This is a genomic window from Allobosea sp. 05L423 (assembly GCF_056397745.1).
Genome location: NZ_JBFTOA010000019.1, coordinates 55,797 through 97,795, shown reverse-complemented (window position 1 = coordinate 97,795; position 41,999 = coordinate 55,797). Strand labels below are relative to the sequence as shown.

Here is a 41,999-nt window from a genome sequence, read left to right as displayed (position 1 = left end):
GTGCGACGACGACGTCCGTTCCAGACATGGACATGGCGATCTCCTATCGAAGACCGAGGAACGACAGGATGGCCATGATGACCACCACGAGACCGACGAGGTAGATAATACTGTCCATGAGCCCCTCCTGCTGATGAGCGAAAGTGACAGGCAAACAGTCGTCGATGCGGATTGGTTCCTAGAGGCTGCAAGCGGAAAAACCCGCTCCGAATAGCGAGTGATGCCGGAACCGCCAGGAAGGAGGCCCGTTCACCTTCCGGGGGGCATTCCAGACAGGAGGCGTCCATGCGAGACGGCGAAGGCAACAAGCTCAGCCCCGAAGAGCAGCAGCGCGTGAGATCGATCCAAGGCGATCTCGGCAAGGACGCGACCACGAAGGTCTCGATCAATCCCGATCCCGAAGACACAGGCGATGCGGACAAGCCGCAGGTGAAGCCAGGCGACAAGCCTGCAGCGGGCGTCGGCGAGTAGCTGCAGAAATTTTTGGAACAGGCTGACGCGCCCCTCGAATATGCAAAACCTGGGGAATGTGGACGAGGAACTGGCTCGGCGCGTCGACGTGGGACGGAGCGTCTCGCTGGCATGGTATGGAGGATCGCCGGCGGCGATGGGCGAAGAGAACTTCGCTGACTTACATCGTTCAATTTCGGATCCGGCGACGGTGCCCAGCATGCTGGAGGGCTCGGGCTGGATTGGCCGTCGACGGGCAGCATGATCGCGACGACCGAGCACTGGGCCGCAAGCTGGTTTGCCCGATGATTGCGGTCTGGTCCGAAAGGGATGACCTGCCTGACTTTATGGTGACGTTGTCGCGGCTTGGAGGGGATGGGCCAACGACGTCCGAGGCGCGTCGATACCCAGCGGTCATCACATGGCGGAGGAAGCGCCTGACGCGCTCGCACACTTCCCGATTTCTTCGGCGAGGACTCCGCTTCAAACCCCGTCTTTCGGGTCTTCTATAGTCGGCCGGCCCTCTTCGAGCAGCGTCGCACGCTCATGAAAGCGGACAAGACATCACGGGATTATAGGTTCGACGCGCATTCCGGCGACGCGCTGGGTCGTCTTGTGCCAAGGTCCGCGTTGTTGTCGGATCGGCTGTTCGCGAGCTCCCATCAGAAGGCGGGAAGCATGAAGACGCGGATAATATGCCTGCATACCTTAGGCGGCGCGGAAGTCGGGAAGGCTGAGTCGGGAAACCTACGCTGCATATCCCGGACGCGCCGATCGACTGATGCGGAGGCCCGTCCACGCATTGCATTCCAGGTCTCAAGCGGGACGAGACTTGATGTCGCCTTCTCGTTACGAGATCGTGGCATCACGAATTTCCGGATAGGACTTTGCTTTTGTCATCTCCGCCTCGCGAAACATCCGTTCACTACGAGCCCGATGAACAAGTCGAGCGCATCAAGGCCGAGGCGCTCCGCAAGCTCTCGTATTCACTCGGAAAAGACCCTGCCGTTGCTCAGACCCACGATTGGTTGACGGCGGCGATTCTCGCGGCACGCGACCACGTCATTGATGTCTGGCAGAAATCCACGCGGGAGAGCTACGCCACCGGCAGGAAGCGCGTCTATTACCTATCCCTGGAATTCCTCATCGGCCGCTCTCTTGCCGACACGCTGAACAACCTAGGCCTGACCGGCTCCATGGCCCAGGCTCTGCGCGAACTTGGCGTCGACCTCGCCGATATCGAGAACCTCGAACCTGACGCTGCGCTCGGCAATGGCGGCCTGGGGCGCCTCGCAGCCTGCTACATGGAGGCCATGGCCTCGACCGGCGTCCCGGCGCTCGGCTACGGCATCCGCTACGATCACGGGCTGTTCAAGCAGCGCATTGATGGCGGCCGGCAGATCGAGGTTCCCGAAGACTGGCTGTCCTTCCGAAACCCTTGGGAGTTCGAGCGGCGCGAGAGCGCCTACAAGATCGGTTTCGGCGGCTCCGTGACCGCGACCGAGAAGCCCGGGCAGGTGTTCTGGGCGCCGGAGGAAACGGTCTTCGCGGTCGCCTATGATACGCCCGTCGTCGGCTGGCGGGGGCGCGGCGCCAATACCTTGCGGCTGTGGCGCGCGCGGGCGATGCATCCGCTGTCCCTCGACGCCTTCAACCAGGGCGATCTGGTAGGAGCCGTGGCTGAACGCAATCGCGCGGAAGCGATCTCGAAGGTGCTCTATCCCAACGACTCGACCCCGGTCGGGCAGGAATTGCGCCTGCGGCAGGAATTCTTCTTCACCTCCGCCTCGTTGCAGGACTTGATCCGTCGTCACCATCGCCAGTTCGGCACCCTCGAAAACCTGGCCGACAAGGCATCGATCCAGCTCAACGACACCCATCCTTCGCTGGCGGTGGCGGAGCTGATGCGCCTGCTGATCGACGAGCACGCGTTCGAATGGGAGCGCGCCTGGGAGATCACGACGGCGACAATCTCCTATACCAATCACACGCTCCTGCCCGAAGCGCTGGAAACCTGGCCGGTCGCGCTGATGGAGCGGCTCCTGCCGCGCCATATGCAGATCGTCTTCGGCATCAATGCCCGCTTCCTCGACGGGGTCCGCCGCGACGCGCCCGATTCCGACCTCTCCGCCCTCTCGCTGATCGACGAGTATCACGGTCGGCGGGTGCGGATGGCGCATCTCGCCTTCGTCGGCTCGCACAAGGTCAACGGCGTCTCGGCCCTGCACTCGAACCTGATGAAGGAAACGGTGTTTGCGCCGCTGCATCGGGTCTTCCCCGACCGGATCACCAATGTCACCAACGGGATCACGCCGCGCCGCTGGCTTCTTAACGCCAATCCGGGTCTGACGAACCTGCTCAAGGAAACCTGCGGGGAGAAGGTCTCGGACGATATCGGGTTGATCCGCCAGTTCGCGAAACATGCCGACGACCCCTCGGTCCACGACCGGCTTGCCGCGATCCGACGCGAGAACAAGCTCAGGCTCGCGAAGATCATCCGCCAGGATTGCGGCGTCACGGTCGACCCCACCGCTCTCTTCGACGTGCAGATCAAGCGCATCCACGAATACAAGCGCCAACTGCTCAACATCCTCGAGACGATCGCCCACTACGACGCCATCCGGTCCGAGCCGTATCGCGACTGGGCGCCGCGCGTGAAGATCTTCGCCGGCAAGGCCGCCTCGAACTACGCGACCGCCAAGTCCATCATCAACCTGATCAACGACGTCGCCGCCGTGGTGAACAACGACATCAGCACGCGCGACCGGCTCAAGGTGGTGTTCCTGCCGAATTACAATGTCAGCCTCGCCGAGGCCATCATCCCGGCTGCCGACCTGTCGGAGCAAATCTCGACGGCTGGCATGGAGGCTTCAGGCACCGGCAACATGAAGTTCGCCCTGAACGGAGCCATCACCATCGGGACGCTCGACGGCGCCAATATCGAGATCGGCGAGCGCGTCGGCGCGGACAATATCGCAATCTTCGGCCTGACGGCGGAAGAGGTCGAGGCGACGCGGCGCAATCCACGGCCGAGCACCGAGATCATCCATGCCTCGGCCCATCTGGAGGGCGTTCTCGATGCGGTCTCCGGAGGAGCCTATTCCCCGCGCGATCGCAACCGGTATGCCGGCTTGGTGGACAGCCTCCTCGCGAATGACTGGTTCATGGTTCTCAATGATTTCGAGAGCTATCGCCTGACACAGCGGCGGATCGACAGCCTGTGGGCCGACCAGGCAAAATGGTGGCGCATGTCGGTGAACAACACGGCGCATTGCGCCTGGTTCAGCGCCGACCGCGCCATCGGGGAATATGCCCAGCGCATCTGGAACCTGCCGGCCTCGGTTCCGGGAGAAGGCTGACGCTTTGGCATCGCCGATGAGGATCAGGCCCTGCCCGCAGCCGGCGCGAATGGGCCCTTCCATCGTGGAAGGCGGGGTCTGCCTCGCGGTCTTCTCGCGCCATGGCAGCCGCGTCCTCGTGTCAGTGTTCGACGAGGCCGGCGAGACGGAGCTGGCATCGCTGCCGCTGCCTTGCCGGAGCGGGGACATCCATCACGGCCTGCTCGAAGGAGCCGGCGCGGGGCTGCGCTACGGCCTGCGTGTCGAGGGGCCATGGCAGCCCGAGCGCGGCCACCGGTTCGACCCGGCGAAGCTGCTCGTCGACCCCTATGCGACAGTGATCGACCGCCCCTTCCGCTGGGATCCGGAACTCGCCCGCGATGGCGCCGAGACATCGGCGCTGGTGCCGCGCAGCATCGTCCAGCCCCTGCCCGCCTCTGGCGCGCAGGCTGCCGCAGCATCGCCCAGCTTCATCTACGAGCTCGCCGTCCGGTCGTTCAGCATGCGCCATCCGGGCGTGCCCCCGACACTGCGCGGAACGCTAGCGGCCCTGCGCGAGCCTCCCGTCATCGCCCATCTCCAGGGATTGGGCGTCAGCCATGTCGAGCTGATGCCGGTTTCCGCCTGGATGGACGAGCGCCACCTGCCGCCGCTCGGGCTCGCCAATGCCTGGGGTTACAATCCCGTCAATTTCTTCGCGCTCGACCCGCGGCTCGCGCCCGGCGGGCCGGGCGATCTCGCAGCGCTCTGCGCCGCCTATGCCGAGTCCGGCATCGGCGTGATCCTCGACATCGTGCTGAACCACACCGCCGAAAGCGATGACTTCGGCGGCACGGTGAGCCTGCGCGGGCTCGACAACGCGGTCTACTATCGCCACGTCGCCGACGATCCCGGCCGGCTCGTCAACGATACCGGCTGCGGCCATACGCTGGCGCTCGACCGCGCCCCGGTCATGCGTCTGGCGATGGATGCCCTGCGTTACTGGCTGCGTCTCGGCGTCGCCGGCTTCCGCTTCGATCTCGGGACGGTGATGGGGCGGACCGAGGCGGGTTTCACGCCAGACGCGCCGCTCCTTGGCGCGATGCTGCAAGATCCTGAGCTCGCGCGCGCCATCCTGATCGCCGAACCCTGGGACGTCGGTCCAGGCGGCTATCGCCTCGGCGAATTCCCTGCCCCCTTTGCCGAATGGAACGGCCGCTACCGCGATGATATCCGCCGCTTCTGGCGCGGCGACGCCGGCACGGCCGGTAGCCTCGCGACGCGGCTTTCCGGCTCCTCCGACCTTTTCGCCGGCGACCATCGCGGGCCGCGAGCCAGCGTCAATTTCATCGCCGCCCATGACGGCTTTACGCTCCGCGACCTCGTTTCCTTCGAGCGCAAGCACAACGAGGCCAATGGCGAGGACAACCGCGACGGCGAGAACGACAATCACAGTTGGAATTGCGGCGCCGAAGGTCCGACCCGCGATCAGGGCATCGAAGCCGTCCGCGATCGCGACATCCGCGCCCTGCTCACGACGCTCTTCCTGTCGCGCAGCGTCCCGATGCTGACCGCGGGCGACGAGTTCGGGCGCACGCAGCATGGCAACAACAACGCGTATGCACAGGACAACCCGATCTCCTGGTTGGACTGGGAGCGCGCGGATGAGGGGCTAACGACCTTCGTCGCGTCGCTTGCAGCGCTGCGTCGCCGCCATCCGCTTCTGTCGGGCAGCACTTTCCTGACCGGCAAGGGAGACCCGCCGGACGCCGTCTGGCTCAAAACGGACGCGACACCAATCGCTGATCAGGAATGGGCGGGCCTCGATGCGTTCTGCCTTCTCCTCAACGGCAGCGACGAAAGCCTGCTCGTCGCCGTGAACAGACGCCGCGAAGCGACGCCTTTGACGCTTCCAGCCGGCCGATGGGAGCGGTTGCTCTCCTCTGAGAGCGGCCCAGATTCAGTCCTTCCCGCGCGCAGCGTCACGCTGTGGCGGAAAGCCTGATCACATCAGCACGATCAGGGACCGGGGCGAGAGCGAGATTTCCTGATCTGCCTTCAGGCCCTTGCGGCCCTCGTCCGAGTTCGGACCGGTCTCCGTATCCAGCACGACCGACCAGGAACCCGTTTTGACCCGCGGCGGGATCTTGAAGACGACCTCGCCATCGAAGGCATTGAACAGGACAAGCGCCTCGTCGCCACCCGCCTCGACATCCGGCATATGCATCAGCAGGCCGATCGCGAGCACGCCGGGATCGTCCCAGTGCTCCTCCTGCTGGTCGCCGCCTGCCGGGTTGACCCAGCGCAGCAGGCAGCCGTCGCGGAAGGAGGCGCGCCTGAAAATCGGGTGCTCGGTGCGTAGGGCGATCACCCGGCGGACGAAGCCGGCAAGCGCCTTGTCATGCTTGGTGATCTCGTCCCAGCGCATCCAGGCGATCTCGTTGTCCTGCGCGTAGACATTGTTGTTGCCGCGGTTGGAATGGCCGTGCTCGTCGCCGGAGAGAAGCATTGGCGTGCCGTGGGACAGGAGCAGCGTTGCCAGCAGGTTGCGCTTCTGGCGCTCGCGCACCGCGATGATGCCCTCGTCCTGGGTCGGCCCCTCGGCGCCATGGTTGAAGGACAGGTTATGGCCGTGGCCGTCCTTGTTGTCCTCGCCGTTCGCCTCGTTGTGCTTGTCGTTATAGGAGACGAGGTCCGCCAGGGTGAAGCCGTCATGGGCCGTGATGAAGTTCACGCTGGCCCATGGCCGGCGGCCGCGCTGGTCGTAGACGTCGCCCGAGCCGGTGATGCGCGCCGCGAGATCGCGGATGATCCCCTCCTCGCCTTTCCAGTAGCCCCGGATGGTGTCGCGGTACTTGTCGTTCCACTCGGCCCAGCCCGGCGGAAAGCCGCCGACCTGATAGCCGCCCGGCCCGATATCCCAGGGCTCGCCGACAAGCTTGACCTTGCGCAGCACCGGATCCTGCCCCATCGCGTCAAAGAAACCGCCGCGCGGATCGAAGCCGTGCGGCTCGCGTCCGAGGATCGTGCCGAGATCGAAGCGGAAGCCGTCGACCTCCATCACCTCGACCCAATAGCGCAGCGAATCCATCACCATCTGCAGCACGCGCGGGTGCGAGGTGTTCACGGTATTCCCGGTACCGGTATCGTTGACGTAGTAGCGCGGCTCGCCGGGCATCGTCCTATAATAGGAGAAGTTGTCGATCCCCTTGAACGACAGCGTCGGGCCGAGCTCGTTGCCCTCGGCCGTGTGGTTGTAGACGACGTCCAGCACCACCTCGAGCCCCGCATCGTGGAAGCGACGGACCATGTCGCGGAACGACGACAGGCCCGATGGCCCGACATAGCGCTGCATCGGCGCGAAGAAGCCGATCGTATTGTAGCCCCAGTAGTTGGACAGCCCCTTGGCGACGAGGTGATGGTCGTCGAGATAGGCATGCACCGGCAGGAGCTCGACCGTGGTGACGCCGAGACTCTTGACGTAGTCGACCACAGCCGGCTCGGCGAGACCGTCAAAGGTGCCGCGCCGATCCTCGGGGACGGCCGGGTGCAACCGAGTGAAGCCTCGTACATGCGTCTCGTAGAAGATGGTGCGGTCCCAGCCGATGTTGGGCGCGGCCGGGCGCTTCAGATCGGCCTTCCAGTCGACCACCACGCATTTCGGCATGTAGGGCGCGCTGTCGAGCTCGCTGAAGCTGAGATCGCGGTCGTCATCGACGCCGATCTCGTAGCCGTAATGCGCGTCGTTCCAGTCGACCGCGCCGGAAAATTCCCGCGCATAGGGATCGAGTAACAGCTTGTTGGGATTGAAGCGATGCCCCTCCTCCGGGGCGAAGCGGCCGTGAACGCGATAGCCGTAGCGCTGCCCCGGCCCGACGCCCGGCAGGTAGCCGTGGAAGACTTCGTCGGTGTATTCCGGCAGGGTGATGCGCGCGGTCTCGGTCTGCCCGCTCTCGTCGAAGAGGCAGAGCTCGACCCGCTCAGCATGCACCGAAAACAGCGCGAAATTCGTCCCGCCGCCATCGAACACGGCGCCGAGCTCGGAAGCCCGTCCGGGCCTGATGTCAAAACCCGTCATATCGTGCTCCCGACATGTCACAGCAGTTTTGCGTCCAGCTGCAGTATGGAGAATCAAGGCCGCGAAGCCGTCCTGCTGCCGTCGCGATGGCAGCAACGTGCTGCGACAAAGGCAGTTCCGGATAGCTGGCCTCGATCTTGCCTAAATATTTTCTCGACAAGGCCGGAACCGCGGCGTCGGTCGACCTGTTCTGCTTCGCGAAGTGCCGAGGGCGTGACGATGACAGACGGGTTGAAGCTTGCCGAAATCGGAGTCTTGCCCGCGACGTCCGGACACGCCTTGCATTACGCGCCCGCCGTTAAGGACGACATCGCGGACCGCCCTTCGCCGATCGCCGCCACCACGAAGCTGCTGTTCGTAACGTCAGAGATGGGCGACTTCATCAAGGCCGGCGGCCTGGGAGAAGTCTCAACAGCGCTGCCGCGGCAATTGCGGAAGTTCTGCGAAGTGCGCGTGCTGCTGCCCGGCTTCCGGCAGGTCCGCAAGGCGAGGCCGGCGATGGAAATCGTCCGGCAGCTGCCGCGGGTAGCCGGCCTGCCGCCATGGTCGCTCGGCCGCTTCACCACTAGCGACGGCCTGATCATCTATAGCGTACTCTGCGACGAGCTCTATGATCGCGACGGCTCGCCCTACGGACCGTTCGGTGGCGGTGATTTCGGCGACAACGATATCCGCTTCGGGCGGTTATCGCTCGCCGCCGCGGAAATAGCTGCCGGCGACGCCGATCCGAACTGGAAGCCCGATGTCGTCCATGTGAACGACTGGCCCTCCGCGCTCGCGCCTGGTTACATGCGCTGGAAGGGATTGGAGACGCCCTCGATCCTGACGATCCACAACCTTGCCTATCAGGGGCTATACCACCCGCAGCGCATGCGTCTGCTGGGCATTCCCGATCTCGCCTACAACATCAACGGCTCCGAGTTTCACGGCAAGATTTCGTTCCTGAAGAGCGGCATCTATTACGGCTCGCATGTCACGACGGTGAGCGAGACCTATGCCAACGAGATCACCACGGTCGAGCATGGCTGTGGCCTCGACGGTCTCCTCAAGACGCGGATGAGCGAAGGCCGATTGACCGGCATCGTCAACGGCATCGACGACAGCTGGAATGCCCTGATCGAAGGCGGCCGCTCCGGCGACCAGATCATCCGCCAGTGGAAGCGGCGCAACGCCGCCGATATCCGCCGGACATTCGATCTGCCGGACTCGCGGGGCCCGCTCTTCTCGATCGTCTCCCGTCTCGTCCATCAGAAGGGCATCGATCTGTCGCTGGAGGCTGCCGAGACGATCGTGGCGCAGGGCGGCCAGCTCGTTGTGACGGGACGCGGCGAGCCGCGCATCGAGGAAGCCGTCGAGAAGCTCGCGCGCAGATATCCCCGCGCCGTCGCTGCGCGAATCGGCTTCGACGACGGCGAAGCGCGCCGTCTGTTCGCCGCCAGCGATTTCCTGCTGATGCCCTCGCGCTTCGAGCCATGCGGGCTCAGCCAGATGTATGCGCAGCGCTCCGGCGCGCTGCCGATCGCCTACCGGACCGGCGGGCTGGTCGATACGATCGAAGACGGATTGTCGGGCTTCCTGTTCTCCAATCTCACGGGCGCAGGCTTGACCGGGGCCGTCGCCCGCGCGCTCGAAGCCTTCCGCTCGAAACGCGCGTTCCGGCAGATGCGGGACCATGCCATGGCCAAGCGCTTCGACTGGCGCCGGCCCAGCTTCCGCTATGCGGATGTCTATGCCAGCGCGCTCGCTGCCTGATCATGGCAATCAGGCGGCATCGACAGTGCTCGGAGCTCTCATCGATACGCTCAGGTCTTGGCCCTGGGCGCAGATTTGCGCGCGCCGGCATTCCCCCTTACCGCCTTTTTGACCGGGACGGTCGCTTTAGGTTTGTCGTCCGTGGTCGCGGAAAACTCGCCCTCGACCGGCTTCTTCGCCTTGGCGGCTTCGCCGACGCTCGCCGCGACCCGCTCCTCGGCCCGGCGCCAATGTTCGGCATCGCGGCCCTCGGGCTTACCCTCGGCCTCCCAGATCGCATAGGCGGTATCGCGGACGATCTGTTCCCGGCTCATCATCTGCTCCTCGAAAGGCGGCTGAAACGCGGTGGATGAACGGTAATAGGGGTAGTTGGTTCCGCCCCGCCTTTAGACGATGGTGCGGAAGCGGAACGGAGATCGTTTCTGCTGCGTTGCATCATCGCCGATTCCCGATCCCGTGCGGAACGCCTCTCGTCTTTCGGATAAGCCCGTTTATGCGCCAGTCTGCCCCTTCTCTGCCCGCTCTAGCCCCACATGATCTGGTGCTGCTGGAGGAAGGGCGCCATCCCGACCCCTTCGCCGTGCTGGGTCGCCACGCGTTCGCGGGCGGCAGCTTCGTGCGAGCCTTCCTCCCTGGCTGCAACTACGCCGAATTCGTCACCGGAGAGGGCGAGGAACGCACCGCGGTGCCGATGATCACGCAAGGCGACGGCGTCTTCCAGGTCTCAGCCCCCTCGGAAGGCTCTTACCGGCTTCGCATCTCCTGGCCCAACGGCATCGTCGAAGCGGCCGATCCATACGCCTTCGGCCTGTCGCTGTCGGAGGACGACATTTATCTCTTTGCCGAGGGGCGCCATTTCGATCTTTCGACACGACTAGGCGCCAATCCGTGGTCTTTCGACGGTGTCGATGGCGTTCTCTTCGCAGTCTGGGCACCGAATGCGGCCCAGGTCGCGGTCGTCGGCGAATTCAACAGCTGGGATGCCCGCCGCCACCCGATGCGGCGCCGGCTAGGCCCCGGAATCTGGGAACTGTTCATCCCCGGCATCGGCCCGGGCGCCGTTTACAAATACGCGATCACCGGACCTGACGGCCAAAAGCTCCCCTGGAAAGCCGATCCGCTCGGCCGCCGGCAGGAGGAGCCGCCGCGCACCGGCTCGATCGTCGCTGCCACCCCGGATTTCGCCTGGAGCGATGCCGCGTGGCTGGCAAAGCGCGAGCGCTCAACACCGATGGCCGAGCCGCTCGCCATCTACGAGGTTCATGTCGGCTCCTGGCTCAGAAGCGACTGGGGTCGCATGGGCAGTTGGAATGAGGCCATCGACAGGCTCATCCCCTACCTGGAGCACATGGGTTTCAGCCATGTCGAACTCCTGCCGATCACCGAGCACCCCTTCGGCGGCTCATGGGGCTATCAGCCGCTCGGCCTCTTCGCGCCCACCGCAAGGCTGGGCCCGCCCGAGGCCTTCGCCCTTTTCGTCGACCGCTGCCATGCCGCCGGCATCGGCGTGATCCTGGATTGGGTGCCGGCACATTTCCCCTCGGACGAGCACGGCCTCGCACGCTTCGACGGCACGGCCCTCTACGAGCACGAGGACCCCCGCCAGGGCTTCCACCGCGACTGGAACACGCTGATCTACAATGTCGGCCGACGCGAGGTCCGCGGCTTCCTCATCGCCTCGGCGCTGTGGTGGCTGGAGACTTTCCACCTCGACGGGCTGCGTGTCGATGCGGTCGCATCGATGCTCTATCGCGACTACAGCCGCGAGCCCGGCGAATGGGTGCCGAACCATCTCGGCGGGCGCGAGAACTTCGAGGCGATCTCCTTCTTCCAGGAGCTCAACACCCTTGTCGGAGCGCGCACGCGCGGCGCCATCACCATCGCGGAGGAATCGACCGCCTGGCCGGGCGTTACCGCGCCGGTCCACCATGGCGGACTCGGCTTCCACTTCAAATGGAACATGGGTTGGATGCACGACACGCTGCGCTATTTCGCGCGGGACCCGATCCATCGCGGCCATCACGGCGACGACGTCACCTTCGGATTGATCTACGCCTTTTCCGAAAACTTCGTGTTGCCGATCTCGCATGACGAAGTCGTCCACGGCAAAGGCTCTCTCATCGCCCGCATGCCGGGCGACGACTGGCAGCGCTTCGCCAATCTGCGGCTATGCCTCGCACTGATGTGGACCCATCCCGGCAAAAAGCTACTCTTCATGGGCTGCGAGTTCGGTCAGGAGGAGGAATGGAACGTCGATGCGCCCTTCCCCTGGCCCGCTGATGATGACGGCCGGCGTCGCGGGACCATGCAACTGGTGCGCGATCTCAATCGACTCTATCGCAGCCATCCCAGCCTGCACCGCCTTGACCACGCCCCGGAGGGCTTCGGCTGGGTCATCGCGGACGATCAGCCCAATGCCATCTTCGCCTTCACCCGCTCGGCCGGCGACGGCAGGCCGCCGCTGCTGGTGATCGCGAACATGACGCCCGTGCCGCGTCACGATTACCGTGTCGGCGTAGCAGCCTCTGGACTGTGGACCGAGCGGCTCAACAGCGACGCTGAGATCTATGGAGGTTCCAAGCTCGGCAATGGCGGACAGGCGATGGCCGAGCCCATCCCCTCCCATGGACAGCCGCAATCGCTGTCGCTGGTCCTGCCGCCTCTCGCGCTGCTCGTGCTGGAACATGCGGGGTCGGGTAATGCCGGGGGCGGCGCGCGATGACGGACGACATCCTGCGTCAGCTCGCCGCCCGCGCCGGCATCGCGCCGGAGTGGACCGACCAGACCGGCGCGTTGCGCCAGGTCACGCCGGAGAGCCTGCGCGCGATCCTCGGCGCGCTCGGCCTGCCTGCCGAAACCGATAAAGCGCTACGCAATTCCCTAGCCGCCGTGGAAACCCTTCCCATGTCAGGATCGGCGCGCTTCCTGACCGCCCGGGTCGGACAGCCGGTCGACCTGCCCACCGCCGGCGAGGAAGAAACTCCGATCGAGGTGGTTCTGGAAGATGGATCGCGGCGCGTCCTCAGGGCGCGAAGAGCCGACGACCGGCTGCTTTTGCCTGCGTTCGACCAACCCGGGTACCACACTATCCAGCTTGGAGCCGAAACGACCACCGTTGCGGTCGCCCCGACGCGCTGCATCACCTTCTCTGACCTTTCGGGAGGGCGCCCAGGCTGGGGTCTCGCGGCGCAGATCTATTCGTTGCGCAGCGCCTATGACGGTGGGATCGGCAATTTCGCCGGCGTGGCCGCGCTGGGCCGGGCCGCCGCCGCCGCCCGCGGGGCCGATGCGCTGGCGATCAGCCCGGTTCATGCGCTCTACGGCGCCTTGCCCGGCCAGTTCAGCCCGTACTCGCCCTCGACGCGGCTGTTCTACAATCCGCTGCACGCCGATCCTGCGGCCGCGTTTCCCGCCGGCCTGATATCGACCATAGCCGCACAGGCAGGCCTTGCCGAGGAGATGGAGCGGCTCTCCAGGCTCGACCAGATCGACTGGCCGGCCGCGACGCCGCTGCGGCAACGCTTCCTGCGCGCGCTCTTCGATCAACTGGACAAGGCCGGAGAAAGCCGCTCCGCCTTCGAGCGCTATGCCGCGGAAGCCTCGTCCCTCCTGCGCTCCCACGCGATCTTCGAGGTCCTGCATGCCACCGAGCTGGCGCGCGACCCGACCATGCGATCCTGGCGCGAGTGGCAGCCCGGCTATCGCGATCCCGACGGTCCGCAGGTCGCGGCCTTCGCCGAGGCCCATCGCGGTGAGATCCGCTATCAGATCTTCCTGCAATGGCTGACGAGCCTGTCCTATGGCGCTGCTCAGCGCGCCTGCCGGGAAGCCGGCATGACGGTCGGGCTCATCGCCGATCTCGCCATCGGCATGGACGGCGCCGGCAGCCACGCCTGGAGCCGTCAAGACGAGGTGCTGCACGGGCTGAGCGTCGGCGCACCGCCCGACTATTACGCAGCTGACGGCCAGAACTGGGCACTGACCACCTTCTCGCCGCGAGGCCTCGCGGCCAGCGGCTACGCTCCCTTCATCGAGACGTTGCGGGCGTGCCTGCGCCATGTGGGCGGCATCCGGATCGACCATGTCATGGGCATGAGCCGTCTCTGGCTGATCCCGGAAGGTGCCGGCGCGCTCGACGGTGCCTATGTCAGCTTTCCTTCCGAGACGCTGTTCCGCCTGATCGCTCTCGAATCCTGGCGCCATCGCGCCATCGTCATCGGCGAGGATCTCGGCACCCTGCCCTATGGCTTCCGCGACTATCTGCGCGAGCAGGGCGTGGCGGGCCTGCGCGTCCTGCGCTTCGAACGGACCCAGCACGGCTATGTTCGACCTTGGGATTGGGATCGCGATGCGGTGGCCTTGACCAGCACCCATGACCTCATCCCCACCGCCGGCTGGTGGGCGGGTTCCGATCTCGATGCGCCGGGCGAGACCAGCGAAGCCGCAGCTATCAGGAGCTGGGATCGCGGCGTGCTCTGGGGTGCATTCAGGGATGCTGGCCTGGCAGACGGCGAACGCCCGGCACCTGAGGATACCGACCCGGTGGTCGATGCGGCGATCCGCTATGTCGCGGCGACGCCCTGCACGATGAAGATCGTGCCGATCGAGGACGCTCTTGGTCTTCGCGTGCAGCCTAATGTTCCAGGCACGACCTTCGAAAGGCCGAACTGGCGGCACCGTCTGGAAGGCGATGCAGCCGAGATGCTCAATGGCGTCGGTGTTCGTGACCGATTGGCGCTTCTGCGAGCCAATCGATCAAGCTGATCGTCAGGCATGAGACCGGCGGACAACACCTCGCGACCGTCGGGACATGTCCAGCGTTTCCGTGACGCAGCGATAGTGCTCGATGGCGTCGCGCAAGGCGGCGCTCTCGATCTCGTCGGCGGAGCCGGGTGTGCATGCCACAAGCATATTCAAGCGGGATTGGGCGCGCAGCATATCGATCGGGGAACGGATCGGAGCAACTTGCATGGTTCACCTCCGGCGGCTGAACGCGCCTCGATAGACCGGGTTCCCCGCATGACCTGCGATCTTCCGACGCACCTTTTTCAAGCCCTCGCAGTGATCGCCAAAAATGCGAAACCCTAAGCCTCGAAAGCACGTTGCTATGGCGGCGGCGACTCGGATCGCCTGACGGAAACGGGGATATCGTGAAGCAGGCACATCCGGTGCGGGCCACTTATCGGCTGCAATTTCACAAGGGCTTTCCCTTCGCGAGCGGGGCTGCCCTTGCCGGCTATCTCAGCCGGCTGGGAATCAGCCACGTCTATGCGTCGCCGATCCTGGCTGCTCGCGCCGGCTCCCTGCATGGCTACGACGTCATCAGCTATGACGAGGTCAACCCGGAACTCGGCGGCCTCGACGGCTTCTACGCCATGGCCCGGGCCCTTCGGGCCGAAGGCATCGGGATCGTCCTCGACATTGTGCCGAACCATGTCGCCGTCGGCAGCGACGACAATCCGATGTGGCTCGACTTGCTCAAGAATGGGCGCAGCAGCCGCTATGCTGGCTGGTTCGACATCGATTTCGAGGATGCAGACCCGTTGCTGGACGGGCGCATCCACGCGCCTTTCCTCGGCGAGCCTTTCGATGAGGCGCTCGCAGCCGGAAAGCTCACGCTGGTCGATGACCCGCAGCGCAGCGGTTTCGCCATCCGCTATGGCGACCATCTCTTTCCGATACGGTCAGACGATGACGCTAAGGCTCGCGCGGCTCTGACCCAGACGCGACGCGAGCCCGAAGCCCTGCGCGCCTTGATCGAGCTTCAGCATTTTCATCTCGACTACTGGCGCAACGCCGGCGACCGGCTGAACTGGCGCCGCTTCTTCGATATCACCCAGCTCGCCGGCATGCGGATGGAGCGCCCGGACACCTTCGATGCGGCCCACCGCATCGCCTTCTCGCTCTATGAGGAAGGCTGGGTCGACGGGCTCAGGATCGACCATGTCGATGGACTGTCCGATCCGGCGGGTTACTGCGCGACCTTGCGGGCCCGACTCACGGCTCTGGCGCCCCGGCGCCCCGACTGGGCTGCGCCCGGCCCGGCGTGGATCGGGGTCGAGAAGATCCTGGCTTCCGGCGAAGCCCTGCCCGCCGGCTGGGAAACGGACGGAACGACCGGCTACGACTTCATGGACCAGGTCAGCGCCGTCCTTCATGAGGCGGATGACCAGAACAGGCTCGGCCTGTTCTGGTCGGAGCTCAGCGGCCGGCCCGCAAGCTTCGCCGACGAGGAGATCGCAGCGCGCCGCGAAGTGCTGGAACATGCGTTCGACGGGCAACTGGAGGCGATCACGGGCCGCCTGATGGCGCTGGCCCAGGCCGCGGGCCGCGAAGCGGCCATTCCGCGTGGCGCCATGAGACGTGCCGTCACGGCCATCGCGTGCAACATGCGCTCCTACCGGACCTATCTGACCGGCGCCTCAGCCCCGGAAGATCCCGGTCCCGGCTTCTCCGAGGCTGTCGCAGCCGCGCGCAGCCAGCCCCAGGCAGAACTCATTGCGATCGACTTCCTGGTCGCCGCCCTGACGGGGATGGAAGCAGCGCTGGAGCAACCCGCACGGCGCGCGGTCATCCGGCGCTTCAACCAGCTCACATCGTCGCTCGCCGCACGCAGCGTCGAGGATACGGCGTTCTATCGCTATGGCCGACTGCTCTCCCGCAACGATGTCGGATTCGATGCCGCGCTTTTCGCGTTGCCCGTACCGGATTTCCATGCGGCCATGGTCGAGCGCGCCCGTCTCCAGCCCGATGCCATGCTCGCCCTGTCGACGCATGACCACAAGCGCGGCGCCGATGTCCGCGCCCGCCTAGCGACGCTCAGCTGGGACCCGCAATCCTGGATCGACGCCGTTCAGCGCTGGTTCGAGATCAACACCGCGATCCGGCCGGAGGGATTGGATCGCAGCGACGAATACCTGCTCTACCAGATGCTGATCGGCACCTGGCCGCCAGGCGGGATGGCCGACGACTATCCCGATCGCATCGGCGGCTGGTGGCGCAAGGCGTTGCGAGAGGCGAAGTTGCGCACCGGTTGGGCCACACCGAACCAGGCTTACGAGCAATTGACCGCAGATTTCCTGCGCGCCCTGCTCGATCGGGGCATCAGTCGCTGCTTTCAGGATGAGCTGGAGCACCATCTCACCGCGATCGGGCCGGCAAGCGCCCTCAACGGACTGGCCCAAACGGTGCTCCAATGCACTGTGCCGGGCATCCCCGATATCTACCAGGGCGGCGAGTTCTGGGATCTGAGCATGGTCGATCCCGACAACCGCCGCCCGGTGGATTTCGCGGCGCGCCAGGCGGCGCTGGCGCAAGGCGCTGACGAAGACGGGCTCCGCGCGGAGTGGAGGAGCGGCCGCATCAAGCAGGACATCCTGCGACGGCTCCTCGGCGTGCGGCGCGATCATCCCCAACTGTTCCGGCGCGGTCGCTATCGCGCCCTTTCGGCGCACGGGTCGCGGGCCGAGCGACTAATCGCATTCTGCCGTGAGACCGAGGAACAGGCGCTCGCCGTGGTCGTTCCGATCGGCTGTCCGGCAGGCGTCGACGACACGCTCTCGCTGCGAGCGGATTGGTGGGCCGATACGGGGGTGGCGTTGCCGTCCATATCCGGCGACTGGCAGGCGCTGGTAGGAGCGCCTGTTTCAGCACAAAAAGTCCGGCTCGCGGATCATGGGCTCGGCTGCCGCGTGCTGCTCGGCCATCGCTGAGCCGTCTCGCGCCTTACGAGAGGAAAGCGCGGAACGACCTCGCGCCGAGGAGCAGGCCGTCCGGCCCGTGCTTCGCCTCGCCCAGCGCGAAGATCTCCGCGCCTTCGGGCAGGCTGTCGGTCACGGCCTCATCACCGAAATTCGCCAGAAGCGTCAGCCTCCCGCCACCGAGACTCCAGCATGCCCGAACGGCTGACGAGCCGAGGGGGTCGGCGCCCGTGCTGCGACAGGAATCGAGATGAGGAACGATCCGCTCGCGCCGCAATGCGATGAGACTGCGATAAAGCGCGCTCCACTGCGCTCCGTCCTCGCCCGCGTCCGGCCTGCTTGCGTCGAAGGTCTCGGCGGCGTTGGGATCGAACAGCCGCTTCTCGCCGCCGGGATCGACATGGGCGAATTCGCGCGCGCGCCCTTCTCTGACCGCCTGGGCAAGCTCCTCGTGGTGATCGGTGAAATACAGAAACGGGGTGCGGCTGCCGAACTCCTCCCCCATGAAAAGCAGCGGGATCTGCGGATTGAGCAGCAGGAGCGCGACGGCGACGCGAACCCCAGCAGGATCGGCCAATGACAGGAGGCGGTCGCCGAACAGGCGATTGCCGATCTGGTCGTGGTTCTGCAGGCAGTTGACGAAACGGGTCTGCGCCAGATCCGCGCTTGGCCGGCCGCGCGTCTCGCCGCTGAAGGCAGCGACCTCGCCCTGAAATGCGAAGCCTTCCGCCAGCACTCTCGCGAGATGGCGGACAGGCTCGTCAGCGAAGCTGCCGTAATAAGTCGTCGCCTCACCCGTCAGGAGGACATGGACGGCATGGTGGAAATCGTCATTCCACTGCGCATCGAAATGCGACAGCAAGCTGGAATCGTTGGCATCGTTCTCGACCACGAGCTGGATGCGACGGTCAGGCGGGATCGCATTGCGGACCTCCCGCTCGAAGTCCAGCAGAAAGTCAATCGAGGGGATCGCGTGGACGGCGTCGAGCCGCAAACCGTCGAACCGATACTCGACGAGCCATTGGACCGCACAGGCGATGAAATAGGCCCGAACCTCCGGCCGGTCGAAGTCGATCCCCGCGCCCCATGGTGTGTGGCTTCCGGCGCGGAAGAATTGCGGGGCATAGGCGTGCAGGTAGCAGCCATCCGGGCCGAAATGATTGAAGACGACGTCGAGATGGATCGCGAGGCCGCGTTCGTGCGCCCGATCCACAAGCCGCTTTAGCTCGTCCGGCGATCCATAGGCGGCAGCCGGCGCGAATGGCAGGACACCATCATATCCCCATGAGCGCTCGCCGGGAAAATCGGCGATCGGCATGAGTTCGACAGCCGTAATACCGAGCTCCGCCAAGCGGGGCAGTTCTCGCTCGATTCCCGCGAAGCCGCCGGCGAGACCTGGATGGATTTCGTACAGCACGGTCTCGCGCCAGGGCCTCCCGCGCCAGTTCGCGCAGCGCCAGGAATAGGAATCCGGGTCGGTCAGGACGCTCCAGCCATGCACCCCGCCGTACTGGCGGTGCGAGACGGGATCTGGAAAGACCAGCCCGCCCTGAGAGCGATAGCGATATCGCGTGCCAAACGGCAGGTCGTCCCTGTGCTCGAACCAGCCGTCGCCGATCGCGACCATAGCAACGCTTCTGCCACCGCCGTCTATCTCGATCATTACCTCCGAAAGCGCGGGCGCCCATAATCGGAACGTCGAGGCCGAACCCCTTCGCGATGCCCCGATGCGGAAGCGCTTCCAATTCTTGCGTGCGAGTTCGGTCATCGGCGTTCTAGGGCCGCCCTCCGTCGCGAGCGAGCTCGGCTTGCGCGTGAAGTATCCCGGCCGCCGTGAGGATCGCCTCGGGAGGAACCATTTCCTCCTGGAGATGCCATTCGACATAGTCGCGAGGACAACCGGAGCAGTCCATCAGCATCGCTATCCAGTCGCGACCTGGGAAAGGGCGTTCATGCGAAGGGCGAGCTCGCGACCATTCGTGATTGGCTCGGAGCGATCCATTCTGAGCTCCTTGCGTCAATGTTTCGAAAGCCGAAGTCACCGAGGAACTTCACTGGCGCGCCACCGTTCCGAAGATGCGTGACCCCTTCAGTGTCGCGCCTGAAGCCACGCAGGAGGGGACTGGAACCTGCCTGGCCCCTTCTTTCGTGAACGATGTCAGTGAATCTGCTGATGCTCCATCTGCTCCAGGTTGGCGCGGTCCAGCAGACCTTCGAGCTGAGCGAGCTGTTGCGGAGCCAGAACAAGCTGTACACGCTGTCCACGGCGCGATGCATGGCGATGACAGCTCCGTCGGCTCCCTCCGGACTGACCACGAGCTTCGTTATTTCGAGAACCTCGTAGCTATGTGTCCTCATTGTCATGACACTCCCTTCGGGCGCTCCGGTCGTTCGGGCGACACCGATCGAGTTGCGTTGCGGCGCGAGTGGCTTTCGGCATCCCACTGATCGACGAACCGCTCGATGATACCGGCACCCGGCGTGGTCAGCCGAATGCGAGCTGAGCCATCATCGATGATCCAATCGTCGCCGTCGCGGCGAAGCTCGATTGTTTCGCTCACTGCTTCGATCCACCGACGAGCGCCGGCCGACGTAGCTCGGTTTCAACAGCATCTGCGGAAGCCCCAACTTCGCGCACTGCATCTTCAAGCTGGGCCTTGGATACCCCGAACTTGTCGGTCCAATAGCGAACTTCGTAGTCCTCGCTCAGATTGATCCGCGAGCGGTCCTGAGGGCCCCGATTTGTTTTGTCGTCTGCCATTTGAATCTCCTGTCTCGCAATTCAATCGACAGGGGCGCGTCAAGTTCCGGGGCACCATCTCGGCCCGCATTCTCCCGGTGTGGAACCTTTTTTCGCCGAGCGCGTAAACGTCCGCGGGTTTCGGAGCGGGCCATAGATGAGCCGGTTTTCGCCCCAGTTGGAATGATGGCAGTGGCGTTACCGGCTTGGTACGCCTCTCAGGTTTGGGATCTCTAACCTCATGCTCCGATCGACTGATCCGAACCCCTTCGCCATTCTGGAGGATCCAGATGCGATCGCCCGGGCGACGTCGGCATGGGAAGCAGCGTGGAGCTATGTTGAGCAAGGCGTGCCCCCGGCTGACCGCGAGCGCCAAAGCCAGCGCATGAAGTTTGTCGTCGCCTCTGTAGCCTTGGGCACGCAGGACACGCGGGAGATGGCGAATAAGGCGATTCAGCGGTTTTTGGCAGAGACCAAGACCCGCCGCCCGTAGGTCCGTGCGAAGTTTCGCCGCGGGGAGATCTGATTTGCCAAGCGGCGGAACAAGCTCCGGTCAAGCCGATTGAGTCGCTAGAGTGAGTTGCGTGGGGAGTTTGTCATGGCGGGTCATCGCGCCCAGTGGAAGGGCTTCATCAAGTTCGGCGAGGTGAGCTGCGGCGTAGGTTTGTACACTGCCGCTAGCACCTCGGATCGCATCGCGTTTCACACCCTGAACAAAGCCACCGGAAATCGCGTCAATCGCATCTTCGTCGACAGCGAGACGGGCAAGCCGGTCGAGCGCGAGGATCAAACCAAGGGCTTCGAGATCGAGAATGGCGAATACGTCATGCTCGATCCGGAAGAGGTCGCAGCCACCGTTCCTGAGAGCGACAAGATGCTCGCGATCGAGACCTTCATCCCGTGCTCAGAGATTGACGACGTCTATTTCGACAAGCCGTATTACCTGGTACCGACCGATCGCGTTTCATCCGACGCTTTCACGGCGCTACGCGACGCTATGGCGAAGTCCAAGGTAGCGGCCGTGGCCCAGACCGTCCTGTTTCGGCGCATGCGGACGGTCCTCATCCGGTCGCATGGCAAGGGGCTGATCGCGACGACCTTGCAGTACGATTACGAGGTTCGATCCTCGGAGAAGGCTTTCGAGGAGATGCCGAAGCTCCGGATCAAAGGCGAGATGCTCGATCTGGCGAAGCACATTATCGCCACGAAGAAGGGGGAGTTCAACCCCGCCGAGTTCGATGACCGCTACGAGGCGGCGCTGGCCGAGCTGGTCAAGGCCAAGATCGAAGGCAAGGCTGTACCGCAGCGCAAGGCAGTGAAGGTTTCGAAGCCCGACGACCTCCTCGCGGCGTTGCGTGAGAGCGCCAAAATGATGGCGGAAGGTTCGCGTCCTCGCGCAGCGGCAAACGCCAATCGTGGGACGGCTCGTAGCGCAAAGCGCTCCGGTACCCCAGCCTCTCGCGATCAACAGCGTAAGGCCAGCTGAGGAGAGGCGTTATGGCTCCGCGTCCCTATTGGAAAGGCTACCTCAAGCTCTCTCTCGTCACCTGCCCGGTTGCGATGTCGCCCGCTACCTCGGAGAGCGAGAAGGTACGCTTCCACACATTGAACAAAGCCACCGGCAATCGCGTCGTGTCCCAGTACGTGGACTCTGTCACTCGAAAAGCCGTCAAGGACGACAACGAGATCAAGGGCTACGCGCGCGGCGAGAACGATTACGTCATGCTGACCGAGGATGAGCTCGACGCTGTCGCACTCGACACCGTCAAAACCATCGATATCGACAAGTTCGTCCCTCGCGACAGCATCGAATGGATCTATCTCGAAAAGCCGCACTACCTGATGCCGGACGATCCAGTCGGCCACGAGGCGTTCGCCGTCATTAGGGACGCGATGGCGGCGGACAAGGTCCTCGGCATCTCCCGGCTCGTTATTGGCCGCCGCGAGCGCGCCATCGTGCTGGAGCCGCGGGGAGAAGGAATTGTGGTGTGGACGCTCCGCTTCGGTGACGAAGTGCGGCCCGAAGGGGCCTATTTCGAGGATATCTCGGCGAAGTCGGATCCGGATCTCATCCCTCTCGTCCAAAGCTTCATCAAGCAGCACACCAAAAACTGGTCGGCGGACATGGTCTCAGACCCGGTCCAAACTGCTCTTCTCGACATCATCGCCGAAAAGAAGAAGGCGATGAAGCCCGCCCGCAAGGGTAAAAAAGGCGCGAAGGACACGTCCGAGAGCAACGTCATCGACATCATGGAGGCTCTACGCGCAAGTCTCGCCGCGAGTGGCAAGAAAAAGAAGGCATCCTGAGCTCGCCAGCGGCATTCAAGCGGCGCGCTTCGCCTTAGCGAAGCGTTTGATCGCCGTTTCCAGGGGCCGCTGCCCGTCGCAGTAGTCCTGCCACGCAGAACTCTTGCCCAGCAGCGACGGGACGGTGCGTACCGTGAAGCGCTTGGGGTCGAGATCGGATTTGACCTGGGTCCAGGTCAGGGGCATCGAGACGGTCGCGCCTGGGCGGGCGCGGGGCGAAAGCGGAGCCACGGCGGTCGCCATGCGATCGTTGCGCAGATAATCGAGGAATATCCTTCCGCCCCGCAGACTCTTCGTCATCTTGATTAGGTAGCGATCCGGGGCCGCGCGCGCCATCTCCTGGCAGACATCGTGAGCAAAGGCCTTCGCTTGATCCCACTGCAGCGGCTTCCGAGAGGACACGGCGAGCGGCGTGACGACATGGAGCCCCTTGCCGCCCGTGGTCTTGCAGAAGCTAACCAGACCCAGATCATCCAGGCGATCGCGCATTTCAAGTGCAGCTTCGACCACGGCCGAGAAGGCGACATCGGGGCCAGGATCGAGATCGAAAACCAATCGACCGGGAATCTCGGGCTTGCCGGGCTCGCAGTTCCACGGATGAAGTTCCACTCCGCCGATTTGCGCGATCGCCACCAATCCTTCGATACGGTCGACCTGCAGGTAAGGCTTCTTGTCGCCAAACACCTTGACCAGTTCGAGCAGATTGGACGTGCCTGGCATCGCATGGCGCTGAAAGAACTGCTCGCCGCCGATGCCATCGGGAGCGCGCATGATGGAGCAAGGCCGACCTTTGACGTGGTCGATCAGCCAGGATCCGACCGCCTCATGGTATCGCCCCAGATCCTCTTTGGTTACCGGTTCCCCGTCACCGGCGTCAGGCCAGAGTGGCTTATCCGGATTGGAAATCAGCACACCCATCACCTCTGCCTTCGCACCTTTGCGACGCGGGGACTTAGTCTTCGGGACCGGCACGGGTGTGTCAGTGCGGGAAGGTGCGGACGGCTTTTCAGCCTCGACCTCCGCGGCTGGCTTATCCTCTCGAAGTCCCTTGAATGCGCCCTGACGAACGAGGCCATCAGCGGTCCAGCCGACGAACTCGATTTCGGCTACGAGCTCGGGCCTGAGCCAGGTGACCTCCTTTTCCCTTTTGGGAGCACCGGCGCCGGTGAACGGTGAAGAGCCGGTCTCTGCTTCCTTCAGTTTGGGGAGGAGCTTTTCGACTCCGAACCCCGTGCCGACACGCCCGACATAGACAAAATGCTCCCCGCGATGCACGCCCACCAGCAGCGAGCGGAATTTGCCGTTAGTCCTCGCATAGCCGCCGATGATAACCTCGTGCCCAGCCCGACATTTCGACTTCGCCCAGGTGTCGCTCCGACCGGATTGATAAGCCGCCTCAGATTGCTTCGACACGATGCCCTCGAGGGAGAGTTTGCAGGCCGAGCGCAGCACGGCATCGCCGCCCGTCTCGAAATGCTCGACGAAGCGCAGGCGGGGATCATCCGACGCGTCGGAGAGCAGCCTCTGCAGCCGCTCCTTGCGTTCGATGAGCGGACGATCGCGCAGGTCCTTGTCGCGTTCGAACAACATATCGAACGCGAAGAAAACAAGATTGCCCGTGGTACGCTCGGATAATGCGGCCTGTAGGGCCGCGAAGTCGGGAGCGCCATTTTCATCGAGCGCGCAAATCTCGCCGTCAAGAATGCAATTCGGAAGCTCCGAACCAGCTACCACGATCTCAGGGTATTTGGCGGACCAGTCCAGCCCTTTGCGGGTCTTCAGAGAAACCTCACCGTGGGCCACCCGCATCTGGATTCGGTAGCCATCGAACTTGATCTCGTGCACCCACTGCGCACCCGTCGGAGGTCGCTCCACGGTTTCGCAGAGCTGAGGAGGGATGAAGACAGGGAGCATGGCCTTCCTGCCCGCACTTTCGGAGCGTTTTTCTGATTTGGAGGCCAAGCCACGCTTGCCGTCCCAAACTGCATCGCTTTCAACATCCGCAGCATTGGTCATAAACGGCGTGGGCTTTCGCCCCTTACCGGCGGCGATCTGCTCCATTGTCCGGGCGGACGCTATGGAGGTGATGTTCTTTTCGAGAACCGCAGCTCCATTGGCATCGACTGAATGGTCGTCGTGATGCTTGATCAAAAGCCAGTTGGTCCGCTTTCCGCCATCGCGGTCGCTGCGCATTCGGACCAGGACGAAGCTACCTTTCAGACGCTTACCGTGCAGCTCAAATTTGAAGTCGCCCTTTTCCAGTGCCTCCTGTGGGGTACGTGAGCCCTCCGGCTCCCAATATCCCCGGTCCCAGAGCATCACCGTGCCGCCGCCGTACTCGCCTTTTGGTATGATCCCTTCGAAGTCGCCGTAGTCCAGTGGATGAGCTTCGACTTCCACGGCAAGGCGCTTGTCGTGGGGATCCAGCGACGGGCCTTTCGTGACTGCCCAGGATTTGAATACGCCGTCCAGTTCGAGCCGCAGGTCGTAATGAAGGCGGGAGGCGTCGTGCTTCTGAATGACGAAGCGCCGCCGGTTCGAGTTTCGGATCGGGAGTTCGCCGCTCGGCTCCTCCGTCCTCTGGAAGTCACGCTTGGACCGATATTTCGAGAGCTTCTGCGTTGCGCGCCGATCGGCAACAGAAGGGGCCCGAGACCCTCCCTTGGGTCCATCGACAATTCTCGGCCGGGAACTCTTCGCCATCTCAAGCCTCGCTGATGCGAGGGACAACCGGACGCGCTGCGCAGTGTTCCTCCTCTTGTCCTATCATCCTGACGGAACGCGCATTGGTTCAGGCGATGCCGTGGGACCCCGCATTGCGGCGACCGACAAGCACCCCGGCTTCAAGGGCGAGAAGATCATGCTTCTCCGCCCAGGCCGCGAATAATCCCTTCGCGGTTTCAGGTTCAATCTCGCCGCGGACGGCAGCCAGGCTGGCCTTCAATGCAAAGGCGTGGGCGGTGTCTCGCTGCGACTTCGGCCAATCTACCAGGAACATGTAGGCCTCCATCGCCGAGCAAATTGCGGTGGGGTGTCCAAGGCCAGTCAGAATGACGACAGGGCGTTCAAATTCGTCGGGCGGCAACAGTGCCATAGCCATATTCTCCTCGAAGCAACATGGGTCTGGTCCCGCGCGGTGCGCTTGGATCCCGCAAATTTAGGGAGGCGCTCCCGAACTTTTCAAAGAGGCTTGCAGAGGCTCGAAGCTCACCTAAATCAGCCCCTGCCGGATCTAATGAGGAAGACGATGGCATGCCTTTTTCTTCGCTGACCGATCCGCCTGATCTAGCTCGGGCTTGTGCGTCGCTCGAAGCGGTTTGGAGACGGGTGAAGGCTTCCATACCGGCCAGCGACCACGAAAAGGAGCGCGAGAGGATTGCCTATTTGGTAGCGGGCTTCGCTCCAGTCGCACTCGACGAGGATGATCTAACCCGCAGAGTCCTGTTCCAACCACAGCGTGATTTCGCCGCCTGAAGCGACGCCTACGACACCTTCGGATTGCACGGTCACTCGCGTCCCCTGTGGCGCGGAACGACAGCATGTCATGCCTCTTTCGGCTCATTCCCGAACCCCGGAGCGGTACCGGACTTCGGGAATCGCAGCGCGAGATCGCGCCGCGCAACCGGGGCACCATTCTGAGTGGAACCTCGATGCCGGACGGTCCGTTGCCCATCGGCGGGGTGTGGAGGGAGAGCAAGCCATGATGTTCGTGGAGCCAATCAAGGAAGGCCAGCGGGTGATCGGATCCGACGGAGGGCATGTCGGAACCGTCGACGCCCTGAGCGGCCAGCTCATCAAGCTGAAGAAGAATGATCCTGAGTCGAGCGGAGCCCACCACTACCTCGACCTGGCGCTCGCCGTTGCCCCCGAGGACGATACGATCGAGCTAATCGTCCCGGCGGCGGAAGCCAAGGAGAGATGGTCTGAGGCGACCGAGTAATGGACCGACGCCATTTTGTTGCTGGAGCCGGCGCGACCATCGTCGCTGGCCCCACCCGGGCAAGCGTCGCGGTTGACCGCTTTGGTCCGAGCGCCTCTGGAGGCAGCGTCATCCTCCTTTATGGCTCAGGCGGTCTGACGAACAGCGGCCGATACCAGTTCGCCGCAAACACGATCGCGGGAGCTCGTTATAACGTCCTGCTGCCACGGTACTTCGAGGCCACCGGTGATCGGCGGGCCCGCTACGGCGAAATCAAGAACAAGTTTCCGGTCTGGCTGGAAGCGATCGAGCCGATCACAGCTGAGACGCCCCGTTTCGCCGTTGTCGGCTTCTCGCTGGGCGGCGCATTGGCTTTGGCTCTGGCGGCTCGCGATCGCAGGGTTAGAGCTGTCGTCGACTTCTTCGGATTCCTGCCACCCGGCTTAGAGCAAGCTTCGCTGCCCCCTACGCTCATTGTGCATGGGGATGCGGCCCGAGTGGTGCCTGCGTCCAATGCCGGGGCGATCGAGCGATTGGTCAAAAGCAAGGGGGCATTGTCCGAAGCCACATCTATCCCGGCGAAGGACATGGTCTCTCTGGCCAGCTGGCCTGACGCTATAGCCAGGACCCAAGTGTTCCTGCGCGAGAACCTTTAACGATTGGCGGTCGCGTTCAAGGAGGGCCATCGTTGAAGATCGCGACCTACAATGTGAACGGCATCAATGGCCGGTTGTCCGTTCTTCTCCAGTGGCTCAAGCAGGACAGCCCAGACGTCGTGTGCCTGCAAGAGCTGAAATGCTCAGACGATCGCTTTCCCGAGCACGAATTGCAGCAAGCCGGCTACGCGGCGGTTTGGCACGGCCAGAAGAGCTGGAATGGCGTGGCTATCCTCGCGAAGGGGTCATTCCCGGTTATCACGCGCCGGGGGCTACCGGGTCATCCTGATGACAGCGATAGCCGGTACATCGAGGCGGCGGTCAACGGGGTACTGATCGGGTGTCTCTATCTTCCCAACGGGAATCCCGCCCCTGGCCCCAAGTTCGAATACAAACTGCGCTGGTTTGGGCGACTGAATAGCTACGCCCAGGAGCTGCTCTCCCTGGAGGTACCGGTCGCGCTCGTCGGCGATTTCAATGTCATGCCGACGGATCTCGATGTTTACGCACCCGGGCGATGGCGAGATGACGCGCTCTTTCGGCCCGAGGTGAGGACGGCATATGCCAAGCTCCTCGAACAGGGTTGGACGGACGCCATCAGGCACCTTCATCCGAGAGAGCGAATTTACACGTTCTGGAAGTATTGGCGGAACTCGTTCGAACGCGACGCCGGACTTCGCCTCGATCATTTTCTGCTTAGTCCCCCCTTGGCGGCTCGGTTGAAATCCGCGGAGGTTCGACGCGCTCCGCGAGGCTGGGAGCACACCAGCGACCATGCTCCGGTCATGATCGAACTTGGGTGACGTGCTGGCCGAGCTGCGAGCCCATACGCGTTAGGAACCCGGATCGACTGTGTCGGCCACCGCCTCCTTTTTAGCCCGAGGCAGCAGCGTCATCACCAGGATGAAGGCTGACAGCACAAAGCATATGCTGTTCGTGACGATGAGCGGCCATTCGCCCAGACCGATTCCATAAGCCGTCCAGAGAGCGAAGCCAGTCACCGTCAGGCTATAGGTCACGGGAGAGATAGCCCCCGTGTCGCGTGTCCGGACAATTCGCCAAGCCTGCGGGACAAAGCTGATGGTAGAACACAGCGCCGCAAGGGTGCCGGCCAAGGCGATCCAATTCACGTCGAAAATCTACCTCGACAGTCGCCGAACATTCGCCCGGACCTTTCGTCGATAGCCGCGAGCAATTCCGACAGGCCAGTTCCGGTGACCGCCTTCAACACGGCAGCCTGCGCAGTGGAGACCTTCTCCGACACCATCAAGCGGGACTCGCGCTCCGCAGCGCGGCCGCCCGCGGCGATCTTCATGCTCCGGAGCCAGACGGCCTGCTGCGCCTCGAATGCCAGCATCGACATTTCCAGACACAACTTAAACATCGGCAGCCTCCTCAGCTGAGGGCTTGCGAGGCCGCTGCGTTCCCTTTCGCGCCTGGCCTGAGCGAGATTTTGCGCTCTGACCCGCCGCCGACCGGGCCGGGCGTTCCGGCTGCTCTTCCTCCGCCACCGTCGCCCGCGCCTCCTGACTCATGCGGTACCAGGTGTAGCCAATCGCGCCCGCGAGTATCAGCGGCGTTGGAAGCCGTGTCGCCAGTAGCGTCAGCGGAACCGCAAGGCGCTCGGGGATTTCGCCTCTTCCCACTTTCCCGGCAACCCAAGCGCCAGCCAGGCTGAAGACCGCTGCCCGGATCATCTCTGCTCCTCCGCGGCGCCCAGGGTGATGGGCACCTGCTGGGCCACAGGGTCGCTCGCGGGAAAGGTGTCTTTGAGGGCCCGTTCGAGTTTCTGATCCGAAGTGAGCTTCCGCTCTGCTTTCTTTTGAGACTTTTGCTCCTGCCGGAGACTCTCGACTGCCGGGCTCTGTGGATCTGCCATGGGTGCCTCCGTCAACTGTCTGTGCGGAGGTTGAACGCTGCCAAGCCCACTGCCGTTCCTTTGCGGAGAAGATCTCGGTTCGCGGCCCTGTGGGAACCAAAGCAGCGCCTATCTCGTTGTCTGTGCGGCACCGTCCGGTGCCTGCCTGCTCTCCAGTTGGATGCGCCGCCGCGGATGTACCGGCCGCAACCGACAGGAGGGCAAAGCCAGTTTCCCGGCGATGGCCGGAACCGCCTAGACCTGACTGAAGTCAGAGGCCCGCCGTTTCCCAAGCGGTGGGCTGATTATTTCGCCCGCATCAGACCCCGATCGATGGTATCGGGTACGGATTTCGCTACCAGCTACCGATACAGGTGCGAATCTCCCATCGACCTCTTACCTTCAATGCGTGTTTTCTGGGCGCCGCGGAGATTCCGCGTTGACAGGAATCGGGTGGCTAGTGTTCTTCTTATGTTCTCTTTTTCGAGAACGCGCCATGCTCACACATCCGGCCATCGTCGGACCTCCCGCTTTCCTTCCCGTCTATCGGAAGCCAGTCCGCGCTGGTTTCCCCTCCCCCGCTGACGACTATCTGGACGCCCCGATCGATCTGTCGCGCGCTCTGATCAAGAACGCGCCAGCGACCTTCATCATGACCGTCGCCGGCGACAGCGCCATCGATGCCGGGATCTTCGACGGAAGCCTGATCACGGTCGATCGCAGCCTGCGTCCGCTTGACGGCGACCCGGTGGTTGTCGATGTGAATGGCGAGCGCTCCATCAAAATCTTCCGCATCGTCGGGGGCCGATCATGTCTTGCGTTTGGCAACCGTCGATACCCCGACTATGACCCCGGCCCCGATGCCGACATCGAGATCTTCGGCGTCATCACCAACAGCGTGCGGCGCTTCAGGCGATGACTGCGAGCTTCGCCCTGATCGACGGCAACAGCTTCTATTGCTCCTGCGAGCGCGTGTTCGACCCCAAGCTCAAGGGCCGGCCGGTCATCGTGCTATCGAACAATGACGGCTGCGCGGTCGCACGCACCAGCGAGGCGAAGGCCCTGGGCATTCGTATGGGTGCCCCGATGTTCACCATCCGCGATCTCGTGAAGCGCGAGGGCGTTGTCGTATTCTCCTCGAACTACACTCTCTACGGCGACATGAGCCGCCGGATGAATTCGGTCTACCAGCGGTTCGCTTCCGACATCGAGGTCTATTCGATCGACGAGAGCTTCCTCGACGCGGCGCCGGTCGAGCCGGAGCGACGTGTTGATTGGGGCAAGGATTTGCGCTCGACGGTCTCTGCCTGGACTGGCGTTCCGACCTGCGTCGGCATCGGGCCCACGAAGACACTGGCCAAACTCGCCAACAAGATCGCCAAGGGAACGCCTCAGCTCGGAGGCGTCTGCGACCTGACCAACGAGGAAGCGAGGCAGGAATGGCTCCAAATGATGCCGCTCGACGATGTCTGGGGCATTGGTGCTGCCAGCCAGACCAAGCTGAAGGCGTTCGGCTGCAAGACCGCGGCAGACGTCGCCGCGCTCGATCCGAAGCTCGCTCGTCAGACACTGACAGTCGTCGGCGAACGGATCATCCGAGAGCTGCGAGGCTACCCTTGCATCGACCTCGAGGCGGTCGCCCCAACCCGCAAGGGCTGCGCCGTGACGCGTTCCTTCGCCGGACGGGTCGATAACTTGGAGATGATGCAGGAGGCGATCGCGGCACACGCGACCCGTCTCGGCGAAAAGCTCCGTCATCATGGGCTCGCCACCGATCATGTCAGCGTCTTCTATCACACCTCACCATTCGACGGCGGCCCGGCGCGCTCAGTCTCGACCACAGTGGATTTCCCCGAAGCCAGCAACGACACGCTCGTCCTCGTCCGGGCGGCCAAATGGGGAGCACGGCGGATTTGGAAGCCGGGATATCGCTACGCCAAGGCCGGCCTCATGACGGTCGACCTGGTTCCTCTTGAAAGTTCGCAACGAGCGTTGATAGGCAGCCTCGATCGCGAGAAGTCTGGGCGCCTCATGGCCGCTCTCGACGCCTGCAATGCGCAGCACGGTCGGGGCGCCGTTTTCCCGGCCGCTGCAGGCGTTGCCCGTCAGCGCAAGGCGTGGGTCACCAAGTTCGATCAGCGTTCGCCTCACTACACCACCCGCCTCGAGGACGTGCCCGTTGTTGGCTCACGCGCCCATTGAAGCCAGTGCAGTAAGCCAAATGGGAACATAGGATTGCCTGTGCGATTGAATCCATGCCTGCAATCCTGAGCCGAGCATCATGTGAAGCGCACTTCAACGCAGCTCGCCGAATGGCCTCTGCCGTCCACTGTTACCCTTGGATCGTCGGTCCGCGCTAAGGGGATTGAGCGGGAAATCAGGCGGCGGGTTCCTTGGTCGACCCGAAAACACCTCACGGTCGAAACCGGCAAAGTGATCCTTCATTTGCCAGACGCCGAGGCGGCGGAGTTTGACGCGCTGTTGGCGATCGTTGGCGACATGTTGCCTGAAATTGCCGGGTTGCCCATCCTCCCCAGCGAAGCCGAGGACATCCTCTCCATCTCATCTCGCGAGCGTCATAAGTGGCTCGACGATGGCCGGCTGCAGAGCGCAGGGACCAAAACGGTCAAGCTGCGCGGTCGCGCGGAGGCCGTAACGTTCCACGTGTTCACGCCGGGCTTCATCGAACATGTCCTCGACAGTGGACTGCCGGAGATATGGCGCGAAGAGGACATCGTAACAGCAGCGGAGAACCGGCGGCGAGCAGCAGCGAAAGCGGCGTTGACGCGCGCCGGAAAGCGCCCCGCCAAATCGCGCGAGGCAGCCCCAGCGGATAAAGAAGCAACCGGCTTGGAAGGGTGGGAAGAGTTCGAAGCTCAAGGTCTGCTTCGGTGACGCATTTGGCCATGGAGGTTGGAGCAGGCGCGTGTTTGGGCACGACTGGGGGCACGGGTGCGCCCTCAAGAATTAGAACATTATGAGAACAATCACCCGCAAGGAGTCAAGCTCCCAGGCGAAGTCGGCACCGCGCCGCAAATTAGAACGGGAGACGGCTACGCGCGATATCGGTCATACGCTGTGAGCCGCAAGGTCAGCGGCTCGGCATCCTCCCAGCAGTAGATATCGGTACGAAGATACCGAATTTCCTCCTCCCGGAGCTCGTCATCGATCTCGATCCACCAGGCCTTTGGCCGTCCGTCGCTGCCGTCCGACCAGCGGTATCCCCTGCCCTTGAGATGGTCCTTCATGTCGAAGGGCGCACTCTCTGCGTAGATGCGAACCCGGCTCTGATAGCTGGATTGCAAAAGCATCGAGAAAGGCGTTGTCCCATCGTCCTTTACCGCCCGAGCCAGAACCTCGAGGAGCGCATTGCAATCGTCCGCTGCTCGATGCCCCTCGTGGAACAAGCCCGATTGACCAACGAGGTACCCGAGCTTGTTTCCTTCGAAGCCAAGGTCGGCCCACGAGACCTCCTTGACGGAGCATGCCCAGGCTTTCGACGCAAAGGCAGGGGAGAGCTTCTCGCAGAACGGTCGGTCGAAGGCGGCGTTATGAGCGATGATGAGGTCTGCGGGCTCGATCAGCGCTTCGAGCGTTGCGAAATCGATCTCCCTGCCAGCAACCATTTCATCGGTGATGCCCGTCAGCCTTGTGATTTCCGCCGGGATGGGATCCGATGGCTGACGCAGGCCGCTGTAGATGCCGATGACGTCGCCGATCGCCCCTTCGTCGTCATAGGTAAATGCGACAGCACCAATCTCGATGATCTCGTCCCTGGCGTGGACAAGGCCTGTCGTCTCGGTATCGACCAAGACCGCAAGGTTCGGAAAGGCGCTCTGGGCCCGCGGGATGATTGGGCGCGGCGCGAGCTTTCGCAGAACCTTGAAGCGACCACTTTGCTCCAGCCGTTGAGCAGCTTCCTCGTCGTCCCAACCGGCTAGCGGAGGCGCCGGGGCCGGACGCTTCCGGGGCGCAGGCCGAGGCGCCTCGCGATAAACTGGAGCATCATCAAAAAGGTCAATTTGAGCAGAACTCGGCTTCATATCTCAGCGATCTCTCGCCTCGCAATTGCCCTCATATGACAGCCAAGTGCTCCATCGGCTAGAGTAACAGACCGTGTTGGAATCCGCTGCGACGATCGGGGGCTCAAATACAAGCTCAAACGCCTCGCTCGGGCAGACACTGTTTCAGACATTTGACGAACGCGTTCGTGCTTGCCGAGCGGGGCTGCTCCTTGACGCTCAGTATGCCGTACGAGCCCATAATTGGAGGCAGCGCGACATCCAAATGGTGCAGCAGGCCATGCTGGATGGCGAAGGCTGCAACATCGCCGGGCATCACAGCCAGCATGTCGCTTTCCTGAAGCAAAGCGATCATCGTCATCATCGATGATGTCTCGACGACATCCAAAGGCTGATGAGCCATCATCGCGGCAAACAGCGGCGCCAGCACCTTTCGCATCGGACTAGTTGCCGGCAACAGCGTCCATGGCCACGACGCCAGGTCTGCCATGGTCAACGCCCTAGCCGAAGCCAATGGATGCCCGACGCGCGAGACAATCTGCAGTGGTTCGTCAATCAAATCCTCGTAGTCGAAGTCAGATCGCCCTGCGAGCGCCAAAGGGCGGGCCAGCAGAACGTCGAGTTCGCCCTTCGCCAACATCGGCACCAATGCGTCGCTAGTCCCCACCTCGATGGCGATGTCGAGGCGCGGTTGATCGCGCTTAAGCGCCGCGACTGCCCTGGCCAGCAAGAAGGGAATGGCGCTGATCACAGCGCCTATCCTCAGTCGGCCGGTTGCGCCCGAGGCTAGCGACTCTAGCTCCAGCCGCGTGCGTTCTAGATCATTCAAGATCAGACGCGCGTGCCGGATCATCACCTCGCCATAAACCGTTGCCTTCACCCCTCGCCTACCGCGGTCAAACAGCGAAAGCCCCAATGTGGTTTCCAGATCCTGAAGCAGCTTCGTCGCAGTCGGCTGCGTCATGTTCAGTGAAGCGGCCGCCCGCCGCAGGCTTCGGGTTTCGTCGATCGCCGTGAGCAGCAGCAGCTGCCGGTTCTTCAGTCGCCGCAGAAGCGACGATGCGTTCGCGACGGGCAGCATCCAGACGCTCCCAGTGATATCGTTTTGCAGATCACATAATCCATAAACTTCATTTCATCGGCATACCAGAACGCGTGTAGCGTCAGCTCCGATAACGCTGGCGGCACGCATCGCCGGCGACAAAGAGAGATGCCCGACGCGGTTGTCCCACCGACTTCCTCAGTCGCATCCTCAGGGAAACGCAGCAGCGACCCCGGCTAACCCGGGGGGAGGGATCATCATGTCTGGACTTGAGCGGGCTCGTGCTCCGCAGGGCGGCGTCGCACATGCTGGCGTGGGGGCGGCCGGAGCAACGACGGTACGCTGGCGCATCTTCGGAATTGTCTTCGTTCTGGTCGTCATCAACCTCATTGACCGCACGGCGCTTTCGATTGCGATGCCGACCATCGCCAAAGAATTTGGACTGAAACCGGCGATGCAGGGGCTGATTCTGAGCGCCTTCTTCTGGAGCTATGCCGCTCTCCAGATTCCGGGCGGGTGGCTGATCGACAAGTTCGGCCCCCGCGCGCTCATCACCGGCGCGACCGTTGGCTGGGGCGTTTTCCAGACGATCGCCGGGCTGTGCACCGGTGGAGTGACGCTCCTCCTGAGCCGCATCGGGCTCGGAGCCGCAGAGGCGCCCCTGTTCCCGGCCGGCGCCAAACTCAATTCGATCTGGCTATCGCCTCGTGAACGTGGACGGGGCGCGGTGTTGATGGACAGCGGCGCTCCGCTCGGCGCGGCGTTTGGCGGCGTCATCATCGCCTGGCTCATATTGGCGCTTGGCTCGTGGCGCACAGCTTTCGTCGTCGCTGGTGTCGCCACCATCGTGCTCGGCTACCTTTCCTGGTGGTATCTGCGCGACAAGCCGTCCGACCACCCGAGCATCAATGGTGATGAACTCCGGCTGATCGAGGCTTCCGCCGTTGGCGGAGCCTCGGCTTCCAGCGCCACGCCGAAGGCCATTTCGAGACGCTCTCTCTCCGCCATCCTCACGGGACGGATGAGCTGGGCGATGATCAACTTCGGCCTGCTGACCTGGGGGCCGAGCTACCTCGCTCAGGCCCGCGGCTTCGATCTCAAGCAGATGGGCGGAGCCACCTTCGTGATCTTCCTGTCCGGCATGTTCGGCTCTCTGCTGAGCGGTTTCCTCGTCGACAAGCTGCAGGCAAGAGGAATGCGCCGCAGCACGACCTACAAGGCCGCTCTCGGCATCAGCGGGCTCGGCGTGATGTTGTCCTTCTTGATCCTCCCRCAGGTGGCAGATCCGGTGATGGCGGTAGCGGTGCTCTCCGTCACACTCTTCCTGCTGTATTTCGGCAGCCTCTATTGGAGCCTGCCTGCCATCCTCGCGCCTCGCGAAAAGGTCGGTATCGTCGGCGGCGCCATGAACTTCGCGGGAAGCGCCAGCGGCATCGCGATCCCGATCATCACCGGTCTGATCCTGCAGGCGACCGGCGCTTACCTGATGGTGCTCTACTTCTTTGCCGGCTGCGCGGCGCTCTATGTCATCGGCACGATGCTGATCGACTTCCAAGACGCTGAGACAGATTGAGGATCGCTTGGCATGACCCAACCCCAACTTTGGCAGGGGCCAATCGTCGATGCGCATCAGCACTTCTGGGATCCGGAGCGCAATCCACACCCTTGGCTAAAGCCCGACGCCAACATCCCCTTCCGCTACGGCAACTATTCTTCGATCAAGAGGCGCTACTTGCCGGCCGAGTATTTCGTCGACACGGCCGACCACGACGTTCGCCAGACGGTTTATGTCGAGACCGAGTGGGACGAGAACGATCCGATTGGCGAAACACGCTATGCCGCCGGCCTCGCCGAAAAGTTCGGCGTGCCCAACGCAATCGTGGCCCAGGCTTGGCTAGATCGTCCCGATGTTGACGAGGTCCTTGCTGACCAGGCCGCATTCGGCCTGGTGCGTAGCGTCCGGCACAAACCGGGCGGTCCGCAGCGACCCGAGGACGTCGGCGCACAGCGCACGCTTATGTCGGACGACCGGTGGCGGCAGGGATATGCGCTCCTGTCGCGCCACGGCCTGAAGTTCGATCTGCAGACAGCCTGGTGGAACCTCGGCGAAGCTATCGACCTGGCTCGCAGCTTCCAGGAGACCACGATCGTTCTGAACCACGCCGGCCTGCCATCTGACCGCAGCGAGGCCGGGCTCACAGGATGGCACGCTGCTATGACGAAACTTGCCGAATGCGCCAACGTTCGGGTCAAGATCTCAGGCATAGGGCTAGCCGGCCTGCCCTGGAGGGTTTCAGACAATCGCTGGATCGTCGAGGAAATCATCGCCATGTTCGGCGCGGATCGCGCGATGTTTGCTAGCAATTTCCCAGTCGACAGCCTCTGCGCGCCCTTCGATACGATCTACACCGGCTTCAAGACGATCGCGGCGCGCTATTCGCCGGCCGAACAGGCGAAGCTCTTTGCTGAGACGGCTTGCCAGACCTATCGCCTGCCGCAACTTGGCGCGCCGTCCAGAGCCGCGACCAGCATTCTGCCTGAGATGTCTCCTGCCTCGGGATCTAAATCATGCCGGCGTTGAGAGGACACGCATCTGGATCCACAAGTTCGAAGCCGGCGCCTTCGACGACGAGGCTGTCGCCGCCGATGCGATCGAGGCCTACGAGACGCGCATCGCCGCGCTGGAACGGCTCGTCGGCAGGCAGGCCCTGGAGATTGAGTTCCTAAAGGGGGCTCTGAAGCACAGACCGCGGCCGTGGGAATCGTGCGCTCGACCTACTACGACAGCCGGAACCCTTCGCGGCCACGCGCGTAGTCGCGACATGCCGCTGCACTGGTTCACCCCTCCGGTCTATGTCGAGTCGACTAGGGTCGGCGAGCGCTACGCCGTGAGCAGCGTAGAGCGTGCGGCTGAGTTCCTGCTGTCGTGGCGCGAGCAATCTGGCGCAGAAACGTGGCGTTTTGCCATCGCCACATGCATGGCAGCGATCAAGGGCGAAGTGCCGGCAGTCCACGCGAGGAAAGCGTTTGAGGCGGCTGCCCGCGAGTGCGGCAAGCTCGTCTGATCACCGCCAAGCCTCGCTCAACCACCCGTAAACCAGCACAAAAACGAGCCCCATGAAGGCGAGGGCGATGGGGAAGCCATTGGCGCGGATTCATAGTTCTCCCTCTGCCCGGTCCCGCGTCGGCGAGGCCGGGTTTTTCTCTTTCAGTCTACTTCCCTGATCAGATCCCAGCGGCTTCTGTAGCTGTTGAGCCAGTCCGGTCGTCTCCACGTCGATCAGTCTGACGCGCTGCATGAACAGGAGATCAGCACTACCGCGGGTCCATGCAAGTCAGGATCGCTTGCTCGCTTCCTCGGCGTTTGCCTAACCGCCCGACCGTTGAAACCGTGGAACAGGCGATGGCTCCTGAAGTTGTCTCCGCAGTCGGGGGGCTTCTGAGGAGATCTACCCATGAAGAAGTACCTTATCATCGCGGCGGTTGTGATGGCACCCGCCTTTGCTAATGCCCAGAACCCGGAAGGTGCGCGCGGCGGCGCTGCCGCTGGTGCTGCGACGGGGGCCGTCGGCGGCGCGATTGTTGGGGGCCCCGTCGGTGCGGTTGTGGGCGGCGTAGGCGGCGCGGTCGTCGGCGGAATCGCCGGTGACGCCACACCTCGCTTCAAGACTTACGTCCGCGCCAACGAGGTTCCCTCATACACCTATCGCGAAGACGTCCGGGTGGGCGCGGTCTTGCCTGAGAGCGGAGTGACTTATCGCGAAGTGCCGGCTGAGTTCGGCACCAAGGGCTATCGCTATACCGTCGTCAACGGCCGGACGGTGATCGTCGAGCCGCAATCCCGCAGGATCATTCAAGTCATTGAATGATCGATAATTTTCGCCGGGCGCGAACTCGACGAAGCCGAACATCGCTCGGAAGAAGTCCGGCCCCGCTCCCGCGAGGCCGGACTTTTCCGCAAAATGAATTGGACGGCGAGATGAGCCGCATGCGTTTTTTTTTCACAAGACGAGGCGCTACGAGGCGCATTCTCACCGTCAGAATGGTCTTCGCTCCTGCCCCAAATTGTACGCGTGCCTCGGCGCCTGCAGTGCTGGGCTCCGATGGAGGGCACGTCGGAACCGTCGATGCCCTGAGCGACCAGCTCATCAACTCAAGAAGAATGATCCGGAGCTGGCGGCGCCCATCTCTATATCGATCGGAGTGTCGTGATTGTCATCAAGGTGATTGCCAGCGGCAGAGGCGAAGGAACGGCGGTCCGAGGCGACCGAATAATGGATCGGCGTGACATCTCGGAACTCCAGGATGAAACATCGCGTTGCCGCGGCATGAGTCGACCGATGGCGATGTCCATGCCGCGAGCCGCTTTCGAGCTACTGCAGATTTTCCAGGCAGCCTTAGTGTGCGGATGCGTCTTGCTGGCGCCGACAGCCGCACGAGCCCTGACCGCCGACGAAGTGAATCAGGCGGGCCGCCCTGCGCCTACGAAAGGCAAGGTGACGCGCCTCAACGCATCTATCGTCAAGGCTCAGGTCTTGCTGGCGCGTCAGGGAGTTTCTCCTGGGGAGATCGACGGACTCGATGGCGACAATTACCGCAAGGCGATCGACCAGTTCCGCCGCCGCGAAAATCTCGGAGATGGCGAAATCATCGACGCCGCGACATGGCAGATCCTTAAAGGGGACATCAGCTCGGATATCGTCGCCGACTTCGTGGTGACAAAGGAGGATATCAAAACCCGGTTCGTCCGGCGCATTCCTCATGACTACGCTCGCCAGGCCCGGATGAAGCGGCTCGGCTACAGGAACGCTCAGGAGATGTTCGCCGAACGTTTTCACATGAGCGAAGGCCTACTCAGGGTGCTCAACCCGCGAACGCATTATCGGAAGCGTGAAGAAACGCTGCACGTCGTCTCGGTCGGACGAACCGCTCCTTCGGACGAGGCGCGAACCGTCGAGGCCGACAAGACCAACGGCATGGTTCGAGCGCTCGATGCGACGGGAAAGGTGATCGCCATGTATCCGGCCACCATCGGCAGCGAGGACACCCCGTCGCCTGAGGGCGAATATCAGGTGGTGAGGGTCGTGAAGAACCCGACCTATCACTACGATCCGGTCAAGAATTTCCAACAGGGCAAGAACAAGCGTCGCCTGGTTCTTCCCAAGGGACCCAACAATCCTGTCGGTACGGTCTGGATCGAGCTGTCGAAACCGACCTTCGGCATTCATGGTACGCCGGAGCCTTCGAAGATCAGCAAGGCGTCATCGCATGGCTGCGTTCGGCTCACGAATTGGGATGCCGAGGAACTGGCCCAGATCGTCAGGCCAGGTACGACCGTCCGCTTCGTCGACTAGCCGATGTCACCCCGGAATCTGGCTTGCAACCTTGACGGGGCCGGGGGCATCGTTCGAACTGCGGGACGGTAGGCGATGGCTGCGCGCGAACGCAACGACGTCGAAATCAGCGAAGATGGAGAGGGCCCGGGAGCGATCGTCTCTTTCCCGTTCGACGCCGCTGCCGTGGAACGTTTTCGGGAAGCTTTTCCGAGAGCGCGCTGGAATGACGATCTAGCTGCTTGGCGGATACCGGGCACGACCGCGATGCTTCGCGTGGCGCGATGGCTCGATCGCGAGCTGCCGAGTACATTCACCCTCGTGGATGAGCGCGGCCGCGATTCCTTTTCGTTCGAGCCGATCGTCAGTCCTTATCTGGAAGCCGCCGACGAGATCGTCGGGCGCACCCCTTATTCACGAACCGTCATCGAGGAATTGCGCGCGATTCCGTGGGCCTGGTGGAACGGAGAGGACCAGGCTTGGCACGTTCCGTTCCGATCGATCGACGAGCTTCGCAGAAGAGGGCCGTCAATCGAAGCTGCCGCGCAACGCAGCGAGCCAGAAGCACGAAGGAAGCGACGCGAAGCAGCAAAATCCGCGCCGGAATACGAGGAGGAGAAAGCCACAGCAGCCGAGCGGCGTCGCCGCCGCTTCCCCGTTCCGGCAACCGAAATTCCGCCGCCGGACCGAGTGCTGATGTCCCATGAAGGACCGCTCGTCGTCCTTGAGGTAACCGGCGAGATCGTGCCTGCGGAAGCCGCCGCTCGGCATTACCCCTGGAGCTCCGAACTCTTCGACGATCTCGTCTGGGCGTTGTGGCGGCGTCCGACGCATGAAGAGCTCGTCAGGGCCTGGCCTGCGCGCCGCCCGACCACAACGGATGCCTTCCGGCGCGGATGGTGGCAGCCGACGATCCAAGAATTGCGTGCCGCCCGTAGGGCGGCGAGATCCGTAGAGCGGGCTCAGGAAACGCGGCGAGCCGGCCTCTCTGCGAATGATTGATTGATCGACCCGCTGGTGCCCGTCGATCAGACCGTGCTCGACTTAAAGCGAGAAAGAGAGGTAGCGTTCGTTGGCGTATGGCGTCGCTCGGCCTCTCGCGCTGCGGTAAGTTGGGTGGGGACACGGTTGAACAAGGATACTGGCGCAGGCGCGCATGCCCGTTCCACCGAGATCGAACGCTGGCGGATGTTCAGCCGCATCGCCGGTGCCGTGGCGGGAAAATTCGATCTCGCGGAACTGGTCAGCATCGTGACGGATGCCGCAACCGAATGGTCTGGAGGAAAGTTCGGCGCCTTTTTCTACAATCAAGTCGACGAAAAGGGCGAAATCTACAGCCTCTACACGTTGTCAGGGATACCGAAATCAGCCTTCGCCGACTTCGATATGCCCCGTAAGACCGCGGTGTTCGCTCCGACTTTCGACGGAACCGGCGTGGTTCGATCGGACGATATCCGCAAAGATCCTCGATATGGGCTGAGCCAACCGCATTTCGGAATGCCCCCGGGTCATTTGCCCGTCGTCAGTTACTTGGCTGTTCCGGTCATCTCGCGAACGGGAACCGTCCATGGCGGCATTTTCATCGCTCACGACGAGCCTGGGCAATTCGATGAAGAGGCGGAGGAGATCGTCAAGGCTATCGCAGCCCATGCCGCCATCGCCATCGATAACGCTGCGCTCCTCCTTGAGGCGCGTCGGGAGTCCGAGGCCCGGCGGATCGCCCATGAGGCCAATGCGAAGCTCGCGGCAATCGTGGCCCATTCCGACGATGCGATCGTGAGCAAGTCGCTCGACGGCACGATCACGAGCTGGAACGCCAGTGCCGAGCGCCTATTCGGCTACACCGTGGAGGAAGCGATCGGGCGCCCGATCACCATGCTGATCCCCGATGATAGGATGCACGAAGAAGACATGATCATCGGCGGGGTCCGCGAGGGACGTCGCACTGACCATTTCGAGACCCTTCGGCGCCGCAAGGACGGCTCCCTTGTCCACGTCGCTCTGACGGTCTCTCCTATCCGCGACGAAAACGGCGCGATCGTGGGAGCCTCGAAAATCGCGCGCGATATCAGTGAACGCATTCAGGCTCAGGAACGCCAGGCACTATTGCTGCGCGAGATGAACCACCGCATCAAGAATCTCTTCGCCCTAACGGGCGGGCTGATTTCTCTAAGTGCGCGGTCGGCAACTTCCGTCGAGGATCTAACCCAGAAACTTCGTGAAAGACTTACAGCTCTGGCTCGCGCTCATGCGCTCACCATGTGGGATGAAGCTGAAGACAAAGGCGCCTCAACGGATTTGCTAAGCTTGGTGAGGGCGATCCTGTCACCCTACGAGGCAGAGCATCGGCAATCGCTGCGGGTCGCGGGTCCCAGAGTGACTGTTCAAGGTTCCGCGTTGACAGCTCTTGCCCTAGTTCTTCACGAGTTTGCAACAAACGCCGCCAAGTACGGCGCGTTGTCCTCTCCAGATGGACAGCTGTCTATCGAGCTTCTAAGCGACAACGATACGCTGACGCTTCGCTGGATCGAACGTGGAGGTCCTGAAATACAGGCAGCTCCCTCCCAGTCGGGCTTTGGGAGCAAGCTGGAGAAGGCCACGCTGAGCGGGCTAGAGGCAACCATCGAACGGAAGTGGGAAAGGGACGGATTAACCCTTTCTCTCCGCCTACCCCTCAGTCGTCTTAGGCACTAAGCCTAGTAGCTGCCACTCCTAAGGCTCCTCCGCGCTGCAGACCGGGCTGGACGGACCGCAGGCCGGCCTTGGCTTCGTCCAGACCGCGAGCCTGTTCGTGATCGATGGCATGAGAGGGTATCCGCCAGGCC

35 protein-coding genes are annotated in these 41,999 nt (G+C 63.2%); 24 read left to right on the top strand and 11 right to left on the bottom strand.

Translation table 11 applies throughout. The features are described from left to right. From AC1DNE_RS25915 to glgX (AC1DNE_RS25900), 4 genes are all read left to right on the top strand, one after another. Positions 1 to 214: hypothetical protein (locus AC1DNE_RS25915; RefSeq protein ID WP_476841267.1), on the top strand; the 214-nt coding region annotated here is incomplete at its 5' end. A gap of 71 nt (positions 215 to 285) precedes the next feature. Continuing rightward, positions 286 to 471 (top strand): hypothetical protein, encoded by a 186-nt coding sequence (locus tag AC1DNE_RS25910; protein ID WP_441473544.1) that lies wholly within the window; start codon positions 286 to 288, stop codon positions 469 to 471. An 872-nt stretch (positions 472 to 1,343) separates the two neighbouring features. Next, positions 1,344 to 3,809 carry a glycogen/starch/alpha-glucan phosphorylase gene (locus AC1DNE_RS25905; protein ID WP_476766497.1) on the top strand — a complete coding sequence of 822 codons (2,466 nt, stop codon included), beginning with the start codon at positions 1,344 to 1,346 and terminating at the stop codon, positions 3,807 to 3,809. 49 nt (positions 3,810 to 3,858) lie between these two features. Continuing rightward, entirely contained in the window at positions 3,859 to 5,772 is a 1,914-nt protein-coding gene (gene glgX / locus AC1DNE_RS25900) for a glycogen debranching protein GlgX (RefSeq protein ID WP_441473542.1), read from the top strand. Here glgX (AC1DNE_RS25900) and glgX (AC1DNE_RS25895) read toward each other — a convergent pair whose 3' ends face one another. Next, on the bottom strand, positions 5,773 to 7,845 hold the full coding sequence (gene glgX, locus AC1DNE_RS25895) for a glycogen debranching protein GlgX (protein WP_476766496.1): 2,073 nt from the start codon (positions 7,843 to 7,845) through the stop codon (positions 5,773 to 5,775). A 279-nt stretch (positions 7,846 to 8,124) separates the two neighbouring features. Here glgX (AC1DNE_RS25895) and glgA point away from each other — a divergent pair, with 279 nt between their 5' ends. Beyond that, entirely contained in the window at positions 8,125 to 9,597 is a 1,473-nt protein-coding gene (gene glgA / locus AC1DNE_RS25890; RefSeq protein WP_441473540.1) for a glycogen synthase GlgA, read from the top strand. Positions 9,598 to 9,647: 50 nt separating this feature from the next. Here glgA and AC1DNE_RS25885 read toward each other — a convergent pair whose 3' ends face one another. After that, a complete protein-coding gene (locus tag AC1DNE_RS25885) occupies positions 9,648 to 9,911 on the bottom strand; it encodes a DUF2934 domain-containing protein (protein ID WP_441473539.1) in 264 nt (87 codons plus the stop codon). Between the two features lie 179 nt (positions 9,912 to 10,090). Here AC1DNE_RS25885 and glgB point away from each other — a divergent pair, with 179 nt between their 5' ends. The 3 genes from glgB to treY all read left to right on the top strand — a co-directional run bounded on the left by glgB (position 10,091) and on the right by treY (position 17,309). After that, complete coding sequence (glgB, locus tag AC1DNE_RS25880) at positions 10,091 to 12,319, top strand: 1,4-alpha-glucan branching protein GlgB (protein ID WP_441473538.1); 2,229 nt, start codon at positions 10,091 to 10,093, stop codon at positions 12,317 to 12,319. Continuing rightward, on the top strand, positions 12,316 to 14,361 hold the full coding sequence (gene malQ, locus AC1DNE_RS25875; RefSeq protein ID WP_441473537.1) for a 4-alpha-glucanotransferase: 2,046 nt from the start codon (positions 12,316 to 12,318) through the stop codon (positions 14,359 to 14,361). The genes glgB and malQ overlap by 4 nt, the downstream gene beginning before the upstream one ends. A 386-nt stretch (positions 14,362 to 14,747) precedes the next feature. Then, on the top strand, positions 14,748 to 17,309 hold the full coding sequence (gene treY / locus AC1DNE_RS25870) for a malto-oligosyltrehalose synthase (RefSeq protein WP_441473536.1): 2,562 nt from the start codon (positions 14,748 to 14,750) through the stop codon (positions 17,307 to 17,309). Between the two features lie 13 nt (positions 17,310 to 17,322). Here treY and treZ read toward each other — a convergent pair whose 3' ends face one another. The 3 genes from treZ to AC1DNE_RS25855 all read right to left on the bottom strand — a co-directional run bounded on the left by treZ (position 17,323) and on the right by AC1DNE_RS25855 (position 20,058). Next, positions 17,323 to 19,026, bottom strand: a complete 1,704-nt coding sequence (treZ, locus tag AC1DNE_RS25865; RefSeq protein ID WP_476766500.1) for a malto-oligosyltrehalose trehalohydrolase — start codon at positions 19,024 to 19,026, stop codon at positions 17,323 to 17,325. Positions 19,027 to 19,657: 631 nt separating this feature from the next. Next, on the bottom strand, positions 19,658 to 19,858 hold the full coding sequence (locus tag AC1DNE_RS25860; protein ID WP_441473535.1) for a hypothetical protein: 201 nt from the start codon (positions 19,856 to 19,858) through the stop codon (positions 19,658 to 19,660). Then, a complete protein-coding gene (locus AC1DNE_RS25855) occupies positions 19,855 to 20,058 on the bottom strand; it encodes a DUF3606 domain-containing protein (protein ID WP_441473534.1) in 204 nt (67 codons plus the stop codon). Before AC1DNE_RS25855 ends, AC1DNE_RS25860 begins: the two co-directional genes overlap by 4 nt. 220 nt (positions 20,059 to 20,278) lie before the next feature. On the opposite strand from AC1DNE_RS25855, the gene AC1DNE_RS25850 reads away from it, so the two are divergent. From AC1DNE_RS25850 to ku (AC1DNE_RS25840), 3 genes are all read left to right on the top strand, one after another. After that, entirely contained in the window at positions 20,279 to 20,530 is a 252-nt protein-coding gene (locus tag AC1DNE_RS25850; RefSeq protein WP_441473533.1) for a hypothetical protein, read from the top strand. 105 nt (positions 20,531 to 20,635) lie between these two features. After that, positions 20,636 to 21,523: a non-homologous end joining protein Ku gene (gene ku, locus AC1DNE_RS25845; protein ID WP_441473532.1), complete on the top strand. Its 888-nt coding sequence runs from the start codon at positions 20,636 to 20,638 to the stop codon at positions 21,521 to 21,523. Positions 21,524 to 21,534: 11 nt separating this feature from the next. Beyond that, complete coding sequence (gene ku, locus AC1DNE_RS25840; RefSeq protein WP_441473531.1) at positions 21,535 to 22,344, top strand: non-homologous end joining protein Ku; 810 nt, start codon at positions 21,535 to 21,537, stop codon at positions 22,342 to 22,344. Between the two features lie 15 nt (positions 22,345 to 22,359). On the opposite strand, the gene ligD is transcribed toward ku (AC1DNE_RS25840), so the two are convergent. Together ligD and AC1DNE_RS25830 are read right to left on the bottom strand one after the other, a co-directional pair. Beyond that, positions 22,360 to 25,047, bottom strand: a complete 2,688-nt coding sequence (gene ligD / locus AC1DNE_RS25835) for a DNA ligase D (RefSeq protein ID WP_441473530.1) — start codon at positions 25,045 to 25,047, stop codon at positions 22,360 to 22,362. Between the two features lie 88 nt (positions 25,048 to 25,135). Further along, the gene (locus AC1DNE_RS25830; protein ID WP_441473557.1) at positions 25,136 to 25,429 is read right to left on the bottom strand and encodes a DUF982 domain-containing protein; all 294 of its coding nucleotides are present in this window, start codon (positions 25,427 to 25,429) and stop codon (positions 25,136 to 25,138) included. A 615-nt stretch (positions 25,430 to 26,044) separates the two neighbouring features. Here AC1DNE_RS25830 and AC1DNE_RS25825 point away from each other — a divergent pair. The 3 genes from AC1DNE_RS25825 to xth are packed head-to-tail and all read left to right on the top strand — an operon-like array spanning position 26,045 to position 27,722. Next, complete coding sequence (locus tag AC1DNE_RS25825; RefSeq protein ID WP_441473529.1) at positions 26,045 to 26,284, top strand: DUF2171 domain-containing protein; 240 nt, start codon at positions 26,045 to 26,047, stop codon at positions 26,282 to 26,284. Beyond that, positions 26,284 to 26,919 (top strand): dienelactone hydrolase family protein, encoded by a 636-nt coding sequence (locus AC1DNE_RS25820; RefSeq protein WP_441473528.1) that lies wholly within the window; start codon positions 26,284 to 26,286, stop codon positions 26,917 to 26,919. Before AC1DNE_RS25825 ends, AC1DNE_RS25820 begins: the two co-directional genes overlap by 1 nt. A gap of 32 nt (positions 26,920 to 26,951) precedes the next feature. After that, positions 26,952 to 27,722, top strand: a complete 771-nt coding sequence (xth, locus tag AC1DNE_RS25815) for an exodeoxyribonuclease III (RefSeq protein ID WP_441473527.1) — start codon at positions 26,952 to 26,954, stop codon at positions 27,720 to 27,722. Positions 27,723 to 27,752: 30 nt separating this feature from the next. Here xth and AC1DNE_RS25810 read toward each other — a convergent pair whose 3' ends face one another. After that, positions 27,753 to 28,049, bottom strand: a complete 297-nt coding sequence (locus AC1DNE_RS25810; RefSeq protein ID WP_441473526.1) for a SemiSWEET family sugar transporter — start codon at positions 28,047 to 28,049, stop codon at positions 27,753 to 27,755. Beyond that, the gene (locus AC1DNE_RS25805) at positions 28,046 to 28,276 is read right to left on the bottom strand and encodes a hypothetical protein (RefSeq protein ID WP_441473525.1); all 231 of its coding nucleotides are present in this window, start codon (positions 28,274 to 28,276) and stop codon (positions 28,046 to 28,048) included. Before AC1DNE_RS25805 ends, AC1DNE_RS25810 begins: the two co-directional genes overlap by 4 nt. A 940-nt stretch (positions 28,277 to 29,216) precedes the next feature. Between AC1DNE_RS25805 and AC1DNE_RS25800 the strand changes: the two genes are divergently transcribed. The 3 genes from AC1DNE_RS25800 to AC1DNE_RS25790 all read left to right on the top strand — a co-directional run bounded on the left by AC1DNE_RS25800 (position 29,217) and on the right by AC1DNE_RS25790 (position 31,672). Next, positions 29,217 to 29,696: a LexA family protein gene (locus tag AC1DNE_RS25800; RefSeq protein ID WP_441473523.1), complete on the top strand. Its 480-nt coding sequence runs from the start codon at positions 29,217 to 29,219 to the stop codon at positions 29,694 to 29,696. Continuing rightward, complete coding sequence (locus AC1DNE_RS25795) at positions 29,693 to 30,979, top strand: Y-family DNA polymerase (protein WP_441473522.1); 1,287 nt, start codon at positions 29,693 to 29,695, stop codon at positions 30,977 to 30,979. The genes AC1DNE_RS25800 and AC1DNE_RS25795 overlap by 4 nt, the downstream gene beginning before the upstream one ends. A gap of 81 nt (positions 30,980 to 31,060) precedes the next feature. Then, positions 31,061 to 31,672 carry a hypothetical protein gene (locus AC1DNE_RS25790; RefSeq protein WP_441473521.1) on the top strand — a complete coding sequence of 204 codons (612 nt, stop codon included), beginning with the start codon at positions 31,061 to 31,063 and terminating at the stop codon, positions 31,670 to 31,672. 158 nt (positions 31,673 to 31,830) lie between these two features. Here AC1DNE_RS25790 and AC1DNE_RS25785 read toward each other — a convergent pair whose 3' ends face one another. Next, on the bottom strand, positions 31,831 to 32,820 hold the full coding sequence (locus AC1DNE_RS25785) for a 3'-5' exonuclease (protein WP_441473520.1): 990 nt from the start codon (positions 32,818 to 32,820) through the stop codon (positions 31,831 to 31,833). A gap of 115 nt (positions 32,821 to 32,935) precedes the next feature. Further along, positions 32,936 to 33,880, bottom strand: coding sequence for a LysR family transcriptional regulator (locus AC1DNE_RS25780; RefSeq protein ID WP_441473519.1), 945 nt, complete (start codon positions 33,878 to 33,880; stop codon positions 32,936 to 32,938). Positions 33,881 to 34,100: 220 nt separating this feature from the next. Between AC1DNE_RS25780 and AC1DNE_RS25775 the strand changes: the two genes are divergently transcribed. From AC1DNE_RS25775 to AC1DNE_RS25745, 7 genes are all read left to right on the top strand, one after another. After that, positions 34,101 to 35,414 carry an MFS transporter gene (locus tag AC1DNE_RS25775; RefSeq protein WP_441473518.1) on the top strand — a complete coding sequence of 438 codons (1,314 nt, stop codon included), beginning with the start codon at positions 34,101 to 34,103 and terminating at the stop codon, positions 35,412 to 35,414. A 12-nt stretch (positions 35,415 to 35,426) separates the two neighbouring features. Further along, positions 35,427 to 36,422: an amidohydrolase family protein gene (locus AC1DNE_RS25770; protein ID WP_441473517.1), complete on the top strand. Its 996-nt coding sequence runs from the start codon at positions 35,427 to 35,429 to the stop codon at positions 36,420 to 36,422. Positions 36,423 to 36,663: 241 nt separating this feature from the next. Continuing rightward, the gene (locus AC1DNE_RS25765) at positions 36,664 to 36,906 is read left to right on the top strand and encodes a DUF982 domain-containing protein (protein ID WP_441473516.1); all 243 of its coding nucleotides are present in this window, start codon (positions 36,664 to 36,666) and stop codon (positions 36,904 to 36,906) included. Positions 36,907 to 37,296: 390 nt separating this feature from the next. After that, a complete protein-coding gene (locus AC1DNE_RS25760) occupies positions 37,297 to 37,710 on the top strand; it encodes a DUF1236 domain-containing protein (RefSeq protein WP_441473515.1) in 414 nt (137 codons plus the stop codon). A 339-nt stretch (positions 37,711 to 38,049) separates the two neighbouring features. After that, positions 38,050 to 39,195: a L,D-transpeptidase gene (locus tag AC1DNE_RS25755; protein ID WP_441473514.1), complete on the top strand. Its 1,146-nt coding sequence runs from the start codon at positions 38,050 to 38,052 to the stop codon at positions 39,193 to 39,195. A gap of 75 nt (positions 39,196 to 39,270) precedes the next feature. Continuing rightward, complete coding sequence (locus AC1DNE_RS25750) at positions 39,271 to 40,176, top strand: hypothetical protein (RefSeq protein ID WP_441473513.1); 906 nt, start codon at positions 39,271 to 39,273, stop codon at positions 40,174 to 40,176. Beyond that, positions 40,177 to 41,868, top strand: a complete 1,692-nt coding sequence (locus tag AC1DNE_RS25745; protein WP_441473512.1) for a PAS domain S-box protein — start codon at positions 40,177 to 40,179, stop codon at positions 41,866 to 41,868. Positions 41,869 to 41,999: the final 131 nt, after the last annotated feature.

Excerpts from the sequence above, each read along its gene's own strand:
- AC1DNE_RS25765 (WP_441473516.1), top strand. The coding sequence starts at position 36,664 with ATGCCGCTGCACTGGTTCACCCCTCCGGTCTATGTCGAGTCGACTAGG.
- AC1DNE_RS25855 (WP_441473534.1), bottom strand. The coding sequence starts at position 20,058 with ATGGCAGACGACAAAACAAATCGGGGCCCTCAGGACCGCTCGCGGATC.
- AC1DNE_RS25750 (WP_441473513.1), top strand. The coding sequence starts at position 39,271 with ATGGCTGCGCGCGAACGCAACGACGTCGAAATCAGCGAAGATGGAGAG.
- AC1DNE_RS25820 (WP_441473528.1), top strand. The coding sequence starts at position 26,284 with ATGGACCGACGCCATTTTGTTGCTGGAGCCGGCGCGACCATCGTCGCT.
- AC1DNE_RS25795 (WP_441473522.1), top strand. The coding sequence starts at position 29,693 with ATGACTGCGAGCTTCGCCCTGATCGACGGCAACAGCTTCTATTGCTCC.
- AC1DNE_RS25910 (WP_441473544.1), top strand. The coding sequence starts at position 286 with ATGCGAGACGGCGAAGGCAACAAGCTCAGCCCCGAAGAGCAGCAGCGC.
- AC1DNE_RS25770 (WP_441473517.1), top strand. The coding sequence starts at position 35,427 with ATGACCCAACCCCAACTTTGGCAGGGGCCAATCGTCGATGCGCATCAG.
- AC1DNE_RS25785 (WP_441473520.1), bottom strand. The coding sequence starts at position 32,820 with ATGAAGCCGAGTTCTGCTCAAATTGACCTTTTTGATGATGCTCCAGTT.
- ligD (WP_441473530.1), bottom strand. The coding sequence starts at position 25,047 with ATGGCGAAGAGTTCCCGGCCGAGAATTGTCGATGGACCCAAGGGAGGG.
- ku (WP_441473531.1), top strand. The coding sequence starts at position 21,535 with ATGGCTCCGCGTCCCTATTGGAAAGGCTACCTCAAGCTCTCTCTCGTC.
- AC1DNE_RS25885 (WP_441473539.1), bottom strand. The coding sequence starts at position 9,911 with ATGAGCCGGGAACAGATCGTCCGCGATACCGCCTATGCGATCTGGGAG.
- AC1DNE_RS25850 (WP_441473533.1), top strand. The coding sequence starts at position 20,279 with ATGCTCCGATCGACTGATCCGAACCCCTTCGCCATTCTGGAGGATCCA.
- AC1DNE_RS25805 (WP_441473525.1), bottom strand. The coding sequence starts at position 28,276 with ATGCTGGCATTCGAGGCGCAGCAGGCCGTCTGGCTCCGGAGCATGAAG.
- AC1DNE_RS25760 (WP_441473515.1), top strand. The coding sequence starts at position 37,297 with ATGAAGAAGTACCTTATCATCGCGGCGGTTGTGATGGCACCCGCCTTT.
- ku (WP_441473532.1), top strand. The coding sequence starts at position 20,636 with ATGGCGGGTCATCGCGCCCAGTGGAAGGGCTTCATCAAGTTCGGCGAG.
- AC1DNE_RS25780 (WP_441473519.1), bottom strand. The coding sequence starts at position 33,880 with ATGCTGCCCGTCGCGAACGCATCGTCGCTTCTGCGGCGACTGAAGAAC.
- glgX (WP_441473542.1), top strand. The coding sequence starts at position 3,859 with ATGGGCCCTTCCATCGTGGAAGGCGGGGTCTGCCTCGCGGTCTTCTCG.
- glgB (WP_441473538.1), top strand. The coding sequence starts at position 10,091 with ATGCGCCAGTCTGCCCCTTCTCTGCCCGCTCTAGCCCCACATGATCTG.
- AC1DNE_RS25825 (WP_441473529.1), top strand. The coding sequence starts at position 26,045 with ATGATGTTCGTGGAGCCAATCAAGGAAGGCCAGCGGGTGATCGGATCC.
- malQ (WP_441473537.1), top strand. The coding sequence starts at position 12,316 with ATGACGGACGACATCCTGCGTCAGCTCGCCGCCCGCGCCGGCATCGCG.
- glgX (WP_476766496.1), bottom strand. The coding sequence starts at position 7,845 with ATGACGGGTTTTGACATCAGGCCCGGACGGGCTTCCGAGCTCGGCGCC.